Here is a 57,671-nt window from a genome sequence, read left to right as displayed (position 1 = left end):
TTCCAACAAGTTGTAAAAGGACTTGTAATCTTACTAGCTGTATTAATTGATCGTCGAAAAGAAGCGTAATGGAGGGGCAGTTCATGAAGAAATGGTTACTTATACTCGTTGCATGTATTATGGTCATTACTGCTGGTTGTTCAATGGAACCACCAGAATGGGCAAAGGATTCTAGCGATAAAGGTCGAAATAAAACTATTAAAGTTGGATTCTCTGTTTCAACTTTAAACAATCCATTTTTCGTGACTTTGAAAAAAGGTGCAGAAAAGAAAGCGAAAGATAGTGGCATTGAATTGATTGCTGTTGATGCACAAAACGATGCAGCAAAGCAAACGAACGATGTTGAAGATTTAATTCAAAAAGGTGTGGACGTAGTTGTTATTAATCCAACCGATTCAGATGCTGTTGCTTCAGCAGTAAGTGCGGCAAATGCAGCGAATGTTCCTGTTATTACAGTAGACCGCGTTGCGAATTCAGGTAAAGTTGTTTCGCACATTGCTTCTAACAATATCGAAGGTGGTCAAATGGCTAGTGATTACATTCGTGAATTAGTTGGCGGGGGAGCGAACGTTGCTGAGTTAGAAGGAATCCCTGGATCCTCAGCTGCTCGTGAGCGTGGGAAAGGATTCCATAACGTAGCTGATAAGTCTTTAAAAGTAGTAGCAAAACAAGCAGCTGATTTCGATCGTGCAAAAGGTTTATCTGTTATGGAAAATATTTTGCAAGCGAATAGCGATATTAAAGCGGTATTTGCTCATAACGATGAAATGGCATTAGGGGCACTTGAGGCATTAAAATCTGCTGGGAAAACGGATGTAGTAGTTGTTGGATTTGATGCAACAGACGATGCTGTGAAAGCGGTTAACGATGGGCGTATGGCTGCAACAGTCGCTCAAAAACCGGAATTAATCGGAGAGAAGGCGATGCAAACAGCAAAAGAAATAACACAAGGTAAAAAAGTGGACAAATCTATTCCGATTGAATTAGAGCTTATTAAAAAAAATAAATAAATATAAAATGAAAATTAGGAAGGAAGAATAACAAATGAAATTCTTTATTGATACAGCAAACATTAACGAAATTAAAGAGGCAAATGCATTAGGCGTAGTAGCTGGAGTAACGACAAACCCATCACTTGTAGCAAAAGAAGGCGTAGATTTCCATGAGCGTATTCGTGAAATTTGCAGCTTTATAGAAGGACCTGTAAGTGCAGAAGTAATTAGCTTAGAAGCTGATAAAATGATTGAAGAAGGAAAAGAATTAGCGAAGATTGCTCCAAACGTTGTTGTAAAAGTACCGATGACAACGGAAGGTTTAAAAGCAGTAAAAGCATTTTCAGATTTAGGAATTCGTACAAACGTTACATTAGTATTCTCAGCAGTTCAAGCATTACTTGCAGCTCGCGCTGGTGCGACATACGTTTCACCATTCTTAGGTCGCCTAGATGATATCGGTCATAACGGTATGGACTTAATTCGCCAAATCGCAGAAATCTTTGCAATTCACGGCATTGAAACAGAAATCATTGCAGCATCTGTACGTCACAGCGTTCACGTAACTGACGCAGCACTAAATGGTGCACATATTGCAACAATCCCAGCAAACGTAATTGCTTCATTAGTGAAGCACCCATTAACAGATCAAGGGATTGAGAAATTCTTAGCTGATTGGGAAAAAACACAAGAGAAATAATATGAAATCGAGAATCCTAGTTTAATTGACTAGGGTTCTTTTTTTATTTGAAGGAATTTTCATGCAATTTTGCATATTGTCTTTTAAATTTTTAATATAAGCTATTTAATATATACAAATCACTCTTTGTTTTTTATATTTCGATATAAAGTAAAACTTTAATCAGTGGGGGGGTCATCCCCCATCGGGCTTTTACGGGAAGTTATCTCCCGCCTAACTTCCTCGCGTTCGTCGAATTTTGAGGTGGGAGTCTTACTGCCCAGCAAATAGTGGGATAAAGAGATAGAGGGTCTGACCAGAAAACTGGAGGGCATGATTCTATAACAGAAAGCTTAACGTTTATAGAATTATGCCTTTTTATATAGGGAGGGTAGAAAGCGGGGATTTCGATTTAAATGCACTTATTTATCTGAATTTTAAGTTTTATAAAAGGAGAGACAGAGGATGAAAAGAAAAGCTCCATTTAAAGTACTATCAACGTTAGCAATTGCGGCAATTATCGGATGTACATCTGTAATGAGTGCTCCGTTAGCATACGCAGAAACGCCAGCGAAAGAAAAAGATAATGTGTCTACAACACCAATTGATTACAATTTAATTCAAGAAGATCGTTTAGCGGAAGCGCTGAAAGAAAGAGGAACAATTAATCCAGCATCTTCTAAAGAAGAGACGAAAAAAGCTGTCGAGCAGTATATTGAAAAGAAGCAAGGAGATCAAGCGAATAAAGAAATTCTTCCAGAGGATACGGCAAAAGAAGCATCTGATTTCGTGAAAAAGGTAAAAGAGAAGAAGATGGAAGAAAAGGAGAACGTAAAGAAGGCTGAAAAAAATGTTAGCCCTGAGCAAAAGCCGGAACCAAATAAAAAGCAATTGAATGGACAAGTTCCAACTTCTAAGGCAAAGCAAGCTCCATATAAGGGATCTGTTCGATCTGATAAAGTATTAGTGCTACTCGTTGAATTTAGTGATTATAAACATAATAATATTGATCAAACACCAGGTTATATGTATTCGAAAGACTTTAGTAGAGAACATTATCAAAAGATGTTGTTTGGTAATGAGCCTTATACATTATTTGATGGTTCGAAAGTAAAAACGTTTAAACAATATTATGAAGAGCAGTCTGGCGGTAGCTATACGACAGACGGATATGTAACGGAGTGGCTAACTGTTCCAGGAAAAGCATCTGATTATGGAGCTGATGGTAGCAGTGGTCACGATAATAAAGGACCAAAAGGTGCACGTGATTTAGTGAAGGAAGCTTTACATGCAGCTGCTGAGAAAGGGTTAGACTTATCTCAGTTCGATCAATTCGATAGATATGATACAAATGGCGATGGGAATCAAAATGAACCTGACGGTGTAATTGATCATTTAATGGTAATTCATTCTGGTGTTGGTCAAGAAGCTGGTGGCGGTAAATTAGGTGATGATGCAATTTGGTCACATCGTTCAAAATTAGCTACAGATCCAGTAGCGATTGAAGGGACAAAATCAAAGGTAGATTACTTTGGTGGAAAAGTAGCAGCGCATGATTACACAATTGAACCAGAAGATGGCGCTGTAGGTGTGTTTGCACATGAATTTGGACATGACCTTGGTTTACCGGATGAATATGATACGAAATATACTGGAAATGGTTCACCTGTTGAAGCTTGGTCATTAATGAGTGGAGGCAGTTGGACAGGAAAAATTGCAGGAACAGAGCCGACTAGTTTTTCACCACAAAATAAAGACTTCTTACAAAAGAATATGGGTGGCAACTGGGCGAAAATTTTAGAAGTAGATTACGATAAAATTAAGCGTGGTGTAGGAATTCCTACATATATTGATCAAAGTGTTACGAAATCAAATCGTCCAGGTGTTGTACGTGTTAATTTGCCAGGTAAGAGTGTTGAAACGATTAAACCTGAGTTTGGAAAGCATGCATATTATAGTACAAGAGGAGATGATATGCACACAACACTAGAGACACCATTCTTTGATTTAACAAAAGGAACAAATGCAAAATTCGATTATAAAGCAAATTATGAGTTAGAAGCAGAGTGCGATTTTGTTGAAGTACATGCAGTAACAGAAGATGGCACAAAAACATTAATTGATAGACTTGGAGAAAAAGTAGTACAAGGAGATAAAGATACAACAGATGGGAAATGGATTGATAAATCATACGATTTAAGTCAATTTAAAGGGAAGAAAGTGAAACTACAATTCGACTACATTACAGATCCAGCTGTAACATATAAAGGTTTCGCGATGGATAATGTAAGTGTAACTGTTGATGGACAAGATGTGTTTTCTGATGATGCAGAAGGACAGTCAAAAATGCAGTTAAATGGATTCGTTGTTTCTGATGGGACAGAGAAGAAAGCTCATTATTATTATTTAGAGTGGAGAAACTACGCTGGATCAGATAATGGATTAAAAGCAGGAAGAGGTCCGGTATACAATACAGGTCTTGTCGTTTGGTATGCAGATGATAGTTTCAAAGATAACTGGGTTGGGGTGCATCCAGGTGAAGGATTCCTTGGGGTTGTAGACTCTCATCCAGAAGCGTTTGTTGGTAATTTGAACGGGAAACCAGCGTACGGTAATACAGGCATGCAAATTGCAGACGCTGCATTTTCATTTGATCAAACACCAGCATGGAGTGTAAATTCATTAACACGTGGACAGTTTAATTATGCTGGATTACAAGGTGTTACAACATTTGATGATTCAAAAGTATACAGTAACAAGCAAATTGCTGATGCAGGACGAAAAGTGCCAAATCTTGGTCTTAAATTCCAAGTTGTTGGACAAGCAGAGGATAAGTCTGCAGGTGCTGTTTGGATTAAGCGTTAATAAAATAAAAGCACATTCTTCATATGGAGAATGTGCTTTTTAATTTGTACAGTAAGTTATTATTTTAGTTTATGTAATACAAGTGTCTGTTCATATGTAGTGTATCAAATTATGTGGGGAAAGGAAATATTTCCGAGGAAATTGTCGAAGTATCGTCGGTATTTATTCAGTTTCTTTTTTTAAGGAAGAAAGTAGTATTGCTTTTATACATAAGCTTATTTACAGTATTACTTGGTTATACGCAAAAGTAATCTATATTAGGCGAAAAAAGAGCTCTATTCGATAGAGCTTTTTTTTGTGAGTAGAAAGGAGAAGTTATAAATGAAAGAAACAATTGTATGCCCACAGTGTGAAGGAAATATTACTGCATAACATATTATCGACATCCCACATCTTTTTTCATTAAGGTGTCCACATTGTAAGGTGAAGCTGAAAGAAATAAGGATAACGCCATGTTTAATATTAGCGGCAATTTGTATAATCCCACTGTTTATTATGATTGGTGAGAGCATTAAAGAATTGCTAGGAAAATATTTTTCTATTATAGACAATGTACCAACCGTACTTATTTTCTTCTTATTTTGTTATCCGTTGTATTATTTCTATGAAAAATATAATGCCAGCTTATTTATTAAGTATGGTTTATTGAAAGTGAAAAATTGAACAGGAGCTTATCATTATGTTGTGGAAAATTTATTTAGTAATTGTAGCGATATTAACTATTACTTCATTAATAAGAGGGATGTTTCAAACACCAATTCAAAAATTTGATTTTGTAGTGTCCATTATTACGTGGATAGGGCTATTTGGTTTTGTCTTCGATGTAGAAATATTAACCTCAATCGTTTGGAAATGCATCTTCGTGTTTAGCATTATTTGGGCTTTGAGTGCCGTTTTTATTTTACGTTTATATGAAGAGAAGGATGAACCGCTACCTTTTATATTCAAATTAATTGGTGTGATCCCAACTTTGCCGTTATATTATGGGTTATATCAATATGCATTTTAAAAAAAGACAATGATGGAATTAACCCATCATTGTCTTTTTTACTTTGCTTCTTACGTAAATCATACTGGCAAAGGTTAATAAGAATGCAGTTCCGATAATGAAGCTGACGCTAGGTGATGCCCCGATTGCTCCAACTGTAAAGGAACCAGCAACAACTCCTAATGAGAAGAATGCATAAAATAATCCGAAGGCTTTCCCGCGATTATCATCTGTCGTATTTTCAACAAGTAATGCATTTATCGATGGGAAAAGGATAGCGAATCCAATGCCATAAATCATCATAACGATAAAGAGCATGCCTTTTGTTGCGAATAATCCAAGTAAAGATAACGCTAATGCCATTACTGCAATACCAATTAGCATTAGTTTTGAGCGATTAAATCGATCGTAAATACGATTTGTTGGAAGTAAGAAGAAGAGGATAGCGGTAATTCCGAATACACTTAGCATCATACCTGTTGTAGATGCTTTAAGTGCTAATGCCTCAACTTTTACTGGTAACATATATGTGACAATTCCTTGTGAAAACATTAGAGTGAAAGCACCAATATATGCCTGTAATAACGGTTCTGATTTCAATAGTTCAAACATATCTTCTTTGTTCATCATTTGTGTTCTTGATGTATTTTTTCTTGACACGTTATTTGGTAAGAAGAATAGAGATACGATTGTACCAAGAACCATTAAAATAGAAATAGTAATGAAAACCCATTCTATTCCAGCTGTCGCTTTCATAATGCCACTGAAAGCAGGACCTACGATAGCCGCTGTTCCAACAGCAGCACCAGATAGAGCCATTGCCTTACCTTGCTTTGCTGAATTTGTTTGTTTTGATAAAAATGTAAAGGCAGCAGGAATTAAAAATCCGTCACTAAAACCGTGCATAAAGCGCACAACTAATAGTTGTTCACCACTTTGAACAACGGTATATAACAAGACTATGAAACTCGTAAATCCCATGCTTATATAAAGTATTTTTTTTGCACCAAATTTATCGACGGCAGCTCCAGCAATAATATTACCAATCATATTAGCAAATGAGTACATACCGACAACTAGCCCAATAATAAGAGGAGTTCCTCCAAGGCTTTGAGCGAACGTACTCATAATAGGTAATTGTGAAAATGTATCTAAAAAAGCTACGATAACAATAAAGTAAATAAAATATTTCAAGCGATATTCACCTCTCCTATGCTATTATGGCATACTGCTAATTTCAACTGCAATGAAATTGAATTAACAGATGTGGAAAAAAGTACAAAGTGACAAAATATTGAACGTTATTTGTTAAAATTTAGTGAAAGTGAGATTGTTTTTTTGAAATATATGGATATAAGTATTATAATAGATTTGTAAACTTCACCAGGTTAAGTATATACATAGAGAGGGATGTTTAAAATGAAAGCATTACTTTGGCATAATCAACGTGATGTACGAGTAGAAGAAGTACCAGAACCAACTGTACGACCAGGAGCAGTAAAAATTAAAGTTAAATGGTGTGGTATTTGCGGGACAGACTTGCATGAATATTTAGCAGGGCCAATTTTTATTCCGACAGAAGAGCACCCATTAACACATGTGAAAGCACCTGTTATTTTAGGTCATGAATTTAGTGGTGAGGTAGTTGAAATTGGTGAAGGTGTTACATCTCATAAAGTGGGAGACCGCGTTGTTGTAGAACCAATTTATTCTTGTGGTAAATGTGAAGCTTGTAAACATGGACATTACAATGTTTGTGAACAGCTTGTTTTCCACGGTCTTGGTGGAGACGGCGGTGGCTTCTCTGAATATACAGTAGTACCAGAAGATATGGTTCATCATATTCCAGATGAAATGACGTATGAACAAGGTGCACTTGTAGAACCAGCAGCAGTAGCAGTTCATGCAGTACGTCAAAGTAAATTAAAAGAAGGGGAAGCTGTAGCAGTATTTGGTTGTGGTCCAATTGGACTTCTTGTTATCCAAGCAGCTAAAGCAGCAGGAGCAACTCCTGTTATCGCAGTTGAACTTTCTAAAGAACGTCAAGAGTTAGCGAAATTAGCAGGTGCGGATTACGTATTAAATCCAGCAACTCAAGATGTATTAGCAGAAATTCGTAACTTAACAAACGGTTTAGGTGTAAATGTTAGTTTTGAAGTAACAGGTGTTGAAGTTGTACTACGTCAAGCAATTGAAAGTACAAGTTTCGAAGGACAAACAGTAATTGTTAGTGTATGGGAAAAAGATGCAACAATTACTCCGAACAACCTTGTATTAAAAGAAAAAGAAGTTATTGGTATTCTTGGATACCGTCACATCTTCCCAGCTGTTATTAAATTAATTAGCTCTGGTCAAATTCAAGCAGAGAAATTAATTACGAAAAAAATTACAGTGGATCAAGTTGTTGAAGAAGGATTTGAAGCACTTGTAAAAGATAAAACACAAGTGAAAATTCTTGTTTCACCTAAATAATAAAGAATTGAAAAAAGTAGCCCTTTTCTAGAAATAGAAGAGGGCTACTTTTTTTCTATACGGAAAGGTGATAGACTTTCCTTTGACTAAATGTACTTTTGTTTGGGAGGGAAAGTTGGATGCTTTCGTTTTTTTTAACATTGAAACGTATGCTAAGAGCCTGTTTGCGAGCGTGGAAGGATAAAGAATTTCAAGTTTTATTCGTATTAACAATTTTGACTTTAATATCGGGTACAATCTTTTATAGCACAGTGGAGGGATTACGTATCCTTGATGCTTTATATTTTAGTGTTGTGACACTGACAACTGTAGGCGATAAAGATTTTAGTCCTCAAACTGATTTTGGGAAGATATTTACGATACTATACATATTTATCGGGATTGGATTAGTGTTTGGATTTATTCATAAGTTGGCGGTTAATGTGCAACTACCAAGTATATTATCGAATAGAAGAAAAGAGTAAAGCATGTAATTGCTTTACTCTTTTTTTACATTAGTTTAGACAAGTATTTGCAGTAGCTTAACAATAATTTATTACAATGTAAGTGCATTCATTCATTATATTCACTATGTATAAAGTTATAATGATATGAACATTTGCATATTTTAATTTATTGATAGAATTTTTATGAAAGGTGGGATATTCTAGTCATAGGTTAACCAGATGACATCGTAGGATCCTAGCAAAATGTTTACAATAATTTAATTATAAAATGGAGGATTTCAGATGAAAAAGAAAGTTCTTGCCTTAGCAGCAGCTATTACGTTAGTAGCACCGTTACAAAGTGTTGCGTTTGCTCATGAAAACGATGGAGGACAGAGAGTAGGCGTTATTCCGCGCTGGTCTGCTGAAGATAAACATAAAGAAGGTGTAAACTCTCATTTATGGATTGTAAACCGTGCAATGGATATTATGTCTCGTAATACAACACTTGTAAAACAAGAGCGAGTTGCACTATTAAATGAATGGCGTACGGAGTTAGAGAACGGTATTTATGCTGCTGACTATGAAAATCCTTATTATGATAATAGCACATTTGCTTCACACTTCTATGACCCTGATAACGGGAAAACGTATATTCCATATGCAAAGCAGGCGAAGGAAACTGGAGCTAAATATTTTAAATTAGCTGGTGAGTCATACAAAAATAAAGATATGAAACAAGCATTCTTCTATTTAGGATTATCTCTTCATTATTTAGGAGATGTAAACCAACCGATGCATGCGGCAAACTTTACAAATCTTTCGTATCCACAAGGGTTCCATTCTAAATATGAAAACTTTGTAGATACGATAAAAGATAATTACAAAGTAACGGATGGAAATGGATATTGGAACTGGAAAGGTACAAATCCAGAAGATTGGATTCATGGAGCGGCAGTAGCTGCGAAACAGGATTACGCTGGCATTGTAAATGATAATACGAAAGATTGGTTCGTGAGAGCTGCTGTATCGCAAGATTATGCAGATAAATGGCGCGCTGAAGTTACACCAATGACAGGTAAGCGTTTAATGGATGCACAACGTGTTACTGCTGGATACATCCAGCTTTGGTTTGATACGTACGGAAATCGTTAAGTATTTAAAAAAGGTCAAATCTCAGAATAGAGTATTTGGCCTTTTTATCACTATACACATGGAGGTATGAAACGTGAAAAGTAAATTGCTAAAAGGTGTACTTAGCTTTGGAATTGGTTTAGGAGCTTTATATAGTGGATCTTCAGCTCAAGCAGAAACGCCTACAAATCAAAATAATACATTAAAAGTAATGACGCATAACGTGTACATGCTATCAACAAACTTATATCCGAATTGGGGACAAAGTGAGCGTGCTGATTTAATTGGAGCGGCAGGTTATATAAAGAATCAGGACGTTGTTATATTAAATGAAGTGTTTGATAATAGCGCCTCAGATCGTTTGTTAGGAAATTTGAAGAGAGAATATCCAAATCAAACGGCGGTATTAGGTCGTAGTAGTGGAAACGAATGGGATAAAACATTAGGGAACTATTCATCTTCGACTCCTGAAGATGGGGGCGTTGCGATTGTGAGTAAATGGCCAATCGTTGAAAAAATTCAATATGTATTCGAAAAAGGCTGCGGACCAGATAATTTATCAAATAAAGGATTTGTATACACGAAAATTAAGAGAAATGATAGTTTTGTTCATGTAATTGGGACGCATTTACAAGCTGAAGATAGTATGTGTGGAAAAACTTCACCTGCATCTGTACGTACAAAACAGCTACAAGAAATTCAAGAATTTATTAAAAATAAAAATATACCAAATAACGAGTATGTGTTAATTGGTGGAGATATGAACGTAAATAAAATAAACGCTGAGAATAATAGTGATTCAGAGTATGCATCTATGTTTAAAACATTACATGCTTCTATTCCATCTTATACTGGACATACAGCGACTTGGGATGCGACGACAAACAGTATTGCGAAATACAATTTCCCCGATAGCCCTGCCGAGTATTTAGATTATATTATTGCAAGTAAAGATCATGCGAACCCATCGCATATAGAAAATAAAGTGTTACAGCCGAAATCTCCACAATGGACTGTTACATCATGGTTTAAAAAATATACGTATAATGATTACTCTGATCATTATCCAGTAGAGGCTACTATTTCTATGAAGTAGTCAAAAAAGTTTCTTCGTAAAGAAGAAACTTTTTTTATTTGCAAACAGGAAAATCACTCTTTCTTTCCAATATGTATAAGACATATATAGAAGAGGAGCGAAAAATGTGGATCGAGGAATTTTTAAAGAAGTTCCATTACCGTGTGCATTTTTAGATGAAGTAGCTTTAGAAAGAAATATTCAATCGGTTATAGAGCTAAGTGGCGATAAAAAGATTCGAATAGCGAGTAAATCATTACGATCCGTTCCAATTATGAAACGGATTTTAGCTACAAACAACCGATTTCAAGGTATTATGTGTTTTTCACCTAGAGAGGCTTTGTTTTTAATTGAACAAGGATTTAATGATTTATTATTAGGATATCCAGCTTATGATGACAGGGCTTTATATGAAATTAGTTTGCTAACAAAGAAAGGGCTTATTATAACTTGTATGGTGGACTGTGAAGACCATATTGTTTATTTAGAAAAAATTGCTGAGAAGTCTAAAGGGTGTTTTCGTGTTTGTTTGGATATTGATATGAGTAGCCGTTTTTTTCAATTTCATTTTGGTGTAAAAAGATCCCCGGTAAAAGATGTGCGGAGCGCTCTGGAAATAGTAGAAAAAGTGAAGGACTCATCATTTTTAATACTAGATGGTGTAATGGGATATGAAGCTCAAATTGCTGGGGTTGGAGATTATATACCGAATCAATGGATAAAAAGTAAAGTAATTTCTTATTTAAAGAAGAAATCAGTGTTAGAAGTTAAAGAAAGAAGAGGACGTATCGTGAAAGAAATACAAAACCTTGGTATTGAACTTAGGTTTGTAAATGGGGGGGGAACAGGAAGTATAAAAACAACTGAGCAAGATAACTCAGTTTCAGAGATTACAGTAGGTTCTGCTTTTTATGCCCCTAGACTGTTTGACTATTATAAAGAAGTACAATTTCATCCAGCTGTCGGATTTGCTTTACCAGTTGTACGTAAACCAGCTCCGTTTATCTATACTTGCCTAGGTGGTGGATATATTGCTTCAGGCGCAGTTGGTAAAGATAAAGAGCCTGAGGTTTGGAGACCAGATGGTGCAAAACTATTAGATTTAGAAGGTGCTGGTGAAGCACAAACTCCCGTTCATTATAACGGCGAGGAGCGAGTGGATATAGGAGATTCTATATTGTTTCGTCATAGTAAAGCTGGAGAATTATGTGAGCGTTTTCCAATTCTGTATCGTGTGAAACAAGGGAAGATTATTGGGGAGTATTCAACATATCGGGGGGATGGCCAATGCTTTCTATAGAGGGGAAAAAATGGAGAAATTGGACAGGGAATGTAGAAGGAACGCCGCATTATACGATGTATCCAGAAACTATACAAGATGTAGTAGAAGTTGTAGAGCTTGCACAAAAAAAAGGGAAGAAAATTCGTGTTGTCGGTTCAGGGCATTCGTTTACGCCTCTCGTGCAAACAGAAGAAATTTTAGTCTCTTTAGACGAATTGAAGGGCATTGTGAATATTGATGCGGAGAAGATGGTTGCCGAAGTATGGGCAGGAACAAAGCTACATGACCTAGGGAAGTTACTTGAAGAAAAAGGTTATGCACAAGAAAATTTAGGGGATATTGATTCACAATCTATTGCAGGAGCAATTAGTACGGGGACGCATGGGACGGGTGTTAACTTTGGGAGTTTATCAACACAAGTTATAGAGATTACGACAGTTTTATCAACAGGTGAGAGTATAGTTTGTTCAGAAACCGAGAACGTCGAATATTGGAAAGCATTTCAGTTATCGCTTGGAATGCTAGGTATCATCGTAAAGATAAAATTAAAGATTATCCCATCATATTCGCTCGTTTATGAAAGCGAAAAACAGTCACTATCTACTGTAATGAACAAGCTAGAAGAATATAAGAAGAATCGTCATTTTGAGTTTTTTGTTTTTCCTTATTCAAATGAAGTACAGGTGAAGTTTACAAATGAAACAACGAGTAAAGGAACTGATTTAAAATGGCATAAACTAAAGGTGGAGTTACTTGAAAATAGGATGTTCTCTTTGTTATCTAAAGGGTGCAAATGGTTTCCTTCCATAAGTAAAGGAGTAAGTCGATTATCAGCTAAGGCTGCACCAAACACAAAAATAATTGGCCCAAGCTATGAAGTGTTCGCTACATCACGTACGGTTCCATTTTATGAAATGGAGTACAGTGTCCCTTCAAAGCATATGAGAGCTGTTGTAGAAGAAATTTCAAGTCTTATTGAAAAGAAAAAGTATAAGGTGCACTTCCCGATTGAATGTCGCTACGTGAAAGGTGATGATATATGGCTTAGTCCAGCGTATGGAAGGGACTCGGCATATATCGCCGTTCATATGTATAAAGGTATGAAGTATGCCGCTTATTTTGGTGAAGTGGAGAAAATTTTTCTGAAATATGAAGGTCGTCCACATTGGGGGAAAATGCATACGTTAACATACGAAAAGTTACAAAACATATATCCAGAATTGCATTCGTTTCTAAAAATGAGGAAGTCGCTAGATGAAACAGGAATGTTTTTAAACCCTTATATAGAAAAGTTATTTACGATTATGAAAAAAAGCTGACAAAATATTACTTGTCAGCTTTTTTTAGTATAATCGCATTTCTTGTTTGACTAATATGCTCGTAGAATAGTAACTTATCACGGCTAAATACATGTAAGAAAACATGAATAATAAATATGCCGTTAATTACGAATTGGAATAACAGTATAACTAGTAATACTAAAGGCTCTGTAAAATTTAAGATAGAGCTACTAGAAAGAATATAATTGATTCCACCTAAAACGAAATAGAATATACCGTAACGGATGAATAGTTCCTTCATCGTAATACGATCTGATTTTCCTTTAATGTAAATACGAAGCAACGCTTTTCCTATCGTTCTTCCATTTGTAAAGTATGGAATGATAATAAAGTAAATAAAGATTGAACATGTAATGAAAAGGAGTTCGTATACATTTGTGTAAGATTGGATATTAGAAATAAATAGAGAGTTTCCTTTATTTTTAATGACAGGAACGACGATAGATAAGAACAGCCAATCAATTTGCATAGCGATAAGACGACGAACGAATCCAACTGGTTTCGTTTCTAAATCAATATGACTATCTAATTCGCTTGTTTTCGGAAGGAAGTACGTAAATATTGGTGCAATGATAAAACCAATTACGCCGCCTAATGTGTTTAAAAATAGATCATCGATATCGAATAAGCGATATGCACAATTGTATATACCGTATAGTCCAGTTACCTGTGTCAGTTCGAAAAATAGTGAAAGACAAAAAGAAATACAAACTGTTTGTAAGAAACTACGTCGGAAATAATAACGTAAATAAACACCGAATGGAACGGTTAATAGAACGTTAAATGCTACTTGTAAGAACGCAGATTCTTTTAATAAATAGAAATAAGTAGCTGGTTTCGTTAAAATTGCCGAAGTATGATTACTAATTTCTTGTATGAAATAAAATGGTGATAGTTGCATGTGCTGCGTATTAGCCGGTTGTAGGCTACAAGTATCATATGTTTGTGGTAACGGCAAAATCACAAGAAAATAGGCATTTAATAAGTAAAGTAATAATGAGTACAAAATAAATGAACGCCATTTATTTAAATAACCATACTTTCGGTAGTTAAATATTAAAAAAGGTATTAAGAGAAACATTGCTAAAAAAGGAAATAAAATAAATGCTGTTTTTACTGGAAATAAATATGCAGTCAAAATGAGGCTCCTTTCAATGAAAATTCGTTTATCATTATAACGTTAAAAGAACCTTAAAACAAAATTAAAATATTTTGAAATAGAAAAAATTATAAATTTTAATGGAATTAAGTTATACTAAATTTAATATAAGGATATTGTGATTATTATAAGTTGAGAGAGGGTACAAGATATGCGATATGAGCTTTTTTCTGTAAGTGGGGATCATATTACAACTTTTGAAAGTGTGTGGCGTTTTCAAGAGGGAGAACAGGTTTTTGTTCATGATGATCAAACAAAACGAAATTTTATTATTATCCGCCTAACGCATGATGTATTTCAACAAAATAAACATGTTATTCGTTTGTATTGTCAAGAAAAGAAAGTTTATAAATAAGGGAAGCCCTCTTACTGGATGAGAAAAGGTAAGAGGGTTTTATCATTTTATATTAGGAAAAGCTCCTTAGGAATATCGAGTGAAGTTTAATGCATATAAGTAGCATTGGATGTGGAAGAAAGGATATAGTTTTGCATTTTGTGCTTCCAAGTTTCATTTTCGTTTCTTTGAGAAAGCCACGCATGGTAATCTTGTTGTGTTTTCCATAACATACGGACCATATATTTTGCTCCATCATCTGTACGATGCATATGTGAAAATTCTATGTTAATAAAACCATTTGTTCCAGTTGATGGATAATATTGTTTAAGTGAATATAGTAAATCATTCTCATAGCCATATTTAATATGAATTAGTTTAGTAACAATAAACATAGGAACACCTCTTTTATAATAGTAGTAAAGAAGACGGATTTTTATTAGTAGGAACATAATTAATATTATACTATTCTGAAAATTTAAAGTAAATAAGGCACTTCAACTTAATAGAAGTATAAAAAAGCGAGCCATCTTAGTGTAGTAGAATGACTCGCTTTAAATTTGTAAGTTTACTTTATAAGAAAATGATAGTAAGTACCCCTACGATAATACAATAGAAAGAGAAATATTTTAAATTTCCTTTTGCCATAATGTTCATAAACCATTTTAATGAAATATATGTCATGATAAATGTTGCTATAAACGCAACGATATATGGTACGAATAATGTGTCTAAATTAGGATCTTTAGCAATATCTGTAATACTTAGCAATAACCCACCTAAGCTAACAGGAATATATAGTAAGAATGAGAAGCGAAGAGCGGTCTCTTGCTTCATACCGAGTAACATCGCTGCTACAATTGTAGCGCCAGATCGGCTAATTCCAGGGATAAGTGCACAAGCTTGAGCTAATCCGATAATGATTGCATCTTTCATAGAAAGGTCACCATCATTTTTACGCCCGCGTAAGTTTCTAATAATCCAAAGACCGACAGCGGTAATAAGAAGGGAAATCCCAACCATTTTCACGCCTTTTAAGTACTGGTCGATATAATCTTTAAATAAAACGCCAATTACACCTGCTGGAATAGTTGCAATTACAAGGTAAATAATGAAGAAGAAATCTGATTTTGCATCTTCTGCTCTTGTAAATATATAAGATAGACCATTCTTTGTTAGACGAATTAAATCATTTCTATAAATAAGTAATACAGCTAGTAATGAAGCTGAATTAACAAGTAGTTCAAAGCTAAATCCTTCTATTTTTAGTCCTAGCAAATGTTGTGCTAAAACGAGGTGACCACTTGAAGAAATCGGAATTGGTTCTGTTAGTCCTTGGAACAGACCAAGAATTAAGTATTTTAAAATGTAGTAAAATTGTTCCATAACATCCTCCTTGTTAATTAGTCTAAAGAAACAACTTTCCCATTATAACAAAGATATAGATGAATATTGGGAAGAAATAAATATTCGAAATATAATAAAAACCCCTTATAGCGATATAAGGGGTTTTTATTGTTAATGAGAAGATACTGTTTCTTGAAGACCATTAGTCAATTGAACATCGACTTTTTCTGCATCATGAATATGGTTCATAATAGTAGTATTTAATTTTTGGAACATTTGTTGAGTGTTTGCAAATTCTCTTAATATATCATCATTACAAGATTTTTGGTTTTCAATTGCTTGAATAACATTTGTAGCACCATTTTGTAACGTTTGAATCATAATTAAAATGTTTTCGATTCTAGCGTTTGTATCGGCACTCATTTCTACACCTTCATCGACTAAATGTAAATTATCTTTTGTGTTTTCGTATGCTTTTTCAATTTCTTCTTGAATTTTTTTCGTTAAGTTGCCAATATTCTTTGTACTCTCTGCCGTACTTTCTGCTAGTTTTCTTACTTCATTGGCAACAACCGCAAACCCTTTACCGTGCTCTCCAGCACGCGCTGCTTCAATACTTGCATTTAGCGCAAGTAAATTTGTTTGTGCTGCAATGTTTTGAATGACTTCTACAATTTGTTCGATTTCTTTTGAGCGTTCACTTAAATGATTCATACTGTTAGACGTGCGCTGAGATTGTTCACCTAATTTATTAATTACAATAAGTAAACGGTGAACAGATTCTTTTCCTTCATTAGAGCAGTCAATAATCTCTTCAATAGACTGAATTAAGCTTTGTTCTTTTTGTAACATTTCACTATTTAATTCATTAGAATTTGTTGTACGTGTTGAAACATTTTCAAAACACGAGTTTAATTGCTGAATTAAATTTTGGAGTGTATGGTGCTGGTTATTTACAAGTTGATGCTCTTGAACGACGTTTTGCACACGGTCATGGATAGAAGAAATCATATTTTGTTTTTCAATATCTTTTTGTTTTAATTCTGCCTCTAATTCTTTTATACGATCTTCTAATTGATCAATTTTATGTTGGAGTGATTTCTTTTGAGTAAACATGTATTTATTTCAACCGCCTTTGGAAGTTATATTTTCTCTATATTTGGATTTTAGCATCTTTTATAATTTTTAAATATAGGAATTGTTAAATATTTAAGAATCTATTACATTTTATTTATAATTCCCTATTTTTTGTCATGAAAAATAAACTGTATTTAATAGTATTGTAAACAAACTGTAAAATAAATCATGTATAACTGTATAAGAAGGGAGTCGGATTATGAACTATTTTAAGCGAATCAGTAGTCTAGTATTAGCAGGAATTATCGGTCTTTCTAGTACAGTCGCTGTAAAAGCAGAGTCAAACGACGAGAAACTTAACAACATGCAACAGCAATTGCAGCAAAACGATGCAGATATGCAGAAGAAAGAGCAAGAGAAGCAAGCTGTTAGTAAAGAGATTCAAGGTATTGAAAACGAACTACATAACTTAAATAATACAATTGCAAAAAATAAAGAGGATCAAGCTGCTATTCAACGTAAAATCGATGAAACACATAAGCAGATTGAGCAAAAAAAGAATGAAATTGTCGTTTTAGAGGATAAAGTCCTTGCTCGTAAAGATATTATGAGAAAACGTATGGTTTCTGTTCAAAACAGTTCAAATACAAGTTTAGTAGTAGAAGTTGTTGTAGAGTCAAAAAACTTTGCAGATTTCTTACAACGTATGAATGCAGTTTCTACTATTTTAGAAGCTGATAAAGAAATTTTACGTCTACAAGAACAAGATCTTCGTCAAATTGAAGAAGATAAGAAAACAATTGACGAAAAAGAAGCATCTTTAGTAGTAGACAAACAAAAATTAGCAAAAGCGCAAGCTGATTTGCAAGATAACTTGAAAAAACGTCAAGATAACTTACAGACAGTTCAAGCTAAATACAATCAGATTGCAAGCCAACTTAATTTAGCAGCAGAAGAAAAAGCTAAAATTGAGTCAAATATGAAGGCAGTACAAGAGACGATTGCTCGTGAGCAAGAAGCAGCAAGAATTGCAGCAGAAGAGCGTGCAAAAGCAGAAGCGGCTGCAAAGGCTGAGCAAGAAGCTTTAGTGAAAGCACAAGCAGAAATTGCTGAAAAACAAAAGCAAGAGAAAGCTAATAAACCAGCTGAACCTGTTGCGAATAATAATTCGAAGGTAGAACCTGCACAACCTTCGAAGCCAACTGCTGGTGGAAGAGAAATATATGTACATGCAACAGCTTATACAGCAGATCCAGCTGAAAATGGTTATGCACCAGGCCAACAAGTGTATTCTGCATGGGGAGGCTATAATCTAACTGCAAACCCAGGAATGAAATTAATTGCTGTAGATCCAAGTGTTATTCCATTAGGTTCTACTGTATATGTTGAAGGTTATGGACAAGCAATTGCAGCAGACACTGGTGGCGCAATTAAAGGTCACAAAATCGATGTTTTAATGCCTGATAAAGCTTCATCTAGTAATTGGGGCAGAAAAAATGTTAAAGTTACAATTTTAAACTAACACGTAATCCAACTTTACAATACGTAAAGTTGGATTTTTTTTGTAAAAAATATGTTAAGTTGAGTTTACATTTTGTTAAGGATAGCATACAATGATGGTGAGAGGTGGTAAAATTGACCATTTTAAATAGAGTGAAAGAATTAAGGGCTCGCTTCAATTTTTCGCAAAGTGTATTAGCAGAGAAGGTTGGAGTGACGAGACAAACAATTGCTGCAATTGAAAAAGGGGATTACGTTCCTTCGTTGTTATTGGCACTTACGATTTGTGATGTGTTCCAGTTAAAGATGGAAGATGTGTTTGTTTTAAATAAGGAGGGGAAAGAGGATGAATAGACTTGTATTTTCTTATATGCTAAATGTACTTTTAATGGTATTAGCAGGTTGGGCTTTTATTGAGTTGTATTATTTTACTATTGAAGTCGCTAATTTTATTCAAACGAAGAGAGTACCATTTGAAGTTTCAATAAGTTTAATACCGCTCGGATTACTTTTAACATTTGGTATTGTATCGACGGTTCTTTATAAAATTCAAAAGAAAAAATATAAAGAGCTCTCGTATTGGATGTTTCCACTATTATTTCCTCAAGAAGATGAGCGTGAAAAGGCAATTACAGAAAAGGCTTGTCGTACTACATTTATGTCATTATGGTATGTGTTGCCTTGTGCGGTTGGGTTTTTAACTCTTTCTCCAATTGTTATTCTATATGTTCCTGCATATCCGATATATATTGCATTTAGTATCTACTTTATTCAGATGACGATTTTTCACGTGTCTTTATATCGAAATAAAATTGCTTAAAAAGAAACCTTCTTGCATCGGCAAGAAGGTTTCTTTTCAGCTTATACTTGTACATATAGCAATATTATTTTATCATTTTATATAGAGTAAGATTTTGTAAGGGAAAGGAATTGTATATGAATAAGCAAAGAATTTATAGTATAGTAGCAATCCTTCTATTTGTTGTAGGTGGGGTTTTAATTGGAAAGCCATTTTATGATGGATATAAGGCTGAAAAGAAACAGACTGAAAATGTGCAAGCTGTTCAAAAGATGGATTATGAAAAGCATGAGACAGAATTTGTAGATGCGTCAAAAATTAATCAACCAGACTTGGCAGAAGTAGCGAATGCATCGTTAGATAAAAAACAAGTAATCGGTCGTATTTCGATTCCAAGTGTTTCATTAGAAATTCCTGTTTTAAAATCTTCTACTGAGAAAAACCTGTTATCAGGTGCAGCGACAGTAAAAGAAAATCAAGTAATGGGAAAAGGGAATTACGCACTAGCAGGGCATAACATGTCTAAAAAAGGTGTTTTATTTAGTGATATAGCATCTTTGAAAAAAGGCGATAAAATTTATTTATATGATAATGAAAATGAATATGAGTACGCTGTTACTGGTGTATCTGAAGTAACTCCGGATAAATGGGAAGTTGTAGAAGATCATGGGAAAGATGAGATAACGCTTATTACATGTGTATCTGTAAAAGATAATTCTAAGCGTTATGTTGTAGCTGGTGATTTAGTAGGAACGAAGGCGAAGAAATAAAAAAGAAGGCCAACTCTTTAAAGAGTTGACCTTCTTTTTTACTACTTTTGAGAAATAATAGAATATTTTAGTTTGTATTTAAAAATCCTTCTATTTATGTATAATAAAGTTAGAATTCTAAATTTTGGGAGGAACAAGAGTGAGACAACAGGTGAAGAAACTTCTTTTAACAACAAGTGTAGCGTTATTGATAGCTCCAATTTCAGCTTATGCGCATCCAGGACGTACAGATGCGAATGGTGGACATACGTGTCGTACAAACTGTGAAAAATGGGGATTACAGTACGGGGAATATCATTATCACAATAAACCAGCTTCTAGTAGTGGTGCAACGAGTCCAGCTCCTAGCCAAAATAATAATGGTGCTGTAGAAGCTGAAAAACAACGTGCTGCAGAAGCACAGCGTAAAGCTGAAGAAGAGAGACAACGTGTAGCTGAGGAACAAAGAAAAGCAGAAGAGGCACGTAAGCAAGAGGAAGCTAAGCGCCAAGTTGATATGGAGAAAGGTCAACTTGAAGGCGAAAAAAATGGAGAGACTGATTTTAAAGCAGGGAAAAATGACGTACAAGTACATTTAGCTGGAAAATCAGATACATATAAACAAGCATTTACAACTGCTTATACTACTACTTGGTCTTTAGAAGAGCAGAAGAAAACGCATTTTGAAAAAGGAAAAGAACAGGGCTTAGCACAAGAGACGATGGACGATAGTCAAATTACTCCAGATTTTAAGCAGATCTTTGCAGAAGGTTTCCAAGTGGGAAATAAAGAGAGAACAGAAAAAATTGAAAAAGAGCAAGCTGAACTAGGGGAAAAGGCTGGTAAGGAACTAGCTGAAAAGAATCCTGGAAATAATGAGAAAGATGTATACGTGAAGTCATATGAAACAGCGTATGAAAAAGGCTATAAGTCTACAAAAAAGGCAGTAGAAAAGGCTGGATATAAGTATGCGTTTGAAAACTATGATTTGAAGATTCCTGCCAAGTATGAAAAGAATGGCTCATTAAAAAAATGGTTTACTGAAGGATTTAAATCGAATAAAAAAGCAACGGAAATTCGAGAAGAAGGATTTAAAAAGGGAGACAGCTGGTTTTCATTTTTCTATAAGAGTTTCGTGCCAAGTGAATATAAAGAACATAAAGAGTTGTATGAGCAAGCAATAGAAAAAGGTAAGAAGGCATAAAAAAGATGAGGAGAAATTCCTCATCTTTTTTTTAATCCATCCATTTTACTAGTTTTTTAGAGATTAATAATAAAACACAACCTAAAACAATCGCTACAGCGCCGATAACAGTAAACACTTCAGCATATCCAAGTGAAGTTGTGAAGCTTGCAAGTTGTCCACCTAAAATATTGGCGATACCTGAACTTGCTAGCCATACACCCATTAGTAAAGAAGCAAGTTTTACTGGAGCGAGAGAACTAACCATTGATAGTCCGACAGGTGATAAGAATAGCTCACCTAACGTATGGAAAAGATACGTAAAGACGATAAATAGTAAGTTTGCTTTTTCCGTAATGTTATGTTCGTCACTACCTGTTTTTAATGTAGCGATAACAAGTATGATATAACCGATACCGAGTAAGATCATACCAAGTCCCATTTTGGTTGGGATTTTTAAATCCCCGCGCTTGCGAGTTGCAAGTTTTGCCCATAATGCTGAAATGACTGGGGCAAGTAAAATAATAAATAATGGATTGACCGATTGGAACCAAGATGTTGGAACTTCCCATCCGAACACAGAGCGGTCTACAAATTTGTTTGTATATAGTGTTAATGAACTACCAGCTTGTTCAAAACCAGCCCAGAAGAAGACAACGAAGCACGTTAAAATGACGATAACTGCGGTACGTTGTTTTTCTTTTTTTGTTAACGGTGTATCTCCTACTGATGGTTGTCCAGCAGCTGTTTGCAAATCGCGAGTTGGTTTTTTACCGATATCACCAAGGAAGCGATTTGATAGTGTTGTAAATAAAATTTGTCCAATGATCATTCCGATTGAAGCTGCTAAGAAACCGTAACGGAATCCGTAATGTACAACGCCATCAACTGTTGTTTTGAATAAATTTTCTGATAAAAATCCGCAAACGAGTGGAGCTAAAAATGACCCAACGTTAATACCCATGTAGAAAATGGTAAATGCACTATCACGTTTTGGATCATTCTCTTCGTATAATTCTCCAACCAGTGTAGAGATATTCGGTTTGAAGAATCCATTACCGATAATAATAAGCGCTAATCCGAGGTATAGGCCTAATTGGTTTTGCAAGGCAAATAGTGTAAGGTTACCGATTGCCATCGTTATACCACCAATTGTGATGGCTTTTCTTCTACCTAGAAAACGGTCTGTTAAGTATCCACCAATCATTGGTGTGAAATAACAGGCTCCAGTATAAAATCCGTAAATGGAGAGTGCCCATGCGGGACTAAACCCAAGACCACCGCTTACTAAAGCTGTCGTTAAATATAATGTTAATAATCCTCGTAATCCATAGTAACTAAATCTTTCCCACATTTCTGTAAAGAAGAGTAAGTATAAACCTGGAGGATGTTTCTTTTTTCTTTGCTGTTCTTTTTCTAGTTGTATCGCTGATTCCATGTTATTTTCCTCCTGACACAAACAAAAACAAGGTTAATAATTTTGTATATTTAATATTTTACTTTATTAACTATTATAAGTCAATGAAGTGAAACTTTAATCATATTGGAAGATTTTATTCCAATATGATTATTAGTTGAACGAATCGGGCTTTTATGGGCAGTTTGATTCCCACTGGATATCCGGTTATTAGCTTAATTATTAGGGGGGGAGTCTTACTGTCCGTTAATGCGGGGAAAGGTTGATTTTTCAGAAGAAATTGGAAAAGGGAAATAGCTATAGAATGGGCATTTCTTTTGTGATAGACTATGGACTATGTTTTCTTTGTAAGGAAGCGGATTATCGCGTTTTTCTATATGTGGAATTGATTTCACAAGAGATGAAATTGAAGAAGGAGAAAGAAATGAAATTGTTACAGAAAAAAGAAATTTTACTTATTAGTCTTATGCTATTCTCTATGTTTTTTGGAGCGGGGAATCTTATCTTTCCGCCTTTCCTTGGATATGAAGCAGGAGAACACGTGTGGATTGCGCTGTTAGGTTTTATTATATCAGCAACAGGTCTTCCGATATTAGGTGTTATTGCTGTTGCAAAAGCAGGAAGCTTTCAAACGTTAGCGGGTAGAGTACATTCTTCATTTGCAATTATTTTTCCGTGTATTGTGTACTTATTTATTGGACCTGGTCTTGGTATACCACGTGCAGGAAGTCTAGCATTTGAAATGGGACCAGGTCAGTTATTCCCAGAATCGGGTAGTGTAGTTTTACTAGTTTATACGATCGTTTTCTTTAGCTTTGTTTACTGGTTAAGTTTATCGCCATCTAAATTAATGGGCTTATTTGGGAAGGTTTTAACGCCTTTATTATTATGTATGATTGCACTTATTTTTATAAAAACTATGTTTACACCAGTTGGTAGTGTGAAAGAGGCTACTGGAAATTACGGACAAGTTCCTATGTTCCAAGGATTTTTAGATGGATATTTAACGATGGATGCGCTAGCGGCTTTAATCTTTGGTATTGTTATTGCAAATGCTTTACGTGCAAAAGGTATTGAAGATGATCAAGGCTTAGCGAAATATATGAGTATTGCTGGTATTGGAGCAGGTCTTTTATTATCTATTATTTATGTCATCCTCGGATATGTGGGTTCAATTAGCGGTTCGTTAGGTACGTTTAATAATGGGGCGAATGTGTTAGCACAAGTGATGACGACGTTATTTGGACAAGGCGGAGTAGTTTTGTTAGGCCTTATTTTTACTATTGCGTGTTTATGTGTTTCAATTGGACTTGTTACATCTTGTAGTCAGTTTTTTACAAGTGTATTTCCGAAAGTATCGTATACAGTTTGGGCGTTTATATTGAGCTTTATTAGTATGATTTTAGCTAATTTAGGGTTAACACAAATTTTAAAAGTTTCAGTACCGATTCTTGGATTTATTTATCCAATTGCATTAACGCTTATTATTTTAGGGTTATTCCATAAATATATTGGGAAGTATGTGTGCATATATCCTGTTACAATTTTGATTGTAGCGGTATTTAGTGCAATCGATATTTTAAATAAAAATGTGATGACGAATCAGTGGACGCCAATATTGAAGTATATTCCGTTTTATACAGAAGGTGTAGGATGGATCATTCCAGCTCTTGTAGGTGTGTGTATTGGTGTAATCGTTAGTATCATGATAAATAAGGACAAATAAGTGAAAGGGTGTTTTCTATAATGGGAAAACACCTTTCTTTTTTTGGAAAAATAGTTTTAAAAATGAATAGACTAAGAGTATGATAAAGATAATTGGTAATATATAGGTTTCGAATGAATGGTGAGGGGGGAGCATATGAAGGAAGATTTGAATAAGAAAATAGAAGCACTCGAAACTACAATTGAAACGATGCAAGAAGCACTTTTTGAGTTGAAAGCAAAACAAAGGGAAATAGAAGTAGAAAACGCTCAGCAACATGTTAGTAAGGAAAAGAAAGTATATATCGAAACGATAATAGATGAAAAATTACAAGAAGATGTAGTAAAGATCAAAGAGCCCGTGCAAAAAGTTGAGGAAAAACAAGTAAATATATCTGCTTTTAAACCGGAACCATTCAATATTATTAAGTTTTGCCAAACATGGTTGCCGCGTATATTTGTCGGTATTATGCTACTTGGGGTTATTTGGTTATTTAAAGCAGGGGTAGATGCTGGTTTATTAACACCAGCGATACGAATTGTGTTTGGTATCGCCTTATCTATCGGTTTGTATTATATAGGGGATATTCAAATTAAACGAGAGCGGCAAGCGTTAGGGTTAGTATTAGCTGGAGGAAGTATTACAGGCATTGTTTTAACGACGTTTGCGGCACATTATTTATATGGATTTATTCCAGCAAGTATTGCGTTTATCTGTAATATTGTATGGGTTATTTTAGGGATTTATTTAGCGAAAAAGTATCAATCGGAATACCTTACTATCTTCGTAGCGGTCGGAGCTTTCTTCGTTCCGTTCTTGTTAAATAGTACGACTCCGAATCCTTATATTTTCTTTGGATATGAGACGATATTAACACTTAGTTTATTATGGTATGCGTTGAAAAATCGTTATAAGTACTTATATATGATTTCTTATGTTGTTGCTGCCATTGTCCTGTTTGTCTTCTTTGCTGTTATGTCGATATTAGTAGAGAATTTGCAAATACAGTTAACGATTGTATATGGTGTAATTCATTTGCTGTTATTTTGGCATATGTTTTCAGAGAGAGAGTTTATACAAGAAGCAAGAGTAGCGATATTTAGTACAAATGCCGTTTTCTTTATTTTATCTATTGTAAAAATACCTGATTTTACTACGTGGGGATTGGTCATAAGTGCACTCGTGCATACTGTTATGTTTGTACTTGAATATAGGAAGAATAAACAGTCTATATTTGCAAATCTCTTATTTGGTTTTGCAATGGGGTCATTTAGTTTAGCGATTTTATACGAGTACAGTTTAGTGAATGCAGCAATTGTATTATTGTTACAAGGTTTTCTCGGTATGGTTACTTCTATTAAAGCAAAACAACAAATTAAACTGTATGTAAGTGCCACTATTTATGCGATTGGAATGGTACAGACGATTTTTAGCCCGTTTGATCATTTTGTTTCAGCTGGGTTTGTTGCTCATATTATTTTAATAGGTACATTTTATTATTGCATGAAACGAGCGAAAGATGTATTAACGAGTTTTGGAAAATATGTTTATTCTATAGCTCTCTATTGGTTCATGGTCATTGTATTTATTACAATTACTAGAGTTGGCGAAGTTCTTTCTACAGATGGAAGTATAATAAGCGTATCAGTATCGTTATTATGGATGGTATATGCATTATTTGCAGTTTGGCTTGGACGGAATAAAAATATGAATGAAATATTGTATGCTGGCTTAGTTGTTTTAGTAGTAACGATAGGAAAGTTATTCCTTCTAGACTTACCAGAAGTTTCAATGATGATCAGGGCAGTGTTATTCTTAATTGTAGGTAGTATAGGTATCGTCATTTCCAGAATGTTTTTCTCAAAAGAAGAGAAATGAGAAGAAGGCAATCCGCATGTGGATTGCCTTTTCTTTTACTTCTTATTAATCGTTACAGCTTCATTATATTTAGCAGTTGTATTTTGGCGTAGACGAAGTGTTGCTTGTCCAGTTGTATTTGAATCAAGTTGTACGTTCACAATTTTTTCAGCGGAACCAAAGCTGTTTGTTGTGAATGAGAAGGCGCTACTATATCCGAAAGTAGATGGCCAAGTGCCGTTTGTATTTTGGACTTTTGCTACCTGTGTTCCGCCAGTCGTGAAGATACCTAAAGAATAGTTATTATAAGTTGTATTAGGTAATAAGTTGTTTACTTGAATCTTTATTTGGAACACTTCATTGTTTGGTAGAATGCTAGGGCGTGTAATCACATAATCGTTTGCTGTTACGGCGCCGTTATATCCGTATGAACCAGGTTTAAATGTATTTGTATTAAACCATTGATAACCAGCGTTTGGTGCACTCCAAGGTTCTGGTTGTGGCTCTGTTGATAAGCTTGGTTGTTCAAATGTTTGTAAAGCAGTAGGTGAATCAAGTTGTAAACCGTTTACTTGATCTAAGCTTGTAAATGTCTCTTGTTTCGATAGCCAATTTACGATATTTTCTAGTAAAACAGCATCGTTTTCTTCTTTATAACCATCGTAAGTTTTCTTTGTTTGGCCAGAATCTTCACGAACGTATTTTGGCGTAGCATCTTCAACAGGAGAAGAGTCACCGATAAAGGCAGCTTTTCCAAGTCCTACTTTTGCAATTGCAGCATATGGACCCTCTGCAACGCCACCGCCGTTATAAACACCACTATCAACAGCGTTATTCCATTTTGATGGGTTTTCTGGAAGATAAACAAGTCCTTTTGCTAGTTTTGGATTTGTAATTGCTAGAGTAGAACCAGCATGCATTGCTACCGATGAAACACCTTGTGTAATTCCGAATGATTGTTCAGGCGAAACAATGTTTTTAGCTGAAACATCACCAAGTGCATTGTAACGGAAGCGAATACCAAAATTATTAGATAGCCAATCGGAACTTTCTACTCCTTGCATAGCTTGTGAGTTTGCTTCTTCGTTAGACATTCCTTTTGCGGGATTTTCCCAAGCACCGCGTCTATATCCATTAAATACTTCAGAAGAGTCCCAGCGATTTTTATTACGATCTGCATTATAATGATCGGCAATGAAGAAGATACTGCCGCCATTTTTTACATATTGTAACATTGCATCTTGTTCAGATTTTTTGTAAGGAATATTTGCCTCTGGAACGATAAACACGTTGTAATTTTTTAAGTCTTCGTATGTAATAGGTGTTGATTTACGAAGTTCTTTTACATGATATCCATTTTGGGCAATGCCGTTTCCGAAATCAGAAAAGCCGCCATCAATAACCCAGTCAGCTGTCCCTGCAGTTTGACCGTGCGTATTATCAAATAATACTTTCTTCCCATTGTTTTGATTTACAACCTTTGCAGCAATTTCAGGAGCTGGGTCTACAGAGCTTTCGGCATAAGTAGACGGTATGAACGAACTCCCCATACTAAGTGTAATTGCTGTTGCTAAAGAAAATGTAATCCATTTTTTATTCTTCATAGAAGAATCCCCCTAATAATAAATATATGTGCTTTAATAATGTAATTTATTTTTCTGAAAAAATAAAGACAGAAAACGTAAAAAATATTAAAAAATTGTAAAAATACCGTGAATTTTGTTGAGAAATATTTATATAGACAATAAAAAACCCCTTCCAATTAATAAGGAAGGGATAAATTGTTTAACTAATCTTTGAAGTAGGTGTTTCATCAATCTTATGAAACCCTTTCATGTAATACACGATAGCTAAGCCAATAAGCCAAATTGGGCCAACGATTAATGCAATTCGTGTATCTTCTGAATACGCCATTATACATAGTACAAGTGCAAGGAAGCCAAGTGAGAAGTAAGAGCTTAATGGATGTAAAGGCATTTTATACGTTAGCTTGTCTTTTTTCTCAGTTGATAATCCTTTACGGAATTTAATTTGAGCGACTAATATAATTCCCCAGGTCCAAATTGCCCCGAAAGTTGAAATACTAGTTAACCATGTAAACACCTTTGCAGGCACAAGGTAGTTTAATATAACACCAACAAGTAAAACGATAGCCGTTGCTACAATTCCTTGACTTGGAATCCCATTTTTATTTAAACGACCGAATCTTTCAGGAGCTTTCTTTTGTTGTGCCAATGTAAATAGCATACGCCCTGTACTAAATAAACCACCGTTACAAGAAGAAAGTGCAGCTGTTAATACGACAAAGTTAATAATACCTGCTGCTTTTGCAATGCCGATTTGTTGGAATGTTAATACGAATGGACTTCCTTTCTCACCAAGTTCGTTCCATGGATAAATTGCCATCATAACGAATAATGCCCCGACGTAAAAGATTAGGATTCTCCAAAATACGTTATCGATAGCTTTTGCGAGTGTTTTCTTCGGGTTTTGAGCTTCACCAGCTGTAACACCAATTAGTTCAACGCCTAAATAAGCGAATAATACCATTTGTAAGGAGAGTAGTAATCCGGAAAATCCATTTGGGAACCAGCCACCATGTGACCAAAGATTTGAAATACCAGTAGCGATACCACCATTTCCGAATCCGAATAAAATAATGCCAGCTCCAACTACTATCATACAGATAATTGTGACAATTTTAATGAGAGCAAACCAAAACTCAAGTTCTCCAAATACTTTTACTGATAAGAAGTTGAAAGCGCTCATTAATAATAGAGCGAGTAGTGCCCAAGTCCAGCGCGGGATATCTGGGAACCAGTACTGCATGTAAATTCCAGCCGCCGTAATTTCAGCCATACAAGTAACAACCCATAAGAACCAGTAGTTCCAACCAGTAATATAGCCAGCAAGTGGGCCGATATAATCATTAGCGTATTTACTAAAAGAACCGGCAACCGGTTGTTCAATTGCCATTTCTCCGAGCGCTCGCATAATGAAAAAAATAACGAGTCCAGCGATCATATAACCTAGTAAGATGGAAGGACCAGCTAGTTTAATAGCAGAAGCAGATCCTAAAAATAGTCCAACGCCAATAGCTGAACCGAGTGACATTAAAGTAATATGTCGTTCTTTTAAACCTCGATTTAAAGTTCCAGATTTGTTTGTGTGCTGCATAAGAAGAATCCCCCTTGTAGAATGAGCTACCTAAATATTTAACTATTTCAAATTATAAAACATTTCTATCTGTTATGCTACAAAAATAATCATAAAAGAACTGTACTACATCTGAAGTTGTCAGACTTAAACTTAAAATTCTCACTATTAGAGAATATATTGACTCTTCTTTTTATTGATTGTTAAGATTAAGTATTATATTTTCTCACATACTAGTAAGAAAAGAATGTGTGATAATAATTCAGATGTAGGAAGGGTACATAAGCATGTTTCAATTACAACAATATAACACTTCTGTGAAGCAAGAGCTTTTAGCTGGCATCACAACTTTTTTTACATTTGCGTATATTCTTGTCATCAATCCGAAAATATTATCTGATGCAGGTGTACCATTTGATCAAGCTTTTACGGCAACTATTATTGCGACAGTTATTGGGACGCTATGTATGTCGTTTTTAGCTAACTATCCAATTGTTATTGCTCCAGCTATGGGGATGAATGCATATTTTGCTTATTCTGTTGTTCAACAGGCAGAGGGGATTACATATGTCATTGCGTTTTCGGCAGTATTTGTAACAGGTATTATTTTTCTTTTATTATCTTTCACTTCATTTAGGCAAAAGTTAATTGTCGCAATTCCTGATAGTTTAAAGCATGCAATTGCAGGTGGAATTGGACTATTTATTGCTTTTATTGGATTACGTCTATCTGGAATTATCGTTGATCATCCATCTAATTTAGTTACGATTGGTGATTTTCATTCACCAGCCGTTATTTTAACTTTAATTGGTTTAATTTTAGCTGCGGTATTAATGGTATTACGTGTGAGTGGTGCATTATTTATTAGTATGATTGTGACAGGAATTATCGCCTTCTTTACGGGGCAACTGAAGTTTGAGGATAAAATTGTAGCGATGCCTCATTTACCAGAGGGTATTATCGTTTCAAATCCAATCAATGCCTTTTCAGATGTAATTCAGTATGGATTATATGGTGTTGTATTTTCATTTTTACTTGTACTTTTATTTGATACGACAGGTGCATTACTCGGTTTAATTAAACAAGCAGGTTTAATTACAGATAATACAGAGAAACGTTTTGGTAAAGCGTTTATTGCAGATGCGATTGGCGGAACGACAGGTTCTATCTTTGGTACAAGCCCAACAGCAGCGACAATTGAATCGTCAGCTGGTATTGCTGCGGGTGGTAAAACGGGATTAACAGGTATTGTAGTTGTTGGACTAACAATTATAACGGCATTTTTCAGTCCTGTAATTGCATCTTTATCAAGTGTAGCTGCTATTACAGCTCCTTCATTAATTATTGTCGGTAGTTTAATGGCACAAAGTATTCGTGATATTAATTGGGATGAGTTTGAAGATGCATTACCAGCATTTTTAATTTTTGTAGGTATTCCGTTAACGTCTAGTATTGCGAATGGAATTGCAATCGGATTTTTAGTGTATCCGGTCTTAAAGATTGTGAAAGGGAAAGGGATGGAAGTACATCCGTTACTATACTTATTTACAATTTTATTTGGATGTCATTTATTCTTATAATATAGATATAGAAGAGGGGCTTCTTATGAGAGGCTCCTTTTTTGTGTATAATAAAGTGAAACTATAATTAGTGAGGGGTTTATTACCCGCAAATAGCGGGGGAAAGTGAAAATTAAATTAATTACGCAAAATATAAATTACTTAATGGAATATATATGTTACAATTAAGGTAGAGGAGGAACATGAATGGCTGTAAGTAAAATAAAAGTCGCGCGTGTTCAGTTAGATTTAACACAGCAAAAATTAGCAGAAAAAGTAGGCGTTACAAGGCAAACGATTAGTTTAATTGAGAAGGGGAAATACAACCCGTCTTTAGATTTATGTTTGAAAATTTGTTATGCGGTAGATAAAACATTAAATGATTTATTTTGGGAGGAAGAGGAGTGAGGGGATGAGAATCGTGAAAGATGAACGTTTAATGATTGAGGGGCTAAAACATATTAGACTCGTTTTCATCTTACAAAATATCGTCATACTAGGTATTGTTTTTTATCGCTATGTTTTGCAAGGTGCAGGATATGAAAGTATTTCGGATTTATTAATGGTATTTATGTGCGGGATAATAGGTATTAACTTTTTAAACTTAAAAAATTCGGTGCAAGTGTATGAGCATACGGGCGGAGTATCACGCAGCTATTTTATGAAACTATTATTCATTCCGGTAGGTATTATTATTGGGATTTTAGCTATTTGTATCATTGTAACACCAGATATTTCGATAAAGGAAATTAGTATGACAGGACTTATTATGGTTGCTTGTTTTTTAGTTCCTAGTTTGTTTATATACATATATATGAAAAAAATAAAAAGTGAAGATTGAAATATAAGAAAAGCTTTCCCGTATTGCGGAAAGCTTTTCTTATATCTTTTTATATACAATACTTTATGAAGGCCAATCGGTTCAATTTCAAAGATTACACCATGTTCCTAGAAGCCTAAGCGCTTGTAATAGTCAGTTACAGTAATTCGGCCATTACACCATAAAATATTTGCTTTACGCTCTTGCAAGACTTGTTACGCTTTTTGAATTAAGGAGCTTCCAGCGTGTTTGTTTCGAAAGTTAGGTAATGTTGCCATTCCACGTAGTCGATAATGAACACCTGTTGGTAAGTCAGGGTATATTTTTTTGAGAAGGAAGCGATACTAATCGGTTCATCGCTTAGAAAAGCACCTAAGTGAAAGGTATCTGCTTCGTAGTCGGAAGAGTATTTACAATCTGTTACTGTTTGATTCGGGTGTGAAAATTTTTGACGTAATACGCAAGTTTCAGATGCATCAATACATTTCACGGTAATTATATTAACATCCTTCCTTATAAGCCTTTTTCTGTTAGTTGTATAAAGAAATAGGCAGGTGCAGCGAAAAGTCCGAGTATGCTAGCGGTTCCAAGAAGGAGCGAAAGCAAGAGACAAGTATATTTGACGCCAGTTGATTTTTTCCAGCCGTAACTACAAATTTCAATGCTAACACCGATGAGAATAATAGCAACGAGTACTTCCGCTAATAATAATAGAGCTAAAGTTACAATAGACATCATGTGATCCATCCCCATAATATGTGATAGTAACATTTTACCATATAGAATGGAAAAAAATGCCCCTCAATTATGTGAGGGGCATTTTCTATTCTAATATGTTTTTTAGTGTATTAATATGTTCTTTTGAACCTGTTACAAGCAGTGTGTCACCATGTTGTAACCTCGTATCACCATGCGGTATTAATGCTTTATTACCTCGGTAAATTTGGATGACAAGTACATCACCTAAAAATGGAAGGCGACGAAGCTCGATGCCGTTATATTTATTGCTACGTAGTTCAACTTCACGTACTGTTTCGTTCGCTGTTGTAATTAAACGAACGAGACTCGGTTTATCGATAAGAGCACGTAATAAAATCCGTGTAGAGTTAATAGTCGAGAATACAGCGATATGTTCTTGTGTTGCTTTTTCTTGTAGAAGTGGATCTTCTACACTTGCAATGACATGTTCAACACCTAGTTCTTTCGCATGTTCTGCTAATAATAAGTTTTGTTCATCATCACTTGTTGCAACGACAACGCGATCTGCATCAAATGCTGTTCGTTCAGTTAATGATTCAATTGTAATATCATCTAATTTCACGATAGGGAAGTCATGTGATTTCGCTTCCTCATCATTTATTTTATTTTGGCGCATCATATATAGCGTTACATCATAGTCTTCTCGTTTTAAATCAAGTGATAATGGAAGAGTAATTCTGCTCGCGCCAATAATAGATACTTTCGGTTTTGGTGTTTCCACTTTTGGGAACATCTTTTTAAATAATATAGGTGCAAAAATGCAAGTAATAACTGCACTTAAAATAAGAGAAGCGGATAAACTTGGGCTGATGATTCCTAGTTTTTCACCAATTTGTGCCGCCGCAATAACTAAGGAAAGTGTTGATGTTAATAAGATGGCACTTCCGAGTACGATATTACGCGGATACCATTTACGTAGGACGAGTGATGGTAAAAGTTTTGAAATAAAGAGTCCTACAATTAAAATTGGGATCATTAGCATACTAGAAGGTTCTTTAAAAATAGACCAGACTTCTAGATTTACACCAACCATTACGAAGAAAATAGGAATGAAGAAACCGTATCCGATGGAATCAAGTTTTTCAACCATATCTTCATTTGGTGATAATAACGATACGAGTACACCTGCTAAGAAGGCACCTAAAATATTTTCTGCACCAACAGATTCAGATAACCCTACTAAAATTAAGATAAGTGCAAAAACAGCTCGAGTATCAATTTGTACACTACCAGCTTTTAAGCTATCTAAGTATGGGATGTTTTTGAAGCGTTTTGCAATAAAGTAAATGATAATACCTGCTCCGAATAGAAGGAGTAGGAGCCACATGCTTTGGCCGCTTTCAGAATTTAATCCGACAAATACGGCGAGTAAAATCATTGTAACTAAGTCTGCAATAACAGCGACTAATAAAATGATTTGTCCGATTGCGGTTTTTCCTAAGTTATTCTCTTTTAATGTTGGTACGACAACACCTAAAGAAATAGTTGAAATAATTAAAGTCATGAACATTGCATTATCTACAAATCCTAGCCATACGAATAGTAATGATAGGGCATAAGATAAGATGAAAATAAACAAGAAAATAATGCTTGCTGCTTGGAATGTGTTCGGTTCGTTTTTCGTACTTTTTTTCCCTTTTTGTTTAAAAATAGAAAAGTCAATTTCTAACCCGCTTAAAAACATGAGGAAGATAAATCCTAGTGTTGATAAAACTTGGAGCCACATATCTGGCTCAATAATATTAAACCCACTTTTACCTACAAAGATTCCTGCGATGATCTCTGCAACAACGACAGGAAGTGCTTTTAATTTAAAGCGTTGTAACAAAAGGGGAACGAAAAACGCGATTGCAACTACAACCATAAGTGATAGAACAGAAGTATGATGTTCCATTGCGTTCTCTCCCTTCAAATAAATATAGTACCTATTTAGCCATATAATAGGTAGAAAATCAACGCATATGGATTCGATTTCATAAAGAAAGAGTTTTCTTAACATTTGTCATAATAAGTATATTTTTCATGATTCTGCTGTTAATGCCGTAATGTGGATGTAATAGGGGAGGGGGAATAAAAAAAGACTGCTGAGGAATCTCAGCAGTCTTTTTCATGTACATTACATTGAGAAGAAGATCCATACAGTTAAACCAACTGTTGCAGTTGCAACGAAGAAACTGTATATCATTGTAAGAATTTGGACTCTTCCTTCTCCTTCTTTTAAATGCATGAACATAATTAATTGTAATAAAGCTTGCGCAACAGCCATTATGATAATAGTTGTTAAGACTGTTGAAAGTGGTAATGTTGTGTAAAGTGCCACGTATAACGCTAGAAACGTTAGTGCAAGCGATAAAATAAATCCGAAAACGTGTGACCAAGGGAATCCGCTATGCGCATGCCCGTTTGCTTGGTTGTTATTTTGACCCATTTACGCCACCATCCCGTTCAAGTAAACTAGTGTGTAAATAAAGACCCAAACAAGATCAAGGAAATGCCAGTATAAGCTGATAATGAATACTTTACGAGCTGTAACTGGTGTTAAACCTCGTTTTAAAATTTGGATAATAACACAAGTTGCCCAAATGATACCACCTGTTACGTGGGCACCATGCGTTCCAAGAAGAACGAAGAATGCAGATAGGAACGCACTTGTTTGAATTGTTGCGCCTTCACCGATGTACATAATGAACTCTTCGATTTCAAAGAATAGGAAACCTGCACCTAAAAGTAATGTAAGGATGAACCATCCAAGCATTGCTTTTTGGTTGTGCTTACGCATTTCGTGAATTACGATACCACATGTGAAACTACTTGTTAAAAGTAGTAATGTTTGAATTAAAAGCGTTTTAAGTTCAAACAGTTGTGCTGGAGTTGGGCCATCTGCCGTACGACCAGCAAGGACTAGATAAGAGGCGAAAAGTGTTGCGAACAGCATAATTTCAGCCCCAAGAAAAATCCAGAATCCTAGGATATTCAATCTGCTTTGTTCGGATTGATATTCCAAAGGTAAGCTTTTATCTAAAGCCGCCATGTCATTTCACCTCTCATGCTATATGTTCTGTTTCTTTAATTTCATCAACACTTACGTAGTAACCATCGTCGTAATCGAATGAACGATAGATTAAGCAAGCTAAAATACCAACGCCGCCGATTGCTGCAAGCCAGAACCAGCTAAATACTAATGCGAAACCTGCAAGACCGAAGAATAAAGACGCAATAATAGGCACACCAGAGTTACTTGGCATGTGAATTGGTTTTAAATCTTCTGCTGCTGGTGTAACTGTTTCTCCGCGTTTTTTCATGTACCAGAAAGCATCAGCTTCTTTAATTTCAGGAAGCTTCGCGAAGTTGTAATGTTGTACAGGAGATTGAGTTGCCCATTCAAGTGTACGACCATCCCATGGATCTCCAGTTGTGTCACGTTCACCGTGACGTGCACTCCAAATTACGTTGTAGCAAAGAAGTAGGAAGCCGATACCCATCATTACCGCACCAACAGATGCGATTTGGTTTAGCCATCCCCATCCAAGACTTTCAGAGTAAGTGTACATACGACGAGTCATACCGTCTAAACCTAAGAAGTACATTGGGAAGAAACAGATGTTGAATCCGCTCATAAAGATCCAGAATGTCCATTTACCTAGGCGTTCATTTAACATATGACCAGTCATTTTTGGATACCAGAATGTGAATCCAGCAAGCATAGCGAATACTGTACCTGCGATTAATACGTAGTGGAAGTGAGCAATTAGGAAGTAGCTGTTATGGTATTGATAATCAGCTGCTGCCATTCCAAGCATAACCCCTGTAACCCCACCGACTACGAAGTTTGGAATAAATGCCAATGACCAGAGCATTGGAACTGTAAAACGAATACGTCCTTTATACAGTGTAAACAACCAGTTAAAGATCTTAACCCCGGTTGGAATCGAAATCGCCATTGTCGAAATCGAGAAGAATGAGTTAACCGCTGGACCTGCACCCATCGTGAAGAAGTGATGAAGCCATACGACGAAACTTAGTAAAGAAATTGCAACCATTGAGTATACCATCGCACTGTAACCGAATAGACGTTTACGTGAGAATGTACTAATGATTTCAGAGAAAATACCGAATGCCGGTAAAATAACGATATATACTTCAGGGTGACCCCATACCCAGAACAGGTTGGCCCATAACATCGGCATACCGCCGCTCGCCATCGTAAAGAAGTGAGCATCGAATAGACGGTCAAATGTCATTAATGCAAGAGCAACTGTTAATACTGGGAAAGCGAAAATAATGATAATTGTTGTAATTAAGATTGACCAAGTAAACATTGGCATTCTCATTAAAGTCATACCAGGTGTACGCATTTTTAAGATAGTAACAAGGAAGTTAATACCGGTCATTAGCGTACCGAGACCTGAAATCTGTAATGCAATTGCGTAGTAGTTATTTCCTACACCAGAAGTAAACTCTGTACCTGCCATTGGGAAGTAAGAAGTCCACCCAGCGTCTGGAGAACCACCGATTACGAAAGCGATGTTAAATAACATTGCTCCGACAAAGAATAACCAGAAACTTAAAGCATTTAAGAACGGATATGCAACGTCACGAGCACCAATTTGTAATGGTACTACAAGGTTCATTAATCCCATAACGAATGGCATCGCCATGAAAAGAATCATAACTGTACCGTGTGTTGTAAAGATTCCGTTATAGTGTTCAGCGTTTAAATAAGTTGTTTCTGGGAATGTTAATTGTGCACGGATCATTAAACCATCCATACCACCACGGAATAACATGATAACCGCAGAAATAATATACATGGCTCCGATTTTTTTATGGTCAACAGTTGTCAACCATTCATCCCAAAGCCACTTCCATTTTTTATACTTTGTTAGTACGAAAATGATTGCTAATGTCACAAGAACGATAGAAGCGTCTGCACCGTAAATAATCGGGTCACCTGTGACAAAGAATTCATCAAGCTTCACTGTGTTCACTCCAATCTGTTGGAATAATAGCTATTATTTTTTGTTTTTGTAGTAGTTGTAATCACAATATTCAAGTGATTTTGGATCTACATAACTTAAGTGATGACTAGAGAATGTCATACGACCAACTACACCAGGTTTAACAATTTCGTTGTACTTATCTTCTGTTAGTTTAGGAGCAGTTTGTTGTACTTCTTTTACCCACTTGTCATACTTTTCTTTTGTTTTTGCTTCAACTTCGAACTCCATGTGAGTGAATCCTTCACCAGAGAAGTTCGCGCTACGGCCTAGGTAAGAACCTGGCTTATCAGCTTGTAAATAAAGATCCATAATCATGCCATCCATTGTGTACTTCATACCACCAAGTTCTGGTACCCAGAAAGCATTCATTGGGCCGACAGAAGTCAGTTTGAATTGAATTGGTACACCAGCTGGGATGTTTAAATAGTTAACGGTTTCAATTTTTTCCTCTGGGTAACTGAATAACCATTTCCAGTTTGCAGATGTAACATAAATTTCAACTGGTTTAATATGTTTGGACTCTTCCGGAACCTCTTCCGAAGCATAAGTTGCTTTTACTGTTGGGATCGATAATGCGATAACGATAATAACAGGAACAAGCGTCCAAATAATTTCTAATAATGTGTTACCGTGTTGTTCAGGTGGCTCGTAGTCCATATTCTCTGGTTTTTCACGATAACGAATCAAGATGACTGTAAACAGGATGAATACAATTGCGATAATTAATGACATAAGCAAGAATGACCAAACAATTAAATCATACTGTGCTTTTGCAACAGGTCCTTGCGGATTTAATACTGCGAGTTTCTTATCACAGCCACCGAGGAACAGAAGTAATGATAACGGAAGAAGCGAAGCCAACTTCCAAAATGCTTTCTTTAGTTGCACGATTGAAAATCTCCTTTCTCCTTGGATTGAAACTATGCCAATAAAACAATATAAACCTATTAATTTATAGAAGGCAATAGTTTTTGAGATATTGTTAAAAAATAGACACAAATGCACACTTTTTAAGGTGAATATCATTTGTAACTTGATTATATTGTAAACTATTTTCCAGAGAAAAACGTGATTGTGAAAATTTTAAGATAAATAAAGTTATACCAAGATATCCAATAAATAGAAAAAAGCTATCTTATTATAAGAAAGATAGCTGAATATTTTGTATATTTAGTTTATTCCCTGAGTTATACTTTTTTTCTGTTCAAATGTGACAACTTTTTTATATTTAACTTGGTATAAAATGTAGCAAATAATCATAAATGGAATTCCGCAATAAAGAGCAATTCTCTGATCTGGAATGAAAGCTAAACTAACAAATGTAATAAAGTTGAGTGAGAACGCTACGATTGGAACTACTGGATAGAGCGGTGTACGATATTTTAAGTCATTTATGTCGCCGCCATTTTTTACGAAATTTCTACGGAAGAAAAACTGTGAAGCCGCGATTGACATCCAAACGACAACGGCCGCCATTGCTGCAATAGATGTTAAAACTAGAAAGACAGTATCTGCCGCAAACACGCTTGTTAATAAAGAAAGGCTTGCAAAAATAAGACTGAAAATGAGTGCATTCAGTGGTACCCCTTTTTTAGTTAACTTCGTAAAAGCTGGACTTGCCATTCCTTGTTTTGCCATCGCCCAAAGCATACGAGAATTTGCGTATAAACCAGAGTTAGCTACGGATAATACGGCTGTAATAATAACAAAGTTCATAATGTCTGCTGCATATGGAACACCAGCTACATCAAATACAAGTACAAATGGACTTTCGACTAGATTAGCCTCTTGCCATGGGAGTAACCCTACAACAACTGATATTGCTAGGACGAAGAAGAATAGAGTTCGCCAAATTGTGTTTTTAATTGCTTTTGGAATTGTTTTTTCAGGATTTTCACTTTCTCCTGAAGCAATTCCGATTAATTCTGTTCCTTGGAAGGAGTAATTTACTGTAATCATCGTAAGAAGAACAGCTAATGCACCATTTGGAAATAGCCCGCCATTTTCAGTGAAATTGTGAAGCATTGGAGCGGGTTTTCCGTTAAAGTCTAGTAGACCAAACATAACTGCACCACCAAGTACGACAAAAATAACAATTGTTGCAACTTTTACACTTGCGAACCAAAATTCTGTTTCTGCATATGCCTTTGCTGATAGAGCGTTCACAAGAAAAAGTGCTGCTGCAAATGTAACGCACCAAATCCACGAAGAAACGTCTGGAAACCATCGTTTCATTAAAATACTTACAGTTGTTAACTCTACTCCAACTGTAACAGCCCAATTTAACCAATACATCCAACCGACAACAAATCCAAAACCAGGTGAAATAAATTTGCTTGCATAGCTTTGGAACGAACCTGCTTCTGGCATAGCAACGGATAATTCACCAAGACATAACATCGTTAAATACATAACAAATCCACCGACTAAAAATGCAAGAATTGCACCACCAGGTCCAGCGTTATGGACGATTTGACCAGATCCCATAAATAGTCCAGTTCCAATAACGCCACCAAGTGCGATCATAAATAAGTGTCTACTTTTCATTGTACGTTTTAAATTTGTTTGTTCTACTTGTTGATTCATATGCCCCTCACCCCGTTATTTTCTTGTATGTATTAACTGGTTTTCATTCTGAGTGTTTAATCATTAGCGGGGGATGTGACACATACTCAATTTATTTGTTATGAAATGAATTGAGTATGTAAAAAACGAACTATGACTAAATACTCTAAGAATGTTTATTAACAAGGTGATATCTTCACTATGTTAATAATTTCGATTTTAGCAAAATGTTCCGAAAAAGTATATCGTTTTTTCTTTTTATTAAAAATAATTAGAATTTTATAACGATATAAATGTGAATAATAATTCACAGAATCTTTCTAGCAAACTAGTTAGAAGAAGGGTACAATGATAAGAGTTGTGTCTGTAAAATAATAATTAATGGAGTTTTGTTTATAATGAAAAAGTTAAAATATCTTTTTGTTTTTGGGATTATACTTGCGGCCGCGTTTTTTATAGGGAAAGATAAAATTATACAAAAGGCGCAAGTGCTACGCTTAGATTTTCTATCTGAAATGAAAGAATCAGCTATGATTGAAGATGTTCCATTTATAAAACAATTACCAGAATTACCTCGTGGATGTGAAGTGACAAGTTTGGCTATGTTACTGCAATATAAAGGTGTACAAGTAGATAAGATGCAGCTTGCTAGCGAAATCCATCGTGTTCCATTTGAACAAAATGGTTTGCGTGGAAATCCTTATGAGGGGTTCGTTGGAAACATTTATACGAAGGCTGAACCTGGATATGGTGTATATAATCAACCAATCTTTAATTTAGCAGAAAAATATGTTCCTGAAAAAGTAATTAATTTAACAGGTAGAGACATGCAAGATATATATAAAGTAATTAGTTCTGGATCTCCAGTATGGGTCATTATTAATACAACGTTTAAGCCACTAGCTGAAAGTAGTTTTGAAACATGGAATACGAGTTCAGGTGAAGTGAAAATTACATATTATGAGCATAGTGCAGTAGTAATTGGATATGATCAAAACTTTGTATATGTAAATGATCCTCTTAAAAACAATCCACGTTTGGCTGTTCCACGAGCGGAATTTGAGAAAGCTTGGGAGCAAATGGGAAAACAAGCAATTACTATTTTGTAATAAGGAAAAAGTCATCTTTTAGATGGCTTTTTATTTTTAAGTCTATAACACGGAAAATTCGGAATATTCTTTTAAAAGTTAATAATTCGCGTTATAATAACATTTAACTTGGTGAAGAAGGAGAGAAGAGAAATGGATGTTGCAAAGGAACTTGTTTTGTCAAAAGATCAGTTGGTTGAGTGGAGAAGGCATTTTCATAAGTATCCAGAGTTATCTTTTCAAGAAGAGAAAACATCGCAGTTTGTGTTCGACATACTTCAAAAAATCCCATATTTAGAAGTGTCACGACCGACTCAATATAGTGTGATGGCAAAGTTAGTAGGTAAACAGCCCGGTAAAACAATTGCGGTCCGGGCTGATATGGATGCTCTTCCTATTCATGAAGAAAATGATTTTGATTTTATTTCGACATATCAAGGTGTGATGCATGCATGTGGTCACGATGGACATATGGCGATATTACTTGGTGTGGTACATAAGTTAGTAGAGGAAAGAGAGAAGGTTAAAGGGGAGATTCGTTTTCTATTCCAACATGCAGAAGAAAATTTTCCTGGTGGCGCAGAGGAAATGGTTGCAGCGGGGGTAATGGAAGGTGTGGATTATATTATTGGTGCTCACCTGTGGGCATCGTTAGAGGTTGGTAAAATAGGTGTAATTTATGGTGCGGCAATGGCTGCGCCGGATGTTTTTAAAATTACGATTGAGGGCAAGGGTGGGCATGCTGGAATCCCTCATGAAACTATTGATAGTATTGCAATAGGTACACAAGTTGTTTCACAACTTCAGCAAATTGTATCTCGCCTCACGAATCCGTTAGATTCTCTCGTAGTATCTGTTACGCAATTTCATGCCGGGACAACCCATAATGTGATTCCAGAACAAGCGGAAATTGAAGGAACAGTGCGGAGTTTAAGACATGAGTTGAGAGAAGAAACAGAGGGGAAGATTGAACGGATTGTAAAGTATATTACAGAATCTTACGGAGCGAAATATACATTTTCTTATGAATATGGATACCGACCAGTTGTAAATGATTATGAAGTTACAGAGCTTATTGAACGCACGGCATTGCAACTTTATGGACGAGACAGGGTTGTTCGTTTACAACCAACGATGGCTGGAGAAGATTTTTCAGCATTTTTACAAAAGGCACCAGGGACATTCTTTTTTATCGGAGCAGGAAATAAAGAGAAGGGGATTATATATCCTCATCACCATCCTCGTTTTACGATTGACGAAGATGCACTGTCGATTGGCGTGGAAGTGTTTGTATCATCCATTATGAATTTCATAAATAAAGGAGAATGAGATGAAGAAAATACACGTGCTAGCACTTATTCCCGTTCTTTGTTTAGTAGTTGGACCAGTATTTGCAAATTCGGTCACTCCTTACGTACTAGGGATGCCATTTTTATTATTTTGGGTATTATTATCGGTGCTTATTACCTCTCTTTGTATGGGTATTGTGTACGTATTCGATCCTGCTAATAAGGGGGATATGGAATGACAGCATTATTTATCATTATTTTATTCTTATTTCTAGCGCTATTTTTAGGTATTCGGGCGCAGCGTGGAAAAGATATGAATTTAGAGCAATGGTCAGTTGGAGGAAGAGGATTTGGAACGATTTTCGTATTTCTCCTTATGGCAGGCGAAATTTATACGACATTCACATTTTTAGGAGGAAGTGGATGGGCGTATAGTAAAGGAGCGCCTACTTTTTATATTTTAGGTTATGGCGCACTAGCTTATATTTTATCGTATTTCTTATTACCGCCAATTTGGAAATATGCGAAAGAACATAACCTTGTTTCACAGCCAGATTTTTTTGCGAAGAAATATAGAAGTAAAGCGCTTGGATTGATTGTTTCAATTGTTGGTGTTGTTTCCATCATCCCATATCTTGTTTTACAGTTGAAGGGATTGGGGATTATCGTTTCAGAAGCTTCTTATGGAAGGGTATCACCTGTTGTTGCAGTATGGATTGGTGCTATTGTTATAACTATATATGTAATGGTTTCAGGTATACATGGATCAGCTTGGACAGCCGCTTTGAAGGACATTATGATCCTGTTTATTGTTATGTTTTTAGGTATATATTTACCGTATCATTATTACGGAGGGTTTCAGCCGATGTTCGAAGCTGTAGAAGCTGCGAAACCAGGATTTTTATCTTTACCTGAAGAAGGGATGAGTATTTCTTGGTTTGTTTCTACTATTATATTAACGGCCCTAGGTTTTTATATGTGGCCTCATACATTTGCTTCTGCTTTCTCTGCTAAAAATGAAAAAGTATTTCGTAAAAATGCGGCAATTATGCCATTGTACTCTTTAGTTTTACTTTTCGTATTTTTTGCAGGGTTTGCTGCTATCCTGCAAGTTCCTGGATTAAAGGGAGCAGATGTAGATCTTTCATTATTCCGTCTTGCTTTACAAACTTTTGATCCTTGGTTTATTGGAATTATTGGTAGTGCTGGGGTATTAACGGCATTAGTTCCAGCGTCCATGCTTGTTATGGCCGCGTCTACATTGTTAGCGAAAAATATTTACCGAACGATGATCCCATCTGCTTCAGATAGACAAGTGGCCAAAGTAGCAAAATTATTTGTGCCTGTAGTAACGTTTATAGCAGTTTTATTTACATTTAAAGGAGGAGAAACAATAGGAGCTCTCCTTTTAATGGGATACAGTATTGTAACGCAACTTTTTCCTGCACTTGTATGTAGTTTGTTTCCGCGTCAAATTATTACGAAGCAAGGGGCGATTGTAGGAATGGCGATTGGTCTGTTAGTTGTTGCATATATTACTTTATCTGGTTCTACTATAGCTACGATGTTTCCGAGTTTCCCGCAGTATATAAAAGATTTAAACGTAGGTATAATCGCATTATTAATGAATATGATTGTGATGTTTGTAGTGAGTGGGATTACGAAAAGAGTATCTATAAAAACAGACAATATAATAGTAGAAAAATAACCTGTGCACGAGAGCTATCTTTGAAAAGAGATAGCTCTTTTTTGTATATATTTTCTTCTATTAGCGGAATCTAACTAAAAACTTGTTGAAAAGGAAGTTAGGTGGGGGAATTGTTAGAGTTAGAAGGTAACTTGTTTGAAGTTATGGAGAAAATAAGAGATGAGTTAGGTTCACCTAATGATTTAACAATTAGAGAAGTTGCTCTTGCTGGCAGTTTAACGCGCTGCGCTGTTATTTTTTTATGTGGGTTAACAGATAAGGATAATGTTTATAAATATGTAGTTCGTACGCTTCAATATGAAGAAATACAAAAAGAAGCAGCTATTGTTCAAACGTTATTGGATCGCTTTATTTCTATCGCAGAAGTCGGTATGAAAACAACATTTCCGGATATTATAAATGCGATTTTAGCGGGAGATACAGTTATATTAATTGATAATATTCAAACGGCTATTGTTGTTAACAGTAGAGCTTGGGAGAAAAGAAGTCTAGAGCCTCCAGTGACAGAAGATTTAATACGTGGACCAAGAGTTGGGTTAAATGAAGATATTAATGTAAATAAAATGTTAATTCGCCGTGGTTTACGTGATCCGAAGTTACGGTTTCAATCTTATATTATGGGGAAACGATCGCAGAAAGAAGTAACCTTAGTATATATAGAAGATATTATTAACCCGTATATTGTAAAAGAACTAGATCGGCGTCTTCAATCCATAGTGACAGATGTCATTTTTGAGACGGGAACGATTGAGCAATTAATTCAAGATAATAATTTGTCACCCTTTCCGCAGTTTTTAAATACGGAAAGGCCTGATAATATTGTGGCTTCATTAGCGAAAGGAAAGGCGGCTATTTTGGTGGACGGATCACCGTTTGCTCTTATAGCTCCACTTGTATTTGTTGATATTTTTCAATCTGTCGAAGATCATTATGAGCGCTGGGTGATTGGAACGTTATTGAGAGTTTTACGGATGGTTTCTGGTATAATGGCAGTTTTGCTACCAGCTATGTATGTAGCACTTGTATCATATCATCAAGGGCTTATCCCATCTAAACTAGCTTATTCTATTGCGGGAGCCAGAGAAGGGGTACCATTTCCGGCATATATTGAAACATTAATGATGGCATTAACGATGGAATTAATACGAGAAGCAGGAATTAGATTGCCAAAACCGATGGGACAAACAATTGGGATTGTAGGCGGTCTTGTAATTGGGGAAGCGGCGGTGAATGCAGGAATTGTAAACCCGTTCTTAGTTATTATTATTGCAGTTACTGCAATTGCTACATTTTCACTGCCTGTATATAGCATTACAATTACGTTTCGCATTTTACTTTTTGTTTTTGTATTAGCAGCAACTGCTTTTGGATTGTACGGAATCATTTTAGCTCTTATTTCACTTGCGATTCATATTACGAATTTAAAGAGTGTTGGTATTCCTTATACAACGCCTATTGCTCCTGCATTTTATAGAGATTGGAAAGAAGAACTTATTCGTATGCCAAAATCGATGTTGAAAGAGAGACCGGAATATTTGCAAACAAAAGATTCTACAATACGTCCAAAGGAGCGAAAATAATTGAAACCATTTGAGTATGGCGATGAAGAGATTGGATCTCGGGAAATTGGGTTTGCGGTATCGTCAACCATTATTGGTATAGGGGCATTGTCTATGCCGAGAGATATTGCTGATCAAACTTTATTTTCGGACGGTTGGATTATTTTACTTTTGGGTGGATTGATATGTGCGGTTTTAGGTTGGTTTGTAACGAGGGTAGCTATTTTATTCCCAAAACAAAACTTTGTTCAATATACGAGTGCGCATTTGACGAAACCTGTTGCATACACAATTAGTAGCATCTTAGTATTAACATTTGCAGCTTTGACAGCATATGAATCGCGAATGATTGCGGTTATTTCACAAACATATTTATTTAGTGATACACCAATACAGCTATTGTCTTTCTTCTTCTTATTAGTTGTTATTTATGGAGTAGCTGGATCGAGAGCGGCTTTATTAAGGTTAAATGTTCTATTCTTGCCAATTGTTTTAATTGCGATAGTGCTTCTTTCTTTATTGAATGTGAACTTAATGGAAATAGATAATTTACTACCGGCTTTTCAAACGAATGTCAGTCAATATGCTGTAGGAGTTAAAAATTCTATTTTTACATTCATCGGATTTGAGGTAGCTCTGTTTTATGCTGTGTTGTTGAACGATAAAACAGCGAAAAAAGCGCCAATGGCAGTTGCAAAAGCAGTGATGGTGAACGTATTGTCATACATTTTAATTTATGTAACTTGTATTAGTGTTTTTACATATATGACAACACGTGGATTGACATATCCAACAATTGAATTAGGGAAAGAGATTGAGATTGGTGGAGGGTTTTTAGAAAGATTTGATGCAATTTTTTTTACTACTTGGATTATTACTATTTATAACACGACAGCAATGTATTATGACGTCGCATCTTTATTATTTTGTGCTATGTTTCCGAAAGTGAAGAAGCATATTTTCATTTTTGTAAGTGCCCCGATTATTTTTATGGTGAATATGATACCTAGTAATTTGAAGGAATTGTCAAGTTATGGGACTTATTTAGCTTGGGTAGATATGGGGTTTGTCGTGTTAGCGCCTTTGTTAGTTTTTATTGTATATAAAATAAAAAGAAGGAATGGTAAAAATGAAACACCTTCTTAAAATAATAATGGTTATGGTTTTAGCTGGATCTATAAGTGGGTGCTCTGAGTTAGAAGAAATAGAAGAAAGAGGATTTGTAGTAGGTGCAGCTTACGATATTGTAAAGGCAAAGAAAGCAAATCCAATTATGAAAGGGACGTATCAGATGGTACTCCCCAGTAAATTGTCGCAACAAGGTGGACAAGGTGATGGAGATGGCGAAAATTATATTAATGTTAGTGCGAAAGCAGATAGTGTCTTTGAGCAAATCCGAATTATCGCCAAAAAAATTAGTCGTTCATTATTCTTTCCGCATATACAAGTGATTATTTTTTCTAAAGATTTACTAGCGAATCCATATGTTTTGCAAAATACGTTAGATGTATATATTCGCGATCATGAAATGAGAAGGAATATTCGTTTGTTCGTTTCTAAGCAAAATGCAGAAGCTATTTTAAAGCAGAGTGCCAAGCCTGAAAATTTGCCAGCGCAGTATATCGATATGTTAGCTGAACATCCTCCGAAAAATGCCCAAATGATTGAGGCTGCAAGAATTGGTGAAGTCCAGGAAAAGATGATTTCCAATCGGAGTTTTGTATTACCTATTCTCGAACTAACAAAACAAGGGGTACAAATGAACGGGGCAGCGCTGTTTCGCGGGAAGGATAATAAGTGTGTAGGTATTTTTGGGGGGGAAGAAACATTAGGGATGAATTATATAATAGGTAAAAAAATTGGAGGTTTTTTTACCATTCGTAAAAAGGATCAACTTATTACATATGAAATTCATAAGCTGCGTCGGAAAATTAAAGTATCTACAACGAATGCTACAAAACCAAAATTTGATATTCACATATCTCTGGAAGGGACATTGGCGGAGTTGCACTTTAGTGATCATAAAAAGGTGTTGAATGAAAAGCGTTTAGAGAAGGATATTTCGGAGGAAATGGAGAAACGCATCCAAAAATCGATTAAGCTTGTTCAAAAAAAATATAAGGTAGATGTATTAGAATTAGGGGAAGTGTATAAGAGACATAATTATAAAGAGTGGAAAAAAATAAGTAAGAATTGGGATCAAGGTCAGAATTATTTTAGTGATGCTGAAATTACTGTTCATGTTCATCCGATAATTGAACATTCAGGCTCAGCTTTACCGAAGAGAGTGAAATAAGGTGATGAAAGTTGTTTACTGGATTAGGAATTAGTTGCACGATATTAATGGCGGTTCTTCCGGGAACCATATACTTCATCCATAAAAAACTCACAACGTATGGGGCGCAGCCGTGGAAAGAAAAAAAGAAACCTGAATGATTTTCAGGTTTCTTTCGCGCAAAGCATATGTGGAGGGGGATACCTTCTATGTATGCTTTGTTTTTTCCCGCGTTAATGGGCAGTAAGACTTTTACCTAAAAAATTCGGTGGGAACAAGATGTTAGATAGGAAGTCAACTACCCGTACACGCCTGATTAGTGAGGGCGTGTACAAGCCCCTAATGAGTAAAGTTTCACTTTATACAAGCCCTAACCAATGTACCAATTGTGTAGAGAGGAATGTAACAACAATGGCGATAACGGTAGGGATTGCAAACGATAAGAATGTCCATTTTGCACTTTTTGTTTCTTTATATATGTTAACTAGTGTCGTTCCGCACGGGAAATGAAGAAGGGAGAACAACATTGTGTTTAACGCTGTTAACCAAGTCCAACCGTTTTCTAAGAATAGATTTTTAATCTGATTAAAATCATCTATTTCAGTTAAAGATCCAGTTGATAAGTAAGACATTAATAAAATCGGAATAACAATTTCATTAGCTGGTAGTCCAAGAATGAATGCAGCTAGAATAAAGCCGTCAAGTCCTAACATTTTAGCGAATGGATCTAGGAAGTTTACAAAATACATAAGCAGGCTTGTGTCACCGATGAAAATATTAGCGAGTAACCAAGTTAATGCAGCCGCAGGAGCAGCTACAACTATAGCTCGTTTTAAAACATAGATGGATTTATCGAGTGTTGCACGTACAATTGTATTCCAAATTTTTGGCTTACGGTACGGTGGTAACTCAAGTGTGTAGTGAGTTGGAACGCCTTTTAAAGCTGTTTTCGATAGTACCCAAGAAACGGTTAACGTCATAATAACACCAATTACAACCATTCCAACTACAACGCCAGCGGTAACAAATGTTTGCATACTACCTGTATAACCAGCAGCCATAAATAGTGAAGCCATTAAAATTAACGTAGGCCAGCGACCGTTACATGGAACGAAGTTGTTTGTTAAGATAGCAAGCATACGTTCACGTGGCGATTCGATAATACGCGTTGACATAATAGCAGCTGCATTACAACCGAATCCCATTGCCATTGTTAAAGATTGTTTACCATGAGCACCAGATCGCTTAAATAAACGATCCATATTAAACGCAACACGTGGTAAGTATCCGTAGTTTTCTAATAGTGCGAACATAGGGAAAAAGATTGCCATAGGTGGTAACATAACGCTAATAACAGCACCGATACCACGGAATAAACCAAGTATTAAAATACCATGTAACCATTCAGGTGAATGCATTGCTTGGAACCAAGATGTTAAATATCCTTCGACCCATCCAAAGAACTCAGCAATCATATCAGATGGTACGTTAGCGCCTGCAATTGTAAGATAAAAGATAATAGATAAAATGCCTAGCATAATTGGAAATCCCCAAATTGGAGATGTGAAAATTTTATCTAGTTTTTCAGAACGATACAATTTATCAGTATTTGTATATTGAACAGATTCTTTACATATGCTTGCAGATGTTCGGTAAATATCTCCGACAATATCATCTCGTATATCTTCTTTTGATAGTGTTTGTGCATGTTGAATAATATAGTCCAATGGAAGAGCTTTACTGGCTGAGTGAGATTCCATTTATTACGACCTCCCTTACAAGTGGTTCATTATGGTGTTTTTGAAGTGTAGTTAAGAAATTTTTATCCCCATCTAATATACGTAACGCAATCCAGCGTGCTGGATACACATCACCGAACACTTTATAAATTTGTGGTTCTAATTCCTGAATCATATTTTCGATTTTTTCGCTGTAAGTAATTTTAATTGGTGTTGGAATTATTTTTTTATTTGCTACTTTAGCGATGACATTTAGTAAATGCCCGATACCAATTCGGTTTCGAGCTGAAATCTTTACTACCGGTACACCGAGTGATGTTGCTAATTTCTTTTCATCAATAACGATGCCTTTTTTCTCAGCTTCATCAATTAAGTTAATACAAATAACTACGTTGCTCGTCATTTCCATCACTTGGAGTGCTAAATTTAAATTTCTCTCCATAGCAGTTCCGTCTATAACAACTACAGTGACTTCTGGCTTTTCAAAGATAATATAATCTCTCGCCACTTCTTCATCCGCAGAATTTGAATATAGTGAGTAAGTTCCAGGTAAATCTATTAATGTATATTTATTTCCGTTATGTTCATATTCCCCTTCGGCCTTTAAAACAGTTTTTCCCGTCCAGTTTCCAGTATGTTGTTTTAAGCCTGTTAAAGTATTAAATAATGTACTTTTCCCGGTATTCGGGTTGCCAGCTAAAGCAATACGGTGGTTGCTCATCTGAAATCATCTCCTATTAATACCCCGAAAATAAGGGAGCTTTCTTCTTTACGCAGTGCAATAGTTGTATTGCTTACTTGATAAGCGACCGGATCTCCAAGTGGACTGCGCTGTAATACTTTAATCGTTGCCCCAGGGATAAACCCTAGATCTAATAAACGTCGTTTCATAGTTCCTTCTAATTGTATCTTCTCAATTTGTACAAACTCTCCTGTTTTAAATGCAGAAAGTGGTCTTGTATTAGCCGATACCATAAAAGTTACCTCATCTCTATATTGTTAGTTTAAGTTTAAAAAGTTTCCTTAGGTAAACTTTTTGCTACTAATATAGTAGACTACATTGAATGATGCTGTCAATTAGTACTTTAAAAATATTCAATTATTTTTAGAATTGTTCCAATTTATTTAGTTGTACTAAAAAAAAATACTGAAATTCTGTTTAATGTAAATAAAATGAGATTGTAAAAGTTAAAAATATAGTGGATTTGTAAATGTATTTTTAACTAAAAGGTGAAAAGAAAGAAAAACATTTACATTGAGTTTACATTATTAAGAATAAATTTACATTACAGCTCGTTTAGTGTGGATTTTGTTGGGTTCTGTAACTACAAATGTTGGGATTCCTAGCTTTTTAGGATTATTATCGCCATTTACTTAAAATTAAAAATTGCTTAACACTCACATAATATTGTTGTCCTACAATGAATTTGTGTTCGAAAAAAGTAGACGAATGTGAAAAGTGATAATCCAAATGGGGGTACAAGACATGGTTATGAAAAAGGGTATTAAATTTTCTTTAGCAGCTTTAGTGGTAGCAGGAGCATTAGTTGGATGTGGGAAAGCAGAAGATACAGCTAGTAAAGATAATGCTAAAGGAAGCGATAATGCAAAACAAGAATTGTCAGGTACGATTGCAGCTGCAGGTTCTACAGCGCTTCAACCTCTTGCAGAGGAAGCTGGAAAGAAATTCATGGAGAAAAATTCAAAAGTTTCTATTCAAGTTCAAGGTGGCGGTAGTGGAACAGGGATTAACCAAGTAGCATCTGGTGCAGTACAAATTGGTAATTCGGATGTTCCATCTGGAGATAAAATAAAAGATGCTGATAAAGCAAAAGAATTAGTAGATAACAAAGTTGCGGGTATCGCATTCGCGCTTGTCGTAAATAAAGATGTAAAAGTTGATAACTTAACAGTACAACAAGTACAAGATATCTTCACTGGAAAAGTAACGAATTGGAAAGAGGTTGGCGGGAAAGACGAAAAAATCAACGTAATTAACCGTCCAGCTTCATCTGGTACACGTGCTACTTTTGAAAAGACAGTGATGAAAGACGCGAAAATTAATGATGGAACTGGTACGACACAAGATTCTAATGGTGCTGTAGAGCAAGCGATTAACTCTACTCCAGGTTCAGTGAGTTACTTAGCAATGTCTTACATGGTTGGTGAGAAAAAAGGCGCGCTACAAACGGTTAAAATTGATGGATCTGAACCAAAAGTTGAGAACATCGCTACTGGTAAATATCCATTCTGGTCTTACGAGTACATGGTAACAAAAGGTGAGGCAAAAGAAGCAACAAAAGCTTACATTGACTATGTAAAAGGTAAAGATTTCGAAAAGCAAGTAGAAGATATGGGTTACATTCCGATGTCTAAATTAAATAAGTAATAAAATTTATGGGGCTGGCTGCAAGGTCAGTCCTGTTCATTTCAATTTATGAAGTGGGGTCTGTCCTGTGATGAAGGGGAAAAAACAAATAAATTACGTAAAGAGTGAATATATAGGAAGATCACTCGTTACGTTTTGTGGTATTTTTATTGTTTTAGTTACATTAGCTATTATTGCGTTTATTTGTGGTAAAGGAATTCAATCTTTTACGCAAAGTGGTATCTCATTTACTGAGGTATTAACATCGACAAAATGGAATCCGAATGCTGACGAAGGAACCTTCGGAGCTGTAATTTTTATTATAGGTTCAACATTGGTTTCGATAGGTGCAGTTATTATTAGTGCGCCAATTGCTATAGCTCTTGCTATATTCATGAATTTAATTTCGCCGAAGTTCGGAAATAAAGTATTGAAGCCTGTTTTAGAACTATTAGTTGGTATTCCTTCAGTTGTATACGGATTATTAGGGGTTACGATTTTAGTGCCACTATTACGTGATTCGTTTGGAGGAGTGGGCTTTAGTTTAATTGCGGGTATTATTGTCCTAAGTATTATGATATTACCTACTATTGCTAGTATCGCTTCTGATGCAATACGCTCTGTTCCATTTGATTATTTAGAAGCTTCTTATGGTCTAGGATCAACGAAATGGCAAGCGATTAGTCGAGTGATTGTTCCTGCTGCAAAACAGGGGATTTTAACAGGTATAGTTTTAGGATTAGCGCGTGCTTTTGGTGAAGCGTTAGCGGTTCAAATGGTAATCGGGAACACGATTAAATTACCAGAAGGAATATATAGTCCAACAGCAACGTTAACGGGTATTCTGACAATGGATATGACGAATACATTGAACGGAACGGCTTGGAACAATGCGCTATGGACATTAGCGATGATTTTGCTTGTTATTTCATTCCTGTTTATTTTAGTAATTCGAGCGATTGGTCAAAGAGGTGAGCGATAATAATGAATGCAAGAACGGTAAATAAAGTTTGGACAGGTATCTTTTATGCGGTTGCGGCTTTAGTTGTAGCTTTACTAGTGTTCTTAGTGTTTGAAATTTTACAAAAGGGATGGGGATTTTGGGATCCTAATTTCTTGTTTGGAGAACCAAGCAATACAAGAGCTGGTGGTGGGATTGGTCCGCAGTTATTCAATTCCTTCTATATGCTTGTTATAACGCTTATTATATCTATTCCTCTTGGATTAGGTGCTGGAATATATTTAGCGGAGTATGCAAAACAAGGTCGATTTTTAAGTTTTGTTCGTTTATGTATTGAAACAATGGCGTCTTTACCTTCTATTGTTGTTGGTTTATTCGGTTTGTTAGTGTTCGTTACAATGACAGGCTGGGGATACACGGTAATGGGTGGTGCTTTAGCTTTAACTATTTTAAACTTACCAGGTTTAACGCGTGTTTGTGAAAATGCGATTTCAGAAGTTCCTCATAATGTAAAAGAGGCGAGTCTTGGATTAGGTGCGACAAAGTGGCAAACGATCGCGCGTATTATTATCCCGTCGTCATTACCGCAAATTATTACAGGTGTTATTTTAGCGGCTGGCCGTATATTTGGTGAAGCAGCGGCATTAATTTACACAGCGGGTTTAACATCTCCAATTTTAAATTCAGCAGCGGACTTCTCAAGTCCTGCGCATCCTTTAAATCCATTTAGACCAGCTGAAACGTTAGCGGTTCATATTTGGAAGTTGAATTCTGAAGGGATTATCCCGGATGCGAAGTTGATTGCGACAAAATCTGCAGCTGTATTAATTATTATGGTATTACTATTCAATGTTATTTCACGCTTGATAGCATCTGTATTGCATAAGCGTTTTACAGGAACGAAAAGAAAAAGTAAAACGACGAAGAAGGTAAAAGCGGCATAAGTTATAAAGAAGAACTCTCTATTTATAAGTAGGGGGTTCTTTTTGTATTTTAATATAGAAGAAATGGATATAAAGGGGGGAGTAAAAGACCTTCAAATAACGAATATCTTATTGTAGACTTTGGTCAACCTATAGAGCGATATGCGCAAAAGAAGGATGGATTATATGGGTAGGTAAAGAAACGGCGTTATCTTCATTCGTGAAGATAACGCCTTTTTACTTTAAATATCAGGTGTTTCTGTAGAAGTACTGATTTTTCTGCGTGAACGTCTTTTTCTACCGATTTTATCCAGTAATTCGTACATAACAGGAACGACTACTAATGTAAGAACAGTTGAAACTGCCAAACCGCCGATTACAACAACTGCCAAACTTTTTGATACCATACTCCCTGCTTGAGATTGACCGAATAGGAGAGGAAGCATAGCAACGATTGTTGTTACAGCTGTCATAATAATTGGACGAAGTCTCGTGGACCCAGCTTCTAGTAAGGCGTCCCTTGTTTCCATGCCATTTTCTCGATTTTGTTGCACTCTTTCTATTAATACAATTGCATTTGTGACGACAATCCCAATTAACATTAATGCGCCAATTAAAGAATTTATATCGACAGGTGTTCTTGAAATGATTAATCCTAAAATACCACCGACAGCAGCTAATGGTAAGGAGAATAAAATTGCAAAAGGAGCACGCGCTTGCCCAAAGGTGATAACCATAATTAAATATACAATCCCAATTGCAATCCCCATGATTTTGAATAAATCTGTGAAGTTCTCTTGCATAGATTCAGTGGCGCCGGCGATATTTACTTTTGCTCCACTAGGTAAATCTAAGTTGGTTATCGCATTGTTTACTTCTGCGCTTACTTTACTTAAATCTTCACTTGAGGCTTCAGCAGTAATTTGAATTGTTTCTTTTCCGTCTTTATGGAAAATTTCTGTTTGAAGTTGTTTTTCTGAAATAGTTGCAATGTCCTTTAAAGGAATTGGTCCGTTAATAGGTGACAGTATGTTTGCGTTTAAAATATCTGTTTGTTTATTAATATTTTCTTTTTTGTGCTCTATCATAATAGTAGTTTTTTCATTGTTAATTGAAATTTCACCAATAGGCGATTTCTTCATAAGGAATGCTACTTGTTGTGCTGCTAATTCTGGGGTTAAACCTAATTGTTCGGCTTTTGTTTGATCAATATGAATTTGCCATTCTTTCTTAGAGTCTTCTAAATTCGTTTTTACTTTAGAGAGAGCATCCATACTCTTTAGTTTTGTTTCGACGATGTTAGCGGCTTTTTTTAGATTCGTTTCGTTAGTAGCAGTTACGTTAAATTGTAAATTGTTACCCCCACCAGAGCTTGAATAACTCGTTTTTATATAATCAAGTTCGGCAGGTTCAAAAGATTTATGATCTTTCTTTAAGTCTTTAATATATTGGTCGATATTAGACCCCTTTTTGAAGACTACAAATATACTGGCAAGATTATTTTTAGTCGTTTGCCCCCATTGTGCATCTTCTGCGCTAGATCCCATTCGTAAAATAACATCTGTTACATCAGGATTAGAGAGTAGTTTCTTTTCGAAGTCAAAGGCTTTTTGTTTTTGAGATTCAGAATTATAATCAGCTGGAAACGTCATATTAACGGATAACATTGTATCATCTTCGGACTTTATGTTCGATTTTGGTAGTAATATATATGCAGCGATTGATCCCGCAAATAATAAAAATGAAGTTAGTAGAATAATAAATTTATGAGAAAGAGCCCACTTTAATGTAGCTACATATCGTGGTGAAGAGCTCGGCTTGCGATGCTTTGTTTTTTTGAGTAGTAAAAAAGCCATAAGTGGAACAACTGTTAATGCGACGATTAAAGAAGAAAGGATTGAATATACAACTGCTAATACCATAGGTAACATTAATTTTCCGATTACTCCTGATACGAGGCCGATAGGTAAAAAAACAGCGACCGTTGTTAAAGTAGAAGAAGTGATTGCGACGGCAACCTCTTTCGTTGCATCGATAATAATATCTTTAGAGAAAGGTTCCTTTTGTAAACGGCGAAAAATATTTTCAATGACAACGATACTATCATCGACGAGACGTCCAACTGCAACTGCTAAGCCACCGAGAGTTAAAATGTTAAGTGTGATGTTAGATTGGTGTAGTAAAAAGAGTGTTAATAAAATAGATAATGGAATACTGACAACAGCGATGAGTGTCGTTCGGAAGTTACGCAAAAAGATTAAGATAATTAGAGTAGCGGCGATTGCGCCAAGGATTACTTCTTTTCCCATACTAGTAACAGCATTTTCAACTTGTTCATGAGTTGAGGCTAAAAGTTTAATAGAAAACTGATCTTTATATTGCTTACTTATGTCTTTAATTTTTTTATCAATCTCTTTTCCAATTGCAACCGCGTTTTTACTCGGCTCTTTCATGATGATTAATCCTGTTCCTTCTTCTCCGTTTATGTGTGATATTGTATCGTAGTTTTGTTTCAGTTCAATTTGAGCAATATCTTGCAATTTCACTTGAGGTGCTACGGTGATGTTTTTAATCTCATTTATATTTTTTACTTCCCCGATGACACGAAGATTGTATTCTTCTTTATTAACAGTAATTGCTCCAGTGGGAGTGGAAGTTTCTTTTCCCTGTACAACTTTTAATACTTGCTCTGATGTTACGTTTTTATCTTTTAGTTTGTTAGGATCAAGAACGATGGATAATTCGGAAGTTGATTTTCCGAAAAACATGACATTGGCAACACCATCAATGCTTTCGAGTTGTGGTACGATTTCTTTCTCGATTTGTTTTTCGTCAGCTTTTGAAAATCCATTTTGCTTCTGAATGGTAATTTGAGCGAGTGGAATCATAGAAGTATTTAATTGGCTAACTACAGGTTTAGTTACATCTTTAGGTAATTTAATCGTATTAATTGCTTTTTCGACTTCGCGTGCTGCATCTTTCATATTTGCCTTGGATGTATATGCAATGTCGATGCGTGATAATCCTTCGTGTGTGGAGGAAATGATGCCATCAATATGTTCTAAATTACGAAACTGTTTTTCAAGGGGATCAGTTACGTCTTTAGTCATCGTTTCAGCATCGAGCCCTTGAGATAATGTTGTGACAGTTATTGCAGGGTTATCGATGCTTGGTAAAAATTCCATAGGTAATTTAGAGCCGGAATAAACACCGAGTATGGAAATGAGAAAAACCATGATAATAATAGCAGCTCGGTTTTTTAATGAAAATTTTGTTAACCTATCCATAAGATAATTCCTCCATTAGTATTTATAGTTTTGTGGGCACTTTCTTACTATATAACAAAAAATGGATATTTTTCATTAATTAAATGTAAAAAAATTCTAACAACAATCTTAAGATAATGTTTTTGGTGAGATTGTATTATTTGTATAAAGTGCAATTTTTGATGGGGGAGGAAATTGTTCGTTCGAATTACTTTTTAATGTGGATTGATTCGTTTCTTACGGCTAATTTATATCAT

At 35.5% G+C, this 57,671-nt stretch carries 52 protein-coding genes and 1 pseudogene (1 of these 53 cut by a window edge); 33 read left to right on the top strand and 20 right to left on the bottom strand.

All coding sequences use genetic code 11. The features are described 5' to 3' along the window. The 6 genes from A6J74_RS13520 to A6J74_RS13495 all read left to right on the top strand — a co-directional run. On the top strand, positions 1–69 hold the 3' portion of the coding sequence (locus A6J74_RS13520) for an ABC transporter permease subunit (protein WP_001074641.1). Its footprint begins 867 nt before the window's first position; 69 of the gene's 936 nt are visible here — the last part of the coding sequence; its start codon lies beyond the left edge, outside the window; its stop codon occupies positions 67–69. 14 nt (positions 70–83) lie between these two features. Next, positions 84–1,010, top strand: coding sequence for a ribose ABC transporter substrate-binding protein RbsB (gene rbsB / locus A6J74_RS13515; RefSeq protein ID WP_000758982.1), 927 nt, complete (start codon positions 84–86; stop codon positions 1,008–1,010). 34 nt (positions 1,011–1,044) lie between these two features. Further along, positions 1,045–1,692 carry a fructose-6-phosphate aldolase gene (gene fsa, locus A6J74_RS13510; RefSeq protein ID WP_000667666.1) on the top strand — a complete coding sequence of 216 codons (648 nt, stop codon included), beginning with the start codon at positions 1,045–1,047 and terminating at the stop codon, positions 1,690–1,692. Positions 1,693–2,136: 444 nt separating this feature from the next. Next, positions 2,137–4,536, top strand: a complete 2,400-nt coding sequence (gene inhA2, locus A6J74_RS13505) for a M6 family metalloprotease immune inhibitor InhA2 (protein WP_000823000.1) — start codon at positions 2,137–2,139, stop codon at positions 4,534–4,536. Positions 4,537–4,911: 375 nt separating this feature from the next. Next, the gene (locus A6J74_RS13500) at positions 4,912–5,199 is read left to right on the top strand and encodes a hypothetical protein (RefSeq protein ID WP_225988027.1); all 288 of its coding nucleotides are present in this window, start codon (positions 4,912–4,914) and stop codon (positions 5,197–5,199) included. A gap of 16 nt (positions 5,200–5,215) precedes the next feature. After that, positions 5,216–5,545, top strand: a complete 330-nt coding sequence (locus tag A6J74_RS13495) for a hypothetical protein (protein ID WP_000964463.1) — start codon at positions 5,216–5,218, stop codon at positions 5,543–5,545. An 18-nt stretch (positions 5,546–5,563) separates the two neighbouring features. Here the strand turns inward: A6J74_RS13495 and A6J74_RS13490 are convergent, their stop codons facing one another. After that, positions 5,564–6,718 (bottom strand): MFS transporter, encoded by a 1,155-nt coding sequence (locus A6J74_RS13490; protein ID WP_000873261.1) that lies wholly within the window; start codon positions 6,716–6,718, stop codon positions 5,564–5,566. Positions 6,719–6,943: 225 nt separating this feature from the next. Here A6J74_RS13490 and bdhA point away from each other — a divergent pair, with 225 nt between their 5' ends. The 6 genes from bdhA (at position 6,944) to A6J74_RS13460 (ending at position 13,231) form a co-directional block, all read left to right on the top strand. Further along, complete coding sequence (bdhA, locus tag A6J74_RS13485) at positions 6,944–7,996, top strand: (R,R)-butanediol dehydrogenase (RefSeq protein ID WP_000645832.1); 1,053 nt, start codon at positions 6,944–6,946, stop codon at positions 7,994–7,996. 119 nt (positions 7,997–8,115) lie between these two features. Further along, a complete protein-coding gene (locus tag A6J74_RS13480; protein WP_000947914.1) occupies positions 8,116–8,460 on the top strand; it encodes a potassium channel family protein in 345 nt (114 codons plus the stop codon). A gap of 264 nt (positions 8,461–8,724) precedes the next feature. Continuing rightward, on the top strand, positions 8,725–9,576 hold the full coding sequence (gene cerA / locus A6J74_RS13475) for a phospholipase CerA (protein WP_000731002.1): 852 nt from the start codon (positions 8,725–8,727) through the stop codon (positions 9,574–9,576). Positions 9,577–9,649: 73 nt separating this feature from the next. After that, positions 9,650–10,651 carry a sphingomyelinase C gene (gene sph / locus A6J74_RS13470; protein ID WP_000837526.1) on the top strand — a complete coding sequence of 334 codons (1,002 nt, stop codon included), beginning with the start codon at positions 9,650–9,652 and terminating at the stop codon, positions 10,649–10,651. 106 nt (positions 10,652–10,757) lie between these two features. Then, a complete protein-coding gene (locus A6J74_RS13465; RefSeq protein WP_000373788.1) occupies positions 10,758–11,930 on the top strand; it encodes an amino acid deaminase/aldolase in 1,173 nt (390 codons plus the stop codon). Next, positions 11,918–13,231 (top strand): D-arabinono-1,4-lactone oxidase, encoded by a 1,314-nt coding sequence (locus A6J74_RS13460; RefSeq protein WP_000948668.1) that lies wholly within the window; start codon positions 11,918–11,920, stop codon positions 13,229–13,231. The genes A6J74_RS13465 and A6J74_RS13460 overlap by 13 nt, the downstream gene beginning before the upstream one ends. 7 nt (positions 13,232–13,238) lie before the next feature. On the opposite strand, the gene A6J74_RS13455 is transcribed toward A6J74_RS13460, so the two are convergent. After that, a complete protein-coding gene (locus A6J74_RS13455; protein WP_000128033.1) occupies positions 13,239–14,390 on the bottom strand; it encodes a VanZ family protein in 1,152 nt (383 codons plus the stop codon). Between the two features lie 172 nt (positions 14,391–14,562). Between A6J74_RS13455 and A6J74_RS13450 the strand changes: the two genes are divergently transcribed. After that, complete coding sequence (locus tag A6J74_RS13450) at positions 14,563–14,766, top strand: hypothetical protein (protein WP_001268335.1); 204 nt, start codon at positions 14,563–14,565, stop codon at positions 14,764–14,766. 86 nt (positions 14,767–14,852) lie between these two features. On the opposite strand, the gene A6J74_RS13445 is transcribed toward A6J74_RS13450, so the two are convergent. The 3 genes from A6J74_RS13445 to A6J74_RS13435 all read right to left on the bottom strand — a co-directional run bounded on the left by A6J74_RS13445 (position 14,853) and on the right by A6J74_RS13435 (position 16,944). After that, positions 14,853–15,140 carry an antibiotic biosynthesis monooxygenase gene (locus A6J74_RS13445; protein ID WP_000471244.1) on the bottom strand — a complete coding sequence of 96 codons (288 nt, stop codon included), beginning with the start codon at positions 15,138–15,140 and terminating at the stop codon, positions 14,853–14,855. A gap of 178 nt (positions 15,141–15,318) precedes the next feature. Beyond that, positions 15,319–16,131, bottom strand: coding sequence for an undecaprenyl-diphosphate phosphatase (locus A6J74_RS13440; protein WP_000434781.1), 813 nt, complete (start codon positions 16,129–16,131; stop codon positions 15,319–15,321). A 132-nt stretch (positions 16,132–16,263) separates the two neighbouring features. Then, positions 16,264–16,944 (bottom strand): methyl-accepting chemotaxis protein, encoded by a 681-nt coding sequence (locus A6J74_RS13435; RefSeq protein WP_370115437.1) that lies wholly within the window; start codon positions 16,942–16,944, stop codon positions 16,264–16,266. A gap of 484 nt (positions 16,945–17,428) precedes the next feature. Here A6J74_RS13435 and A6J74_RS13430 point away from each other — a divergent pair, with 484 nt between their 5' ends. The 5 genes from A6J74_RS13430 to A6J74_RS13410 all read left to right on the top strand — a co-directional run bounded on the left by A6J74_RS13430 (position 17,429) and on the right by A6J74_RS13410 (position 21,421). Continuing rightward, positions 17,429–18,691: a 3D domain-containing protein gene (locus tag A6J74_RS13430; RefSeq protein ID WP_001105800.1), complete on the top strand. Its 1,263-nt coding sequence runs from the start codon at positions 17,429–17,431 to the stop codon at positions 18,689–18,691. 113 nt (positions 18,692–18,804) lie between these two features. After that, the gene (locus A6J74_RS13425) at positions 18,805–19,023 is read left to right on the top strand and encodes a helix-turn-helix transcriptional regulator (protein WP_000154014.1); all 219 of its coding nucleotides are present in this window, start codon (positions 18,805–18,807) and stop codon (positions 19,021–19,023) included. Further along, positions 19,016–19,489: a hypothetical protein gene (locus A6J74_RS13420; protein ID WP_001081110.1), complete on the top strand. Its 474-nt coding sequence runs from the start codon at positions 19,016–19,018 to the stop codon at positions 19,487–19,489. Before A6J74_RS13425 ends, A6J74_RS13420 begins: the two co-directional genes overlap by 8 nt. A gap of 116 nt (positions 19,490–19,605) precedes the next feature. After that, entirely contained in the window at positions 19,606–20,238 is a 633-nt protein-coding gene (locus A6J74_RS13415; protein ID WP_001041715.1) for a class A sortase, read from the top strand. Positions 20,239–20,377: 139 nt separating this feature from the next. Then, the gene (locus A6J74_RS13410; protein ID WP_001249829.1) at positions 20,378–21,421 is read left to right on the top strand and encodes a YHYH domain-containing protein; all 1,044 of its coding nucleotides are present in this window, start codon (positions 20,378–20,380) and stop codon (positions 21,419–21,421) included. Positions 21,422–21,452: 31 nt separating this feature from the next. Here A6J74_RS13410 and A6J74_RS13405 read toward each other — a convergent pair whose 3' ends face one another. Then, positions 21,453–22,838 carry a peptide MFS transporter gene (locus tag A6J74_RS13405; protein WP_000443131.1) on the bottom strand — a complete coding sequence of 462 codons (1,386 nt, stop codon included), beginning with the start codon at positions 22,836–22,838 and terminating at the stop codon, positions 21,453–21,455. A 403-nt stretch (positions 22,839–23,241) separates the two neighbouring features. Between A6J74_RS13405 and brnQ1 the strand changes: the two genes are divergently transcribed. Continuing rightward, positions 23,242–24,543 (top strand): branched-chain amino acid transport system II carrier protein BrnQ1, encoded by a 1,302-nt coding sequence (gene brnQ1, locus A6J74_RS13400; protein WP_044810333.1) that lies wholly within the window; start codon positions 23,242–23,244, stop codon positions 24,541–24,543. Positions 24,544–24,678: 135 nt separating this feature from the next. After that, the gene (locus A6J74_RS13395; protein WP_000656749.1) at positions 24,679–26,400 is read left to right on the top strand and encodes a DUF2339 domain-containing protein; all 1,722 of its coding nucleotides are present in this window, start codon (positions 24,679–24,681) and stop codon (positions 26,398–26,400) included. A 35-nt stretch (positions 26,401–26,435) separates the two neighbouring features. Here A6J74_RS13395 and A6J74_RS13390 read toward each other — a convergent pair whose 3' ends face one another. Both A6J74_RS13390 and A6J74_RS13385 read right to left on the bottom strand, forming a co-directional pair. Further along, a complete protein-coding gene (locus tag A6J74_RS13390; RefSeq protein ID WP_000791528.1) occupies positions 26,436–27,983 on the bottom strand; it encodes a DNA-binding protein in 1,548 nt (515 codons plus the stop codon). 181 nt (positions 27,984–28,164) lie between these two features. After that, positions 28,165–29,556, bottom strand: coding sequence for an amino acid permease (locus tag A6J74_RS13385; RefSeq protein WP_001164887.1), 1,392 nt, complete (start codon positions 29,554–29,556; stop codon positions 28,165–28,167). A 266-nt stretch (positions 29,557–29,822) separates the two neighbouring features. Here A6J74_RS13385 and A6J74_RS13380 point away from each other — a divergent pair, with 266 nt between their 5' ends. From A6J74_RS13380 to A6J74_RS13370, 3 genes are all read left to right on the top strand, one after another. Next, a complete protein-coding gene (locus tag A6J74_RS13380; protein ID WP_000487216.1) occupies positions 29,823–31,115 on the top strand; it encodes an NCS2 family permease in 1,293 nt (430 codons plus the stop codon). 186 nt (positions 31,116–31,301) lie between these two features. Beyond that, complete coding sequence (locus A6J74_RS13375; RefSeq protein WP_000301176.1) at positions 31,302–31,502, top strand: helix-turn-helix transcriptional regulator; 201 nt, start codon at positions 31,302–31,304, stop codon at positions 31,500–31,502. A 4-nt stretch (positions 31,503–31,506) separates the two neighbouring features. Next, positions 31,507–31,935, top strand: a complete 429-nt coding sequence (locus A6J74_RS13370; protein ID WP_001223560.1) for a hypothetical protein — start codon at positions 31,507–31,509, stop codon at positions 31,933–31,935. A gap of 107 nt (positions 31,936–32,042) precedes the next feature. On the opposite strand, the pseudogene A6J74_RS13365 reads toward A6J74_RS13370, so the two are convergent. From A6J74_RS13365 to A6J74_RS13330, 8 genes and pseudogenes are all read right to left on the bottom strand, one after another. Continuing rightward, positions 32,043–32,413, bottom strand: a pseudogene (locus A6J74_RS13365) (GNAT family N-acetyltransferase). 14 nt (positions 32,414–32,427) lie between these two features. Next, positions 32,428–32,685, bottom strand: coding sequence for a DUF4022 family protein (locus A6J74_RS13360; protein ID WP_073990674.1), 258 nt, complete (start codon positions 32,683–32,685; stop codon positions 32,428–32,430). 52 nt (positions 32,686–32,737) lie between these two features. Next, entirely contained in the window at positions 32,738–34,567 is a 1,830-nt protein-coding gene (locus A6J74_RS13355) for a monovalent cation:proton antiporter family protein (RefSeq protein ID WP_000399997.1), read from the bottom strand. 222 nt (positions 34,568–34,789) lie between these two features. Next, positions 34,790–35,101, bottom strand: coding sequence for a cytochrome aa3 quinol oxidase subunit IV (gene qoxD / locus A6J74_RS13350; RefSeq protein WP_000531386.1), 312 nt, complete (start codon positions 35,099–35,101; stop codon positions 34,790–34,792). Further along, positions 35,102–35,704: a cytochrome aa3 quinol oxidase subunit III gene (gene qoxC / locus A6J74_RS13345; protein ID WP_000729314.1), complete on the bottom strand. Its 603-nt coding sequence runs from the start codon at positions 35,702–35,704 to the stop codon at positions 35,102–35,104. A gap of 13 nt (positions 35,705–35,717) precedes the next feature. Beyond that, a complete protein-coding gene (gene qoxB, locus A6J74_RS13340; RefSeq protein WP_000762376.1) occupies positions 35,718–37,652 on the bottom strand; it encodes a cytochrome aa3 quinol oxidase subunit I in 1,935 nt (644 codons plus the stop codon). Positions 37,653–37,685: 33 nt separating this feature from the next. After that, positions 37,686–38,561 carry a cytochrome aa3 quinol oxidase subunit II gene (locus A6J74_RS13335; RefSeq protein ID WP_001176160.1) on the bottom strand — a complete coding sequence of 292 codons (876 nt, stop codon included), beginning with the start codon at positions 38,559–38,561 and terminating at the stop codon, positions 37,686–37,688. A gap of 282 nt (positions 38,562–38,843) precedes the next feature. After that, the gene (locus A6J74_RS13330; protein WP_001076086.1) at positions 38,844–40,259 is read right to left on the bottom strand and encodes an amino acid permease; all 1,416 of its coding nucleotides are present in this window, start codon (positions 40,257–40,259) and stop codon (positions 38,844–38,846) included. Positions 40,260–40,636: 377 nt separating this feature from the next. On the opposite strand from A6J74_RS13330, the gene A6J74_RS13325 reads away from it, so the two are divergent. The 7 genes from A6J74_RS13325 (at position 40,637) to A6J74_RS13295 (ending at position 48,178) form a co-directional block, all read left to right on the top strand. Continuing rightward, entirely contained in the window at positions 40,637–41,347 is a 711-nt protein-coding gene (locus A6J74_RS13325) for a C39 family peptidase (protein WP_000734486.1), read from the top strand. A 132-nt stretch (positions 41,348–41,479) separates the two neighbouring features. After that, entirely contained in the window at positions 41,480–42,655 is a 1,176-nt protein-coding gene (locus A6J74_RS13320) for an amidohydrolase (protein ID WP_000382091.1), read from the top strand. Position 42,656: 1 nt separating this feature from the next. Next, positions 42,657–42,854: a DUF3311 domain-containing protein gene (locus A6J74_RS13315; protein WP_000719865.1), complete on the top strand. Its 198-nt coding sequence runs from the start codon at positions 42,657–42,659 to the stop codon at positions 42,852–42,854. Further along, positions 42,851–44,323, top strand: coding sequence for a sodium:solute symporter family protein (locus A6J74_RS13310; protein WP_000125692.1), 1,473 nt, complete (start codon positions 42,851–42,853; stop codon positions 44,321–44,323). The genes A6J74_RS13315 and A6J74_RS13310 overlap by 4 nt, the downstream gene beginning before the upstream one ends. Before the next feature lie 101 nt (positions 44,324–44,424). Then, on the top strand, positions 44,425–45,903 hold the full coding sequence (gene gerLA / locus A6J74_RS13305) for a spore germination protein GerLA (protein WP_000504267.1): 1,479 nt from the start codon (positions 44,425–44,427) through the stop codon (positions 45,901–45,903). Further along, the gene (gerLB, locus tag A6J74_RS13300) at positions 45,904–47,028 is read left to right on the top strand and encodes a spore germination protein GerLB (RefSeq protein WP_000801989.1); all 1,125 of its coding nucleotides are present in this window, start codon (positions 45,904–45,906) and stop codon (positions 47,026–47,028) included. Next, entirely contained in the window at positions 47,012–48,178 is a 1,167-nt protein-coding gene (locus A6J74_RS13295) for a Ger(x)C family spore germination protein (protein ID WP_000681641.1), read from the top strand. Before gerLB ends, A6J74_RS13295 begins: the two co-directional genes overlap by 17 nt. Positions 48,179–48,516: 338 nt before the next feature. Here A6J74_RS13295 and A6J74_RS13285 read toward each other — a convergent pair whose 3' ends face one another. Genes A6J74_RS13285 through A6J74_RS13275 form a run of 3 tightly spaced genes read right to left on the bottom strand, consistent with a single transcriptional unit; the run spans position 48,517 to position 50,871 of the window. Then, complete coding sequence (locus A6J74_RS13285; RefSeq protein WP_000443614.1) at positions 48,517–49,917, bottom strand: nucleoside recognition domain-containing protein; 1,401 nt, start codon at positions 49,915–49,917, stop codon at positions 48,517–48,519. Continuing rightward, positions 49,895–50,617, bottom strand: a complete 723-nt coding sequence (locus A6J74_RS13280; RefSeq protein WP_000064958.1) for a FeoB small GTPase domain-containing protein — start codon at positions 50,615–50,617, stop codon at positions 49,895–49,897. The genes A6J74_RS13285 and A6J74_RS13280 overlap by 23 nt, the downstream gene beginning before the upstream one ends. Beyond that, positions 50,614–50,871, bottom strand: a complete 258-nt coding sequence (locus A6J74_RS13275) for a FeoA family protein (protein WP_000252995.1) — start codon at positions 50,869–50,871, stop codon at positions 50,614–50,616. The genes A6J74_RS13280 and A6J74_RS13275 overlap by 4 nt, the downstream gene beginning before the upstream one ends. Before the next feature lie 511 nt (positions 50,872–51,382). Here A6J74_RS13275 and A6J74_RS13270 point away from each other — a divergent pair. The 3 genes from A6J74_RS13270 to pstA all read left to right on the top strand — a co-directional run bounded on the left by A6J74_RS13270 (position 51,383) and on the right by pstA (position 54,169). Further along, complete coding sequence (locus tag A6J74_RS13270) at positions 51,383–52,285, top strand: phosphate ABC transporter substrate-binding protein PstS family protein (protein ID WP_000245101.1); 903 nt, start codon at positions 51,383–51,385, stop codon at positions 52,283–52,285. A 70-nt stretch (positions 52,286–52,355) separates the two neighbouring features. Next, positions 52,356–53,246 carry a phosphate ABC transporter permease subunit PstC gene (gene pstC, locus A6J74_RS13265; RefSeq protein ID WP_000676684.1) on the top strand — a complete coding sequence of 297 codons (891 nt, stop codon included), beginning with the start codon at positions 52,356–52,358 and terminating at the stop codon, positions 53,244–53,246. 2 nt (positions 53,247–53,248) lie between these two features. Continuing rightward, positions 53,249–54,169, top strand: a complete 921-nt coding sequence (pstA, locus tag A6J74_RS13260; RefSeq protein WP_000994143.1) for a phosphate ABC transporter permease PstA — start codon at positions 53,249–53,251, stop codon at positions 54,167–54,169. A 221-nt stretch (positions 54,170–54,390) separates the two neighbouring features. Here pstA and A6J74_RS13250 read toward each other — a convergent pair whose 3' ends face one another. After that, positions 54,391–57,435, bottom strand: coding sequence for an efflux RND transporter permease subunit (locus tag A6J74_RS13250; protein WP_000375557.1), 3,045 nt, complete (start codon positions 57,433–57,435; stop codon positions 54,391–54,393). Positions 57,436–57,671 lie beyond the last annotated feature (236 nt).

The organism is Bacillus sp. FDAARGOS_235 (genome assembly GCF_002073415.2).
GTDB lineage: Bacteria > Bacillota > Bacilli > Bacillales > Bacillaceae_G > Bacillus_A > Bacillus_A toyonensis.
This window is presented reverse-complemented; position numbering and strand designations above follow the sequence as displayed.

What these genes read in the sequence shown, in the direction of transcription:
- rbsB (WP_000758982.1), top strand. Translation starts at nt 84, where the DNA reads ATGAAGAAATGGTTACTTATACTCGTTGCATGTATTATGGTCATTACT.
- fsa (WP_000667666.1), top strand. Translation starts at nt 1,045, where the DNA reads ATGAAATTCTTTATTGATACAGCAAACATTAACGAAATTAAAGAGGCA.
- inhA2 (WP_000823000.1), top strand. Translation starts at nt 2,137, where the DNA reads ATGAAAAGAAAAGCTCCATTTAAAGTACTATCAACGTTAGCAATTGCG.
- A6J74_RS13495 (WP_000964463.1), top strand. Translation starts at nt 5,216, where the DNA reads ATGTTGTGGAAAATTTATTTAGTAATTGTAGCGATATTAACTATTACT.
- bdhA (WP_000645832.1), top strand. Translation starts at nt 6,944, where the DNA reads ATGAAAGCATTACTTTGGCATAATCAACGTGATGTACGAGTAGAAGAA.
- A6J74_RS13480 (WP_000947914.1), top strand. Translation starts at nt 8,116, where the DNA reads ATGCTTTCGTTTTTTTTAACATTGAAACGTATGCTAAGAGCCTGTTTG.
- cerA (WP_000731002.1), top strand. Translation starts at nt 8,725, where the DNA reads ATGAAAAAGAAAGTTCTTGCCTTAGCAGCAGCTATTACGTTAGTAGCA.
- A6J74_RS13460 (WP_000948668.1), top strand. Translation starts at nt 11,918, where the DNA reads ATGCTTTCTATAGAGGGGAAAAAATGGAGAAATTGGACAGGGAATGTA.
- A6J74_RS13450 (WP_001268335.1), top strand. Translation starts at nt 14,563, where the DNA reads ATGCGATATGAGCTTTTTTCTGTAAGTGGGGATCATATTACAACTTTT.
- A6J74_RS13445 (WP_000471244.1), bottom strand. Translation starts at nt 15,140, where the DNA reads ATGTTTATTGTTACTAAACTAATTCATATTAAATATGGCTATGAGAAT.
- A6J74_RS13440 (WP_000434781.1), bottom strand. Translation starts at nt 16,131, where the DNA reads ATGGAACAATTTTACTACATTTTAAAATACTTAATTCTTGGTCTGTTC.
- A6J74_RS13435 (WP_370115437.1), bottom strand. Translation starts at nt 16,944, where the DNA reads ATGTTACAAAAAGAACAAAGCTTAATTCAGTCTATTGAAGAGATTATT.
- A6J74_RS13430 (WP_001105800.1), top strand. Translation starts at nt 17,429, where the DNA reads ATGAACTATTTTAAGCGAATCAGTAGTCTAGTATTAGCAGGAATTATC.
- A6J74_RS13420 (WP_001081110.1), top strand. Translation starts at nt 19,016, where the DNA reads ATGAATAGACTTGTATTTTCTTATATGCTAAATGTACTTTTAATGGTA.
- A6J74_RS13415 (WP_001041715.1), top strand. Translation starts at nt 19,606, where the DNA reads ATGAATAAGCAAAGAATTTATAGTATAGTAGCAATCCTTCTATTTGTT.
- A6J74_RS13405 (WP_000443131.1), bottom strand. Translation starts at nt 22,838, where the DNA reads ATGGAATCAGCGATACAACTAGAAAAAGAACAGCAAAGAAAAAAGAAA.
- brnQ1 (WP_044810333.1), top strand. Translation starts at nt 23,242, where the DNA reads ATGAAATTGTTACAGAAAAAAGAAATTTTACTTATTAGTCTTATGCTA.
- A6J74_RS13395 (WP_000656749.1), top strand. Translation starts at nt 24,679, where the DNA reads ATGAAGGAAGATTTGAATAAGAAAATAGAAGCACTCGAAACTACAATT.
- A6J74_RS13390 (WP_000791528.1), bottom strand. Translation starts at nt 27,983, where the DNA reads ATGAAGAATAAAAAATGGATTACATTTTCTTTAGCAACAGCAATTACA.
- A6J74_RS13385 (WP_001164887.1), bottom strand. Translation starts at nt 29,556, where the DNA reads ATGCAGCACACAAACAAATCTGGAACTTTAAATCGAGGTTTAAAAGAA.
- A6J74_RS13380 (WP_000487216.1), top strand. Translation starts at nt 29,823, where the DNA reads ATGTTTCAATTACAACAATATAACACTTCTGTGAAGCAAGAGCTTTTA.
- A6J74_RS13375 (WP_000301176.1), top strand. Translation starts at nt 31,302, where the DNA reads ATGGCTGTAAGTAAAATAAAAGTCGCGCGTGTTCAGTTAGATTTAACA.
- A6J74_RS13370 (WP_001223560.1), top strand. Translation starts at nt 31,507, where the DNA reads ATGAGAATCGTGAAAGATGAACGTTTAATGATTGAGGGGCTAAAACAT.
- A6J74_RS13360 (WP_073990674.1), bottom strand. Translation starts at nt 32,685, where the DNA reads ATGTTACTATCACATATTATGGGGATGGATCACATGATGTCTATTGTA.
- A6J74_RS13355 (WP_000399997.1), bottom strand. Translation starts at nt 34,567, where the DNA reads ATGGAACATCATACTTCTGTTCTATCACTTATGGTTGTAGTTGCAATC.
- qoxD (WP_000531386.1), bottom strand. Translation starts at nt 35,101, where the DNA reads ATGGGTCAAAATAACAACCAAGCAAACGGGCATGCGCATAGCGGATTC.
- qoxC (WP_000729314.1), bottom strand. Translation starts at nt 35,704, where the DNA reads ATGGCGGCTTTAGATAAAAGCTTACCTTTGGAATATCAATCCGAACAA.
- A6J74_RS13330 (WP_001076086.1), bottom strand. Translation starts at nt 40,259, where the DNA reads ATGAATCAACAAGTAGAACAAACAAATTTAAAACGTACAATGAAAAGT.
- A6J74_RS13325 (WP_000734486.1), top strand. Translation starts at nt 40,637, where the DNA reads ATGAAAAAGTTAAAATATCTTTTTGTTTTTGGGATTATACTTGCGGCC.
- A6J74_RS13320 (WP_000382091.1), top strand. Translation starts at nt 41,480, where the DNA reads ATGGATGTTGCAAAGGAACTTGTTTTGTCAAAAGATCAGTTGGTTGAG.
- A6J74_RS13315 (WP_000719865.1), top strand. Translation starts at nt 42,657, where the DNA reads ATGAAGAAAATACACGTGCTAGCACTTATTCCCGTTCTTTGTTTAGTA.
- A6J74_RS13310 (WP_000125692.1), top strand. Translation starts at nt 42,851, where the DNA reads ATGACAGCATTATTTATCATTATTTTATTCTTATTTCTAGCGCTATTT.
- A6J74_RS13295 (WP_000681641.1), top strand. Translation starts at nt 47,012, where the DNA reads ATGAAACACCTTCTTAAAATAATAATGGTTATGGTTTTAGCTGGATCT.
- A6J74_RS13285 (WP_000443614.1), bottom strand. Translation starts at nt 49,917, where the DNA reads ATGGAATCTCACTCAGCCAGTAAAGCTCTTCCATTGGACTATATTATT.
- A6J74_RS13280 (WP_000064958.1), bottom strand. Translation starts at nt 50,617, where the DNA reads ATGAGCAACCACCGTATTGCTTTAGCTGGCAACCCGAATACCGGGAAA.
- A6J74_RS13275 (WP_000252995.1), bottom strand. Translation starts at nt 50,871, where the DNA reads ATGGTATCGGCTAATACAAGACCACTTTCTGCATTTAAAACAGGAGAG.
- A6J74_RS13270 (WP_000245101.1), top strand. Translation starts at nt 51,383, where the DNA reads ATGGTTATGAAAAAGGGTATTAAATTTTCTTTAGCAGCTTTAGTGGTA.
- pstC (WP_000676684.1), top strand. Translation starts at nt 52,356, where the DNA reads ATGAAGGGGAAAAAACAAATAAATTACGTAAAGAGTGAATATATAGGA.
- pstA (WP_000994143.1), top strand. Translation starts at nt 53,249, where the DNA reads ATGAATGCAAGAACGGTAAATAAAGTTTGGACAGGTATCTTTTATGCG.
- A6J74_RS13250 (WP_000375557.1), bottom strand. Translation starts at nt 57,435, where the DNA reads ATGGATAGGTTAACAAAATTTTCATTAAAAAACCGAGCTGCTATTATT.